General features: G+C 70.4%; 53 protein-coding genes (1 of these 53 cut by a window edge). 25 read left to right on the forward strand and 28 right to left on the reverse strand.

Going from position 1 to position 56308, the window contains the following annotated elements; all coding sequences use genetic code 11:
- Positions 1-95: 95 nt before the first annotated feature.
- Entirely contained in the window at positions 96-1208 is a 1113-nt protein-coding gene (locus ACIBEF_RS21575) for a hypothetical protein (protein WP_396795065.1), read from the forward strand.
- Positions 1209-1858: 650 nt separating this feature from the next.
- On the opposite strand, the gene ACIBEF_RS21580 is transcribed toward ACIBEF_RS21575, so the two are convergent.
- Positions 1859-2698 (reverse strand): alpha/beta hydrolase fold domain-containing protein, encoded by an 840-nt coding sequence (locus tag ACIBEF_RS21580; protein ID WP_396794980.1) that lies wholly within the window; start codon positions 2696-2698, stop codon positions 1859-1861.
- 210 nt (positions 2699-2908) lie between these two features.
- On the opposite strand from ACIBEF_RS21580, the gene argJ reads away from it, so the two are divergent.
- On the forward strand, positions 2909-4057 hold the full coding sequence (gene argJ, locus ACIBEF_RS21585; protein WP_396794981.1) for a bifunctional glutamate N-acetyltransferase/amino-acid acetyltransferase ArgJ: 1149 nt from the start codon (positions 2909-2911) through the stop codon (positions 4055-4057).
- 66 nt (positions 4058-4123) lie between these two features.
- Here the strand turns inward: argJ and ACIBEF_RS21590 are convergent, their stop codons facing one another.
- The 4 genes from ACIBEF_RS21590 to argH are packed head-to-tail and all read right to left on the reverse strand — an operon-like array spanning position 4124 to position 8696.
- On the reverse strand, positions 4124-4969 hold the full coding sequence (locus tag ACIBEF_RS21590) for an EamA family transporter (RefSeq protein WP_396794982.1): 846 nt from the start codon (positions 4967-4969) through the stop codon (positions 4124-4126).
- Positions 4970-4997: 28 nt separating this feature from the next.
- Entirely contained in the window at positions 4998-5942 is a 945-nt protein-coding gene (locus ACIBEF_RS21595) for a methionyl-tRNA formyltransferase (protein WP_396794983.1), read from the reverse strand.
- A gap of 22 nt (positions 5943-5964) precedes the next feature.
- The gene (locus ACIBEF_RS21600; protein WP_396794984.1) at positions 5965-7146 is read right to left on the reverse strand and encodes an argininosuccinate synthase; all 1182 of its coding nucleotides are present in this window, start codon (positions 7144-7146) and stop codon (positions 5965-5967) included.
- The gene (argH, locus tag ACIBEF_RS21605) at positions 7143-8696 is read right to left on the reverse strand and encodes an argininosuccinate lyase (RefSeq protein WP_396794985.1); all 1554 of its coding nucleotides are present in this window, start codon (positions 8694-8696) and stop codon (positions 7143-7145) included. Before argH ends, ACIBEF_RS21600 begins: the two co-directional genes overlap by 4 nt.
- An 871-nt stretch (positions 8697-9567) precedes the next feature.
- Here argH and ACIBEF_RS21610 point away from each other — a divergent pair.
- The 4 genes from ACIBEF_RS21610 (at position 9568) to ACIBEF_RS21625 (ending at position 14110) form a co-directional block, all read left to right on the forward strand.
- Positions 9568-10344 (forward strand): enoyl-CoA hydratase/isomerase family protein, encoded by a 777-nt coding sequence (locus ACIBEF_RS21610; protein WP_396794986.1) that lies wholly within the window; start codon positions 9568-9570, stop codon positions 10342-10344.
- Between the two features lie 190 nt (positions 10345-10534).
- Positions 10535-11806 (forward strand): asparagine synthase C-terminal domain-containing protein, encoded by a 1272-nt coding sequence (locus ACIBEF_RS21615; RefSeq protein WP_396794987.1) that lies wholly within the window; start codon positions 10535-10537, stop codon positions 11804-11806.
- A gap of 59 nt (positions 11807-11865) precedes the next feature.
- The gene (locus ACIBEF_RS21620; protein WP_396794988.1) at positions 11866-12684 is read left to right on the forward strand and encodes a TauD/TfdA family dioxygenase; all 819 of its coding nucleotides are present in this window, start codon (positions 11866-11868) and stop codon (positions 12682-12684) included.
- Positions 12674-14110: a class I adenylate-forming enzyme family protein gene (locus ACIBEF_RS21625; protein ID WP_396794989.1), complete on the forward strand. Its 1437-nt coding sequence runs from the start codon at positions 12674-12676 to the stop codon at positions 14108-14110. The genes ACIBEF_RS21620 and ACIBEF_RS21625 overlap by 11 nt, the downstream gene beginning before the upstream one ends.
- Before the next feature lie 41 nt (positions 14111-14151).
- On the opposite strand, the gene ACIBEF_RS21630 is transcribed toward ACIBEF_RS21625, so the two are convergent.
- On the reverse strand, positions 14152-14748 hold the full coding sequence (locus ACIBEF_RS21630) for a helix-turn-helix domain-containing protein (protein ID WP_396794990.1): 597 nt from the start codon (positions 14746-14748) through the stop codon (positions 14152-14154).
- Between the two features lie 76 nt (positions 14749-14824).
- Between ACIBEF_RS21630 and ACIBEF_RS21635 the strand changes: the two genes are divergently transcribed.
- The 3 genes from ACIBEF_RS21635 (at position 14825) to ACIBEF_RS21645 (ending at position 20077) form a co-directional block, all read left to right on the forward strand.
- On the forward strand, positions 14825-16399 hold the full coding sequence (locus ACIBEF_RS21635; protein WP_396794991.1) for an FAD-dependent oxidoreductase: 1575 nt from the start codon (positions 14825-14827) through the stop codon (positions 16397-16399).
- A gap of 266 nt (positions 16400-16665) precedes the next feature.
- A complete protein-coding gene (locus ACIBEF_RS21640; RefSeq protein WP_396794992.1) occupies positions 16666-18396 on the forward strand; it encodes a hypothetical protein in 1731 nt (576 codons plus the stop codon).
- A gap of 286 nt (positions 18397-18682) precedes the next feature.
- Entirely contained in the window at positions 18683-20077 is a 1395-nt protein-coding gene (locus ACIBEF_RS21645; protein WP_396794993.1) for a dihydrolipoyl dehydrogenase family protein, read from the forward strand.
- Between the two features lie 34 nt (positions 20078-20111).
- Here ACIBEF_RS21645 and ACIBEF_RS21650 read toward each other — a convergent pair whose 3' ends face one another.
- From ACIBEF_RS21650 to ACIBEF_RS21660, 3 genes are read right to left on the reverse strand one after another with little or no spacing between them, the layout of a single operon-like run.
- On the reverse strand, positions 20112-20879 hold the full coding sequence (locus ACIBEF_RS21650) for a nucleotidyltransferase domain-containing protein (protein ID WP_396794994.1): 768 nt from the start codon (positions 20877-20879) through the stop codon (positions 20112-20114).
- 36 nt (positions 20880-20915) lie between these two features.
- Positions 20916-22256, reverse strand: coding sequence for a hypothetical protein (locus ACIBEF_RS21655; RefSeq protein WP_396794995.1), 1341 nt, complete (start codon positions 22254-22256; stop codon positions 20916-20918).
- A 5-nt stretch (positions 22257-22261) separates the two neighbouring features.
- The gene (locus ACIBEF_RS21660) at positions 22262-22738 is read right to left on the reverse strand and encodes a hypothetical protein (RefSeq protein ID WP_396794996.1); all 477 of its coding nucleotides are present in this window, start codon (positions 22736-22738) and stop codon (positions 22262-22264) included.
- A gap of 103 nt (positions 22739-22841) precedes the next feature.
- Here ACIBEF_RS21660 and ACIBEF_RS21665 point away from each other — a divergent pair, with 103 nt between their 5' ends.
- Positions 22842-23708 carry a copper resistance protein CopC gene (locus tag ACIBEF_RS21665; RefSeq protein ID WP_396794997.1) on the forward strand — a complete coding sequence of 289 codons (867 nt, stop codon included), beginning with the start codon at positions 22842-22844 and terminating at the stop codon, positions 23706-23708.
- Positions 23709-23742: 34 nt separating this feature from the next.
- Here the strand turns inward: ACIBEF_RS21665 and ACIBEF_RS21670 are convergent, their stop codons facing one another.
- Positions 23743-24261 carry a hypothetical protein gene (locus tag ACIBEF_RS21670; protein WP_396794998.1) on the reverse strand — a complete coding sequence of 173 codons (519 nt, stop codon included), beginning with the start codon at positions 24259-24261 and terminating at the stop codon, positions 23743-23745.
- A 381-nt stretch (positions 24262-24642) separates the two neighbouring features.
- Here ACIBEF_RS21670 and ACIBEF_RS21675 point away from each other — a divergent pair, with 381 nt between their 5' ends.
- Positions 24643-27048: a ricin-type beta-trefoil lectin domain protein gene (locus tag ACIBEF_RS21675; RefSeq protein WP_396794999.1), complete on the forward strand. Its 2406-nt coding sequence runs from the start codon at positions 24643-24645 to the stop codon at positions 27046-27048.
- Positions 27049-27122: 74 nt separating this feature from the next.
- Here ACIBEF_RS21675 and ACIBEF_RS21680 read toward each other — a convergent pair whose 3' ends face one another.
- Both ACIBEF_RS21680 and ACIBEF_RS21685 read right to left on the reverse strand, forming a co-directional pair.
- On the reverse strand, positions 27123-28091 hold the full coding sequence (locus ACIBEF_RS21680) for a hypothetical protein (protein ID WP_396795066.1): 969 nt from the start codon (positions 28089-28091) through the stop codon (positions 27123-27125).
- Positions 28092-28252: 161 nt separating this feature from the next.
- On the reverse strand, positions 28253-28639 hold the full coding sequence (locus tag ACIBEF_RS21685) for a DUF2267 domain-containing protein (protein ID WP_088989254.1): 387 nt from the start codon (positions 28637-28639) through the stop codon (positions 28253-28255).
- Between the two features lie 180 nt (positions 28640-28819).
- Between ACIBEF_RS21685 and ACIBEF_RS21690 the strand changes: the two genes are divergently transcribed.
- The 4 genes from ACIBEF_RS21690 to ACIBEF_RS21705 all read left to right on the forward strand — a co-directional run bounded on the left by ACIBEF_RS21690 (position 28820) and on the right by ACIBEF_RS21705 (position 31148).
- Positions 28820-29152 (forward strand): nuclear transport factor 2 family protein, encoded by a 333-nt coding sequence (locus tag ACIBEF_RS21690; RefSeq protein ID WP_357196243.1) that lies wholly within the window; start codon positions 28820-28822, stop codon positions 29150-29152.
- Positions 29153-29186: 34 nt separating this feature from the next.
- On the forward strand, positions 29187-30023 hold the full coding sequence (locus tag ACIBEF_RS21695; RefSeq protein WP_396795000.1) for an oxidoreductase: 837 nt from the start codon (positions 29187-29189) through the stop codon (positions 30021-30023).
- A gap of 96 nt (positions 30024-30119) precedes the next feature.
- Entirely contained in the window at positions 30120-30665 is a 546-nt protein-coding gene (locus ACIBEF_RS21700) for an ATP-binding protein (protein WP_396795067.1), read from the forward strand.
- Between the two features lie 105 nt (positions 30666-30770).
- The gene (locus ACIBEF_RS21705; protein WP_396795001.1) at positions 30771-31148 is read left to right on the forward strand and encodes a nuclear transport factor 2 family protein; all 378 of its coding nucleotides are present in this window, start codon (positions 30771-30773) and stop codon (positions 31146-31148) included.
- A 15-nt stretch (positions 31149-31163) separates the two neighbouring features.
- On the opposite strand, the gene ACIBEF_RS21710 is transcribed toward ACIBEF_RS21705, so the two are convergent.
- Together ACIBEF_RS21710 and ACIBEF_RS21715 are read right to left on the reverse strand one after the other, a co-directional pair.
- The gene (locus ACIBEF_RS21710; RefSeq protein ID WP_396795002.1) at positions 31164-31634 is read right to left on the reverse strand and encodes a molybdenum cofactor biosysynthesis protein; all 471 of its coding nucleotides are present in this window, start codon (positions 31632-31634) and stop codon (positions 31164-31166) included.
- A gap of 101 nt (positions 31635-31735) precedes the next feature.
- Positions 31736-33838: a PQQ-dependent sugar dehydrogenase gene (locus tag ACIBEF_RS21715; protein WP_396795003.1), complete on the reverse strand. Its 2103-nt coding sequence runs from the start codon at positions 33836-33838 to the stop codon at positions 31736-31738.
- Between the two features lie 209 nt (positions 33839-34047).
- On the opposite strand from ACIBEF_RS21715, the gene ACIBEF_RS21720 reads away from it, so the two are divergent.
- A complete protein-coding gene (locus ACIBEF_RS21720; protein WP_396795004.1) occupies positions 34048-35082 on the forward strand; it encodes a LacI family DNA-binding transcriptional regulator in 1035 nt (344 codons plus the stop codon).
- 15 nt (positions 35083-35097) lie between these two features.
- Here ACIBEF_RS21720 and urtE read toward each other — a convergent pair whose 3' ends face one another.
- The 6 genes from urtE to ACIBEF_RS21750 form a co-directional block, all read right to left on the reverse strand.
- Entirely contained in the window at positions 35098-35790 is a 693-nt protein-coding gene (urtE, locus tag ACIBEF_RS21725) for an urea ABC transporter ATP-binding subunit UrtE (protein ID WP_355006688.1), read from the reverse strand.
- A complete protein-coding gene (urtD, locus tag ACIBEF_RS21730) occupies positions 35790-36566 on the reverse strand; it encodes an urea ABC transporter ATP-binding protein UrtD (protein ID WP_393225991.1) in 777 nt (258 codons plus the stop codon). The genes urtE and urtD overlap by 1 nt, the downstream gene beginning before the upstream one ends.
- Positions 36563-37750 (reverse strand): urea ABC transporter permease subunit UrtC, encoded by a 1188-nt coding sequence (gene urtC / locus ACIBEF_RS21735; protein ID WP_396795005.1) that lies wholly within the window; start codon positions 37748-37750, stop codon positions 36563-36565. Before urtC ends, urtD begins: the two co-directional genes overlap by 4 nt.
- The gene (gene urtB / locus ACIBEF_RS21740; RefSeq protein WP_357196276.1) at positions 37747-38634 is read right to left on the reverse strand and encodes an urea ABC transporter permease subunit UrtB; all 888 of its coding nucleotides are present in this window, start codon (positions 38632-38634) and stop codon (positions 37747-37749) included. Before urtB ends, urtC begins: the two co-directional genes overlap by 4 nt.
- Before the next feature lie 75 nt (positions 38635-38709).
- Positions 38710-39954 (reverse strand): urea ABC transporter substrate-binding protein, encoded by a 1245-nt coding sequence (gene urtA, locus ACIBEF_RS21745; RefSeq protein ID WP_396795006.1) that lies wholly within the window; start codon positions 39952-39954, stop codon positions 38710-38712.
- Positions 39955-40374: 420 nt separating this feature from the next.
- Positions 40375-41457, reverse strand: coding sequence for a substrate-binding domain-containing protein (locus ACIBEF_RS21750; protein ID WP_196926391.1), 1083 nt, complete (start codon positions 41455-41457; stop codon positions 40375-40377).
- Positions 41458-41553: 96 nt separating this feature from the next.
- On the opposite strand from ACIBEF_RS21750, the gene ACIBEF_RS21755 reads away from it, so the two are divergent.
- Positions 41554-42018 (forward strand): MarR family winged helix-turn-helix transcriptional regulator, encoded by a 465-nt coding sequence (locus ACIBEF_RS21755; RefSeq protein ID WP_396795007.1) that lies wholly within the window; start codon positions 41554-41556, stop codon positions 42016-42018.
- Positions 42019-42667: 649 nt separating this feature from the next.
- On the opposite strand, the gene ACIBEF_RS21760 is transcribed toward ACIBEF_RS21755, so the two are convergent.
- Genes ACIBEF_RS21760 through ACIBEF_RS21785 form a run of 6 tightly spaced genes read right to left on the reverse strand, consistent with a single transcriptional unit; the run spans position 42668 to position 47263 of the window.
- Positions 42668-43384 carry an urease accessory protein UreD gene (locus tag ACIBEF_RS21760; protein WP_396795008.1) on the reverse strand — a complete coding sequence of 239 codons (717 nt, stop codon included), beginning with the start codon at positions 43382-43384 and terminating at the stop codon, positions 42668-42670.
- Entirely contained in the window at positions 43384-44184 is an 801-nt protein-coding gene (ureG, locus tag ACIBEF_RS21765; protein WP_396795009.1) for an urease accessory protein UreG, read from the reverse strand. The genes ACIBEF_RS21760 and ureG overlap by 1 nt, the downstream gene beginning before the upstream one ends.
- Positions 44174-44917, reverse strand: coding sequence for an urease accessory protein UreF (locus ACIBEF_RS21770; RefSeq protein WP_396795010.1), 744 nt, complete (start codon positions 44915-44917; stop codon positions 44174-44176). Before ACIBEF_RS21770 ends, ureG begins: the two co-directional genes overlap by 11 nt.
- Entirely contained in the window at positions 44917-46620 is a 1704-nt protein-coding gene (locus tag ACIBEF_RS21775; RefSeq protein WP_112589605.1) for an urease subunit alpha, read from the reverse strand. Before ACIBEF_RS21775 ends, ACIBEF_RS21770 begins: the two co-directional genes overlap by 1 nt.
- Positions 46617-46964: an urease subunit beta gene (locus tag ACIBEF_RS21780; RefSeq protein ID WP_393226010.1), complete on the reverse strand. Its 348-nt coding sequence runs from the start codon at positions 46962-46964 to the stop codon at positions 46617-46619. The genes ACIBEF_RS21775 and ACIBEF_RS21780 overlap by 4 nt, the downstream gene beginning before the upstream one ends.
- Complete coding sequence (locus tag ACIBEF_RS21785; RefSeq protein WP_030335444.1) at positions 46961-47263, reverse strand: urease subunit gamma; 303 nt, start codon at positions 47261-47263, stop codon at positions 46961-46963. Before ACIBEF_RS21785 ends, ACIBEF_RS21780 begins: the two co-directional genes overlap by 4 nt.
- Before the next feature lie 323 nt (positions 47264-47586).
- Between ACIBEF_RS21785 and ACIBEF_RS21790 the strand changes: the two genes are divergently transcribed.
- A complete protein-coding gene (locus ACIBEF_RS21790) occupies positions 47587-47997 on the forward strand; it encodes a hypothetical protein (protein WP_396795011.1) in 411 nt (136 codons plus the stop codon).
- 126 nt (positions 47998-48123) lie between these two features.
- On the opposite strand, the gene ACIBEF_RS21795 is transcribed toward ACIBEF_RS21790, so the two are convergent.
- Positions 48124-49299, reverse strand: a complete 1176-nt coding sequence (locus tag ACIBEF_RS21795) for an LLM class flavin-dependent oxidoreductase (RefSeq protein WP_396795012.1) — start codon at positions 49297-49299, stop codon at positions 48124-48126.
- A 177-nt stretch (positions 49300-49476) separates the two neighbouring features.
- Between ACIBEF_RS21795 and ACIBEF_RS21800 the strand changes: the two genes are divergently transcribed.
- From ACIBEF_RS21800 to ACIBEF_RS21825, 6 genes are read left to right on the forward strand one after another with little or no spacing between them, the layout of a single operon-like run.
- Positions 49477-50457, forward strand: coding sequence for an aliphatic sulfonate ABC transporter substrate-binding protein (locus ACIBEF_RS21800; protein ID WP_396795013.1), 981 nt, complete (start codon positions 49477-49479; stop codon positions 50455-50457).
- Positions 50454-51287: an ABC transporter permease gene (locus tag ACIBEF_RS21805; protein WP_396795014.1), complete on the forward strand. Its 834-nt coding sequence runs from the start codon at positions 50454-50456 to the stop codon at positions 51285-51287. Before ACIBEF_RS21800 ends, ACIBEF_RS21805 begins: the two co-directional genes overlap by 4 nt.
- On the forward strand, positions 51260-51991 hold the full coding sequence (locus tag ACIBEF_RS21810; RefSeq protein ID WP_396795015.1) for an ABC transporter ATP-binding protein: 732 nt from the start codon (positions 51260-51262) through the stop codon (positions 51989-51991). Before ACIBEF_RS21805 ends, ACIBEF_RS21810 begins: the two co-directional genes overlap by 28 nt.
- A gap of 14 nt (positions 51992-52005) precedes the next feature.
- Complete coding sequence (locus ACIBEF_RS21815; RefSeq protein WP_396795016.1) at positions 52006-53412, forward strand: selenium-binding family protein; 1407 nt, start codon at positions 52006-52008, stop codon at positions 53410-53412.
- Positions 53409-54038: a hypothetical protein gene (locus ACIBEF_RS21820; RefSeq protein ID WP_396795017.1), complete on the forward strand. Its 630-nt coding sequence runs from the start codon at positions 53409-53411 to the stop codon at positions 54036-54038. Before ACIBEF_RS21815 ends, ACIBEF_RS21820 begins: the two co-directional genes overlap by 4 nt.
- 42 nt (positions 54039-54080) lie before the next feature.
- Complete coding sequence (locus ACIBEF_RS21825; RefSeq protein WP_396795018.1) at positions 54081-55097, forward strand: methyltransferase; 1017 nt, start codon at positions 54081-54083, stop codon at positions 55095-55097.
- 92 nt (positions 55098-55189) lie between these two features.
- Here ACIBEF_RS21825 and ACIBEF_RS21830 read toward each other — a convergent pair whose 3' ends face one another.
- The gene (locus tag ACIBEF_RS21830; protein WP_396795019.1) at positions 55190-56041 is read right to left on the reverse strand and encodes an alpha/beta fold hydrolase; all 852 of its coding nucleotides are present in this window, start codon (positions 56039-56041) and stop codon (positions 55190-55192) included.
- Between the two features lie 139 nt (positions 56042-56180).
- On the opposite strand from ACIBEF_RS21830, the gene ACIBEF_RS21835 reads away from it, so the two are divergent.
- On the forward strand, positions 56181-56308 hold the start of the coding sequence (locus ACIBEF_RS21835; protein WP_396795020.1) for a metallophosphoesterase family protein. The gene runs 739 nt beyond the window's last position; 128 of the gene's 867 nt are visible here — the first part of the coding sequence; it begins with the start codon at positions 56181-56183; its stop codon lies off the right edge, out of view.

Raw genomic sequence — 56308 nt, forward strand, 5'->3', positions numbered from 1 at the left:
GCCACCCGCTACGACAAACTGGCCGTCCGCTACGAAGCCACCCTGACCATCGCCGCCATCAACCAGTACCTCCGAGCTTTATGAAACACGGGCTAATGCTGCTCGACATAGTCGGGACCGGCAGAACAACCAGCTTCGGTGGCTCCTCCGCGTCGGTAACGCGCTACAAGGCGCGAACACTCGTCGCGGGTTTAGACGTGACGCAAATTATAAATGCGAAGCTGCGTTCAATGTCAGCGCATTGCTTCGGAATATCTTCATGGTTTGGAATTAGGGCAATCGACGAAGATTGGGGCCGTCACCCTGGGAGTGCCCGCCTCAAATCATTTGCGTTAACAGTCGACACGCTTCCGGAGCAGATTATCACTCTGGGTTCCGGTCGAGACCTGGTAATAACCGCACATTGGCGAGTGGGGGGAACAGAAGATCAAAGGACCATCCATGCACCTATATCGATAACGTGTCGATCCCGTCTCGCTAAGCCTCTTTTCCAACTCCGTCAGCCACTCCTCCGGCTGCAAGACCTGATCTCGCTCGCTTACGGTGGCCATGTACTGGCTAGCGCAGGGCAAGCAGTGCCTGATCTAAAGGAGGCTGGTTCCCCACAATCAACGCCCGAGTTGTGGGATTACCACCTCATGGTGCGTCCACCGGGAGTCCAAGCGGTGAAGGATAAGGACCTGCCGTACTTTTATCTTGCCGAAATTGGAGGAATGGCTGGTATAGGTCGGTGGGTGCGCCTCTGCCAGACCCATCCGCGAGCCATCCGACCGCTCGTTGAGCGCTTTCGCCTCGGCAAGCCCTCCGCCCCACTCCGACTGATGGAGATTGCAGCCGGGATGGAGTACTGGATCAAAGTCAATCAGAGCCAAAGGGCGTGGGCGAAACTGCGTTGTTCGCAACGCCGACACGGATGCGGTTTTTCTTGGCCCATCGCGAGCTACGTCGGCTCTAGCTTCACCGAATGGTGCGGGGACCCTCACCGCTGGGCCCAAAAGTTCTGGGGCGCGTACAACAGGTTGAAACACGACCCAGGAGCGGTGGACGAATACGAGGTGTCGCTTCTGGCTGATAGCGGACACCTACTTCTCACCGCCGCATTATTGAACCGCGTCGCCTTAGGGCGAATGCCGGCAAAAAGCATCTTCCAGAACAGTACGCACAGAACCTGGCAACTGAAAGAACAGATCAGAAGTTTACTGATCTAAGGTTGGGTTCACTGTTCGCGAGGTGAATTGCTCAAATTAGGTGCGTCAATGACTGCTTGACACTTTTGACGGCGAGCCGCTAGGCGAGGCCGTGGTGGGGATGCGGCGCGCGTACTCCAGGCAGGCCTCCGCCTGCCGGCAACACCGGCCGAGGTGTCGCAGAGGCTCCGGGGTCAAGGGCGGCCCGCACGGCCGTCACGCAGCGATGCGAGGCGCCCTTGAGGTCGGAGCATCGCATCCTTCGCGCTGCATTCCCACCACGGCCGGCGGTGTGTCGCCATACGGCGCGGCGGTGCGATGGCCGCCGCGCCCCGGCCGGCCAACTGCAGCTCCTATTCAACGGAGACTGACCGCGAAGATTCTGCGCCGACACTGGGCCGCTGGAATGCATGTGCTGGGACGGAAATGCATGTGCTGGGACGGATCTCTCAAGCATGTGGTGGGACTGAACATCTTCACCCCGACCGGTGCCCACCTGGGATCAGCGCTGGCGCGATGCGGAGTCCGAGGTGTCCGCGACCGTATCGGCTTCTAGTCGGAAGATTCGCCTTTCTATCCGTCGAATAGAAGAACGACTGAGCGCCTAACCGATATACGTTGCTGGTCGGTTCTGAAAGCAGTATTCGATTCGTAGCCTCCGGCTCAGGTAATTAAGCGGTCAGGACCCTGGTGAAGAACGCCAGAGTGTCGCGGATCAGCGGCTCCAGCGGCACCCCGCCGAAGCAGTGGTCGGCACCCTGCACCACCGACAACTCAACCTCGGCTCCCACCGCGGTCAGTGCTGCGGCAAGTTCCTCGCTCTGCCCCACCGGTACGACCAGGTCCTGGTCTCCGTGGATCAGCAGCATCGGTGGGGCCTGGTCGGTGACGTAGGTGATCGGACTTGCCGCCCGACCCAGCCCCGGGTTGTCTGGCAACGGGCCGCCGACCAGAAGTGACTCGGGTGAGTCGGCCGCGTCGTGGTCGATAGTCCCGGACGGGTGTGCCTGCGACTGCATGGTCAACAGGTTCGACGGCGCGTACCAGCAGACCGCTGCCCGAACGCGGGTGTCGTCCCGGTCGTCTCCCGTCAGCGCGACCATCGAGGCCAGGTGACCACCGGCCGACTCGCCCCACACCCCGATCCGCTCGCCGTCCACGCCCACCGTGCCGCCGTGCCGGCGCAACCAACGCACCGCCGCCTTGACGTCGTCGAGTTGGGCGGGGAAGTGCGCCTCGCCGCTGAGCCGGTACTGCACGGAGGCGACAGCGAAACCGGCCCGGATGGCGGCGGTGAACGGATCCACAGTCATCAGCCAGTCCGGCGGCTGCTTGGGCGAGCCGAACAGCCACGCGCCGCCGTGGATCCACACCAGGACCGGGGCTGGTCGGGGTGCCGTCACCGGCACGACGAGGTCCAACGTCAGCGGGCGGAAGCCCGGGACTTCGTGCACGACGATGTCGCGGTGCTCAATCCGGTCGTTCCGGCGCGGGGGTTCCGAATCGGTCATTGCGTCATCGTCGCACCGACGGTCCGGGCGTGCCGACCAGCCGACCAGCCCCGGATCGGAACCACCAGCGTCGGTACGCTCCGCGCCGGCCTCTGCCGAGGTCACGGCGACCCCGACGGACAGACAGCCCATTGATACGGTGGGTCACGAGGGGTGTCTGTTGCGTTCGGGGGCCGGGGCCGGGCCGAGATGAGAAGGATGGAGCAGCACATGATCGTTCCGCAGGGGTTCCGCGCGGTGGTCGCGAACGCCGGGCTCAAGGACGACGAGGACGATTTCACCGCCCTGGTCTCCGAGGTGCCTGCGGTCAGCGCGGCGGTGTTCACCCGCTCCCGGTTCGCCGGCCCCAGCGTCGTGCTCAGCCGTTCGGCGGCGTCGACGTCGTCTGCCCGCGGTGTCGTGGTGCTCTCCCGAAACGCGAACGTGGCCACCGGCAAAGAAGGGCTGGAGAACGCCCGTGAGGTGCGGTCCACAGTGGCTCGCGCCGTCGGGTTGGACGACGACGATCTGCTCATCGCGTCGACCGGGGTGATCGGGAAGCAGTATCCGATGCCGAGGGTCCGACAGCGCCTGGCCGAGCTTCGGTGGCCCTTTCCGCCTGCCGATTTCGACCGGGTCGCGCGGGCGATCATGACCACCGACACCACGCCCAAGGTGGTGCGGGTCAGCTGCGGAGCGGCGAGCATCGTCGGCGTCGCGAAGGGCGTCGGCATGATCGAACCGAACATGGCGACCCTGTTGACGTTCTTCTGCACGGACGCCCGCATCGAGCCGGCCGACCTGGACCGGGTGTTCCGGTCGGTCATCGCTCGCACGTTCAACGCGGTCAGCATTGACACCGACACCTCCACCAGCGACACCGCGGCCATTTTCGCCAACGGCCTGGCCGGGCCGGTCGCCCTCGACGAGTTCGAGCAGGCGTTGTATTCCGTCGCACTGGACCTGGTGCGGATGGTCGCCCGTGACGGTGAGGGTGCCAGCAAGCTCATTGAGGTCCGGGTCAATGGTGCGCGCGACGGCGAGCAGGCCAAGCGGGTGGGCAAGGCCATCGTCAACTCGCCTCTGGTCAAGACAGCCGTGCACGGCGCGGACCCGAACTGGGGCCGGGTAGCCATGGCGATCGGCAAGTGCGAGGACGACGAGGACATCGACCAGCAACGGGTACGGATCGGTTTCGGCGGTATCGAGGTCTATCCGGCGCAGGCCACTGAGGAGACCCTGGTTCGGCTGCGGCGCCACCTCGAAGGCGACGACGTCGTGATCGAGGTCGACCTGGGGATCAGCGCCGGCGCTTTCACCGTGTACGGGTGCGACCTCACTGACGGATACATCCGGATCAACGCTGACTACACCACCTGAGCGACGATGCATCCGGGCGGTACCCGACGAGGTACCGCCCGAATGGTCGTGGCCGAGCCGCGCGGGTCAGCGGGACGCCAGCAGGAACACCCCGACCAGCGCCAGGACGACACCTGCCCACTGCACCCGGGTGGCGCGTTCGCGCAACACGACCCGCGCGAGCAGGAGCGTGCTGACCGGGTAGAGCGATGCCAGCAGGCCCACCACGGACAGGTAGCCCTCACGGACCGCCAGCAGATACAGCACGCTCGACAGCATGTCCAGGCCACCGGAGAGCAGGGCCAGCAGCACCGTGTTACGGGGAGCTCTGATCGGCCAACGACCAATCGGCCAGGCGAGCACCAGCAGTGTCAACGAGGCGCATCTGGCGGCCACCAGTGGCCACAGCCCCGACCCGTCCCCGGTACGGGACAGCAGCACGAAGAACAGGCCGAAGCCGGCACCGGCCGCCAACGCACCAGCCACAGTCCGCAGGTGCGATTGTCGACCCGGCCGGTCGCCGCCCGAGGTGACCGAGACGCAGGGAATGGCGATCAGGCCGCAGGCCAGGCCGGCCGCCCCGATCACCGACACGGTGTCGCCACCGGCCAGGCCGACGAGGACGGGCAGGATCGCGGCCATGGCGGCGGTGGTCGGAGCGACCACGCTCATCACTCCGTGGGCGAGGGCGTGATAGAGCAGCATGGCACCGACGCTGCCGGCCAACCCGGCCAGTGCCCCCCAGCCGGCATCGGCCGCCCGGATGTTGCCGCCGCCAACGGTCCCGACGAACACCACGGCGGTCGCCAGCCCTGCCATGTTCGACCAGAGCACGACGGTCACCGCCGCGGCGCGCTTGGTGGCGAAGCCACCGACGAAGTCGGCGGCTCCCAGAACCGTTGCCGAAGCCAGCGACATCAGAATGCTGAACATGTTCCGCCTTGGGTTGTCGGTGGCCGGATCAGTGAGATGTCAGATAGCCCCCCATGGACGTGAAGTAGGCACGCGCCGGCAGCTCCGTGCCATCGTCCGTGCGCACCTGCAGGATTCTCAACCCCTGCTCACGTCCGGTGTGGGCATCCGGCCCGCACACCACGACCACGCCGTCTCCCTCTGGGCAGAAGATCCGGCCCGGCGTCCCTCCGTAGCGCTTGGACGACACAGCCGCTGCCGTCACTCGCAGCCGGACACCGTTGTGGTAGGCAAAGGCGTTCGGGTAGGGATCGCTCTGCGCCCGGATCAGATTGGCCAACCGGTCGGCCGGCCACGTCCAGTGGATTCGGCTGTCCTCCACCGATCGCTTGTGGAAGAACGTCGCCTGGGCCGGGTCCTGGCTGATCCACTGCCCGGTGCCGCTCTCGATGAGGTCCAGCGCCGACAGGGTGATCTCCGGGAAAATCTCGATGGTGCGCTCGAACAGGTTCGTCACAGTGTCCTTGTCGCTCACCTCGACCCGACGCTGCAACACGATCTCGCCGAGGTCGAAATCATCGTTCATGAAGTGCACGGTGACCCCGACCTCGCGTTCACCGTTGATCATCGCCCAGTTGAGTGGGGCGAAGCCGCCGTAACGAGGCAGCAGGGCGTCGTGGACGTTGATCGCCCCGTGCCGCGCCAGGCGGTACACGGCCGGCGCCAGCCAGGTCCGCCAGTCCGATGACACGATGATGTCCGGGGCCAGCTCCCGCAGCCGTGCGGCGACCTCGTCGTCATTGGCGTACTGACGGACCAGGATCGGCAGGTCGTGCTTCTCGGCCAGGTCGACCACCGAGTTGTTCCAGATGGTTTCGTACTCGTGCCCGCTGTCGGGATGGGTGATGACCTGCACCACCTCATGGCGGGAGTCCATCAGCGCCTGCAGCACTCGATGCCCCCACGTCTGGTAGCCCATGAACACTACTCGCACGGGTGTCGCTCCTCTCTGCTTCTCAGGCCCGGTGACCGGCGGTCAGCGGCAGTGACCACACGTAGGCGAAGCCGGCACCCGCCTGGTGATCGAACTGGTCGCCGGCTTCGTAGGTGGCCATCGCCCGGCTGTAGCGGGAGTTCGGCGAGGACCGACTGACCACCGTGCAGTTCCCCTTGAACATGTCCACGGCGATCTCGCCGGTCACCGCCGGCTGAAGGGTCGCCACGAATCCGTCGAGGGCCCGACGCAGATCGCTGAACCAGTAGCCGTAGTAGACGAGTTCGGCGTATCGCAGGGCGATGGACTGCTTGTGGTGCAGTGTTTCGCGGTCCAGCACCAGCGACTCCAACTCCGCGTGCGCGGCCATCAGTACGGTTGCCGCCGGCGCCTCGTAGATGCCCCGGGTCTTGAATCCGACGATCCGGCTCTCGGTGATGTCGATCCGACCGATGCCGTGCGGCGCCGCGAGCGCGTTGAGGCGGCCGACCAGAGTGCTCAGACCCAGCGACTCGCCGTCGAGGCTCACCGGAACACCCCCGGTGAAGCCGATCCGTACGCGGGTCGGCTCGTCCGGGGCCTGGCGAGGATCACCGGTCAGCTGCCACGCGTCGGCCGGCGGCGGCTGGGCGACGTCGTCGAGGTCGCCACACTCGATACTGGTCCCCCAGACGTTCGTGTCGATGCTGTAGGGCTTCTCCTTACCGACAGGCACCGGGATGCCGTGCTTGTCGGCGTAGGCCAGCTCGTCCTCGCGGGTCTTCAACTCCCAGTCGATCACCGGTGCCAGCACCTTCAGCGACGGGTCGAGCGCCGCCACACTGGTGAAGAAGCGGACCTGGTCGTTGCCCTTGCCCGTGGCGCCGTGCGCTACCGCGTCCGCGCCGACGGCGTGCGCGATCTCGACCATCCGCTGTGCGATCAGGGGTCGGGACAGCGGCGCGGCCAGCAGGTACTTGTTCTCGTACCGGGCGTGTGCCTGGAGGGCGGGCAACGCGAAGTCGGTCAGGAACCGATCGGTCAGTGGCTCCGCCCGCACCTCGGACGCGCCGGTCCGCAGGGCGCGCTCGCGCACGTCCGGTACGGATTCGAGCTGCCCGATGTCGGCACAGAAGGCGATCACCTCGGCGTCGTACCGGTCGCGCAGCCAGTGCAGCGCCACCGAGGTGTCCAGGCCACCGGAGTAGGCGAGAACGATCTTCATGACTGCTCCCTTTCAGGGTGGTCGTGCGCGAGTTCGTCGAGGACGGCGGCGAGTGTCTTGTCGATCGGGGCGCCGCCCGCCACGTCGTCGGCACCGCGCAGCGTGCCGGCGCGGGCCGCGGCCAGGCCCTCGCGACGGGTACGGCTCCAGCTGCGGTGTGCGGTGGAGCTGGTGCGCAGCTCCGCAGCGACGTCCATCACGCTGGCGGTGGAGGTGCCACCACCACTGGTGTAGCCGTTCATGGCGTTCAGTGGCGCGAGCAGCTCACGGAGCACGTCCACGGCGACCGGATGGCCCTCGTCGGCCAGCATCGACGACACCAGTTCGAGGTCGCGCAGCGTCGCCTGCCGGCTGATCAGCTGACCGACCACCTTGCCGACGATGTGATGCGACTGGCGGAACGACACCCCGGCCGTAGACACGAGATAGTTGGCCAGCTCGGTGGCGGTCGAGAAGTTGTCCCAGCACAGGTCCTCGCCGCGCTGCGGGTCGAAGCGAAGCGTACGGGTCTGGCTCTCCACCACGCGAAGGGTGGACAGGTACGAGTCGATGCTCTGCCACAGGAACGGCTTGTCCTCCTGCAGGTCGCAGCTGTACCCGAGCGTCACACCCTTGACCGCTGTCAGCAGTTGCACCAGCACTCCGGTGGCCCGGCCGGACCGTCCGCGTGCCAGCTCGGCGACCACCGGGTTCTTCTTCTGCGGCATGATGGAACTGCCCGTGGTGAAGGCGTCCCCCACCTCGCAGAGCCGGTACTCGTGACCGCTCCACATGACGATCTCCTCCGCCATGCGTGACAGGTTGTTGCTGCCGAGGGCGAAGGCCGCAGCCGCTTCGATCATGTGGTCGCGGGCGCTGGTGGCGTCCAGGGCGTGGCTGAGCACCCGGTCGAAGCCCAGGAGCTGTGCGGTCGCGTCGCGGTCGAGCGGGAAGGAGGTGCCGGCGAGCGCGCAGGCCCCGAGCGGTGACTCGTTGACCCGACCGAAGGCGTCCCGCAGACGGCGTACATCACGCAGCAGCGCGCTGGCGTGTGCCGTCCGCCAGAAGGCGACGCTGATCGGCTGGGCGGCCTGGCTGTGGGTGTACCCCGGCAGCACCGTGCGGAAATCCTGATCGGTGAGCTGCGTCAGCCGGTCGATCAGGTCGAGGTTGGCGTCGATCGCCTCGAGAAGGACGTCGCGGAGGTACATCCGGGCATCGGTGGACACCTGATCGTTGCGGGACCGGGCCGTGTGCATCCGGCCACCGACGTCCAGCCCCAGCTCCTCGATGACCATCTGCTCGACGTTGAGGTGGACGTCCTCGTACTCGGCTCGCAGCGTGAGCGCGCCGTCTCGATGTTGCTGGTCCAGCTTGACCAACGTCGCGACGATGGATCGCGCCGCATCCTGCGCGACGATGCCCTGACGAGCCAGCAGCAGCACGTGCGCGATGTTCTGCCACAGGTCGTGTGGGATCAGCCGGACGTCGATGTCAACGGTGAGCGTGTAGTCGAGTACCTCGGGTGTGATGTCTTCCTCGAAGCGACCGCCCCAGAGCTTCTGGGTCATCGGACACGCCTTTCCGGGCCCGTCGGGACCTCATGTCGCAACGCCATGGCTTCTGTTTTTGCGCAGGCGTCATCCATCCTGCGGCCAATTGAGCGCAGAATTATCGAACAATTGTTTTCTGTTGAGGCGGTGCAACCGGCTCACCGGGCAGTGCGGATTGGGGCAGCGATCACCACAGGTCGACCACAAAGGTGAACGGGAAATGCCCCGAATCTCGGGAGGAGGTCGCGTCGTATGCTCGTGGCGTTATGGCGAACGCCTGTTTCCGTTTGTCACAACCCCGACATCTGGCGGGCCAACCCTCCATGCAGTCGACCAACACCCCGGGACCGAGCGGGGACCGGTGCGGGCAATGGTGCCGACGAAAGCAGCACTTCAGTCGAACTGATCACTCTTTGTCTGATTTCAAACACCCCGCGTGTCGTTTACACCCCTGACCTGCTGATATGCCCTTGCCCTAGCCCGCACTGAACGTCCACGTGCGACCACACTATGTCAGGGGACGTCGGGCCGGGTGCCCCTTCTCGCCATCTGGGAGCGATTCTCGATGCGGTGGGGACAGCACCGCCGACAGTGAGTAGAAATTGACCCGAAACATGCGCCGATCGCCAGCAGGGCCGGCTTTGAACGAACAACAAGGCTGCGAAATTGCGGCTATTGACATTGAGCGCGATGATGCACAAAATGAGGGTTATCTGAGCAAGGTCGGCGTAGCAATGGCACCCCATTGCCACCAGCCGCGCTCCTGTCGTACCGTGCTTGACGATCCCGCCGCTCTTCGCCGTACGCCGGCGTGTCTTGAGCTGCCCGGCCGGTCTTGCGGCACCGATACGCCGGGAGCGACACCAACCAGTCGGAAGAGCGGAAGCGAATGTCAGCGGAATTGAGCACGCAGACCTATTTCAGCCTCGACGTCTCCGAGGGCGTGGCCGTGGTGGAGTTCTCCGAGGGCCACCGGCACAACATGTGGTCGATGCCCCGGATGCGGGCGCTGACCGAGACGGTTCGCGAGCTCGACGCCCCGGACGTCCGTGCGGTCGTGCTGTTCAGCGGCGTCGACAGGTCCTTCGGGGTGGGGGGCGACTTCCACGAGACGTCGACGTTCCGAGGCGGCGACGAGGTTGATGAGTGGATCGATCACATCACCGACCTGTACGTCGCCTGTCTACAGCTCAACCGCCCACTGGTGGTGGCGATCGACGGCTTCGCGATCGGTATCGGCCTGCAGATCGCGCTCACCGCGGACTACCGGGTGGGCAGCGACCGGTGCGTGCTGAAGATGCCGGAGTTCCAGGTGGGCATCGCCTGCACCTTCGGTGGATACATGCTCGAGCGGTCCGTGGGCCGCAGCGTCATGCAGCAGATGCTGATGTCCAGTGGGGACTGGTCGGCCGAGCGGAGCCTGCAGGACAGGCTACTCCACGACGTGGTCCCGGTGGATCGGCTGTTGTCCGTCGCCGTGCAGCGGGCCCGGTCCTTCGCGGCCTACCCGACGGCCGGTTTCCGGAGCACCAAACCGTACCTCAACAGGGGATTCATCGACGGGCTCGAACAGCTTCGAGTCATCGGCAAGCAGGCGCACCGCGCGGCATTCGCCGCCGGTGAGGCGCAGCGCAACATGCGACAGGTCATCGACAGCGGTCGGTGACGTCGCAGACCATCGACGCGGAAGGAACACCATCATGGCGGCCAGCAGGTGGGCGGCGGTCGGAAACTGCGATCTGACCCCTCTGGAACGGATAAGTCCCGCTGTCCACGTCGGTGACCTGAGAGTTCACACCAGCGGGTTGGCGGGTGACAGCCCACGCACCACGCCGTTGGAGATCGACGTGCGGACGATGTCGGTCCGGACCGCGGACGGCGGCGCCACACCCGCCACGGCCGAGTCCGACAGGGCGCGGATCCTCGTCGACGAGGACCGCGTCGTCGTGCGGACCACAGCACTGAACGAGGATGCCATCTACCTGGCGTTCAACCGGTCTCAGGGCAAGCTCGCCTACTTCACCGACCTGTTCCTGGCCCCGCTGATCCTGCCCGCGCTCGGTCTGCCCGTCGAGGTCCGCCCGGAGGGACCTCAACCGCGCAGCGATGAGACCGCACTGCTGCACGTCAGCCGGATACCGTTCGGCACGGTGCAGGAGGGCAGGCGGCTGCGCGACGGATGGACCCTACGCACCACACTGGCCGACGATCCCCTGCGGCATCTGCGTCGTCCTGGGCGTACCGACGCGCTGCAAGCCGGAGAGGACCAGGTCAGTGCCCTGCAGGAGCAGATCCGGTCGGTAGCCCGAGACCGACCGCTCGACCGGTTCGCGACCCTCCTGTCCGGCGGCATCGACTCCGGCACTGTCACCCTGCTCGCCGCCTCGGAGGGGCTCGCCCTGACGCCGTACAGCGCCGGCACTCCCTGGGGTGACGAGTTCGACGACGCCACGGAGCTGAGCGATCACCTGGGTCTCTCCGTGCGCCGGGTCGAGCTGTCCGAGGAACGCATCCTGGCTGCTGTCCCGCAGGCCATCCGAGGGCTGGGTGTCACGGAGCCCGAGGTGGTGGAGGTCGCGCTGACCGCGACGGCGCTCTACGACGGGACCGAGATCCCGCGCGACGAGGTGCTGTTGACCGGATATGGGAGCGACCTCATCAACGCCGGCATCTACCGTCCGTTCAGCGCGCCGGAGGAGCTGATCGATCAGACGATCGCGGCCATACACCAGACCCGGTTCACCAACGAGTTGTCCAGCCGGCTGCCGTTGGCGTACGGCCGGGAAGTCCACCACCCGTTCTGGGCGTGGCCGGTGATCCAGATCGCCCTGGACACGGCGCCGGACTGCAAGGTGCGCGACGGGAGGGAGAAGTTCCACCTTCGTCAGGCCATGAGCCGACGGGTGTCGCACGACATCGCCTGGCGTCGCAAGATCGCCGTTCATCACGGCGGCGGTCTGCAGCGAGGAGTCGTGAAGCGACTCGAGGCGGATGCCCCCGGCGTCCACCGGTCCGCGATCTACCTTGCCTGTTTCCGCGAACTGGTGAACCTGGCGCGGGAAGGCTCGATCGACGACTGGGACCCACTTCAGGTGTACGAGCGCGGCATCGCCGACGCCCGGCGCTGACCACCCCGAAGCCCGCTCACCGCGGCCGCGTCACCCATCCCAACGCCACACCTCAGGAGATGACCTTGAGCCTCACCCCGTCAGGTCTCGGGCTGGTACTCGACCCCACCCCCACGAACAATCTGGCGAGCGCCTGCCGCAGTGCCGCGACCCGGACCGGTGCGGCCCTCGTACGAGGGCTCGATCTCGACGAACCTGCCTTTCAACGCCTGGTGCACGAGCTCGGCGACACCGTTGAGCACAAGTTCGGCGAGGGCCAGGCCGACCTGCTCAAGTTGAACGCCTCAGCAGACGAGGGGAAAGTGGTCACCGGGCGCGGCCCACTCCCGCTGCACACCGACGGCATCCTGGTAGGAGAGCAGACGGATCTGATCGTCCTCTACGCCAGCGAGTTCCGCGACGCGCCTGGATCCGGCGAGACGACGGTCTGTGACCAGTTGGCGGCATGGGCCGAGATGCCGGACGACCTGCGGCAGACGATCGAGACCGTAGGGCTGGAGTATCTGGTCCAGGACCGGGGTTACTTCCCGACGGTCCCTGACGACTGGTACGAGATCCCCACCGTCCGCGACTACGGTCGGGTTCGCTCGCTGAACCTGACGTTGCCGTTCCCCGCCGGCGCCAACCACGGCTGGCAGGTACGGGTCAAAGGTGGCGACCAGACCACCACCGACACCTTCTTCACCCAGCTCGGCGACTTCCTGCACCGCCCCCGATTCCTCTACCAGCACCGCTGGCAGGTGGGCGACCTTCTCGTGATCGACAACCAGCGCACCCTGCACGGGCGCACCGCGATCGGTGCCGACGGGGTGCGGCTGCTCCTGCGCGGACAGGTCACTCTGAACACGGCACGCCGGGATGATCTGCATGCTGCATGAGGCGTTCCAGGAGGTGGTTCGGACCCACCCGGACGGGGTGGCCGTGCAGGCAGCCGACGGCGAGGAGCTCACGTACGCCCAGCTGAGCGACCTCGTCGACCGGGCGTCCGTCGGCCTGCTCGGCGTCGGGGTACAGCCCGGTCACCACGTCGCCACCCGTCTGCACAACGGCCCCGCGTACGTCGCGACCATTCTCGCCCTGGCTCGGCTCGGCGCGGTGCACCTGCCGATCAGTGTGCAGTCGAACCGGGATCGGCTCCGCTGGTCGCTGGCCCAGGTCCCGGTCCGATTCCTGATCCACGAGCAGCATGACGACCTGTCCGAGACCCCGGTCGACACCCTCGCCGTCAACACGCTCCTCGCCGAGCCCGCCCCGCGCGCCGTCGAGGCGCTGCCGGTCGGGACTCGGGCCGGCGTCTTCCGGCTGCTGGAGACCACCGGATCCACCGGGGTCCCCAAGCTCGTCGCCTGGCGTCAGGAAGACCTGCTGGCCGACCGGCGGCAGTGGCTGTCCTATCTCAAGGTGACCGCTGAGGACGTCTTCCTGACCATGCACCCGTTGGATGTGGCCCATGGTGTCGACGTGCACATGTTTCCGGCGCTCCTGGCCGGCGCCCGGCTCGTGCTCTCCGACCCTGCCGCGCCGCCGGACCGGCTCCTGAGCGCTCTCGCCGAATCGGGCACGACGATCTTCAGCGCCTTGCCACGCCACTATCAGCTGCTTGCCGACAACAGCTCGACTACTCTGCCGTCGCTGCGGCTCCCGCTCTGCGGCGGGGCCTATCTCAGCCAGGAGGTGATCACGCAGGCCCGCCGACAACTCGGGATCCGGATCCGCCGCATCTACGGGTCCACCGAGTTCGGCATCGTCCTGGGCAACATGGACGACGTCGCGCAGGAGTCCCGCGGCATGTATCCGCTGCCAGCGGTCGAGGTGGCGCTGGAACCGCTCTCGGCGCAGACGCCGGCGCTCGGTGAGATCCTGGCCCGTTCGCCGCACACCAGCATCGGATACGAGGGCAACCCGGTCGAGACGGCACGTGCCTTCCGGGGCGGCTGGTACCGGACCGGCGACGTGGGCGAGCGGACGGAATCCGGCGAGTACCGCGTCCTGGGCCGGGTCGCCGACGTCCTGGCCACCACGTCGGGACGACTGATCTTCGCACCTCAGCTCGAAGGCGCGTTGGAAGCCGACGCGGCGGTGCGGGAGGCGGCGGTCGTGCCGTCGACGGCGGCGGATGACGGGGCGGCTCCGCTGGTGGTGGTGACACCGGCAGACGGAGCCCCGGCGTCCGACGTCGCCACTGCGGCGCGCCGCCTCCTGCGCGAGCACGGTGTGGCTGACCGGGTACGGGTGGTCGACGAGCTTCCGCACACCCCCGTCGGAAAGCTCGACAAACCAACAATTCTGCGACGGTGGGGCTGAGCAGCGGCTGGACGCTCCACTGCCAACGGGGTCGGGCTCGACTACTGCTGCTTGTCGGGCGTGGCCGGGCGGGCGCGGACGTGCAACCGCTCCCCCTGCGGGCCGAAAAGACTGAGGGCTTCGGCGGTGCCGGGGCCGGGGTTGAAGAACAGGTGCGGGACGCGGGTGTCGAACTCGGCCACCTCCCCCGGGGTCAGCGTCAGATCACGATCACCGAGCAGCAGGCGTAGCCGGCCGGAGAGCACGTAGAGCCACTCGTACCCCTCGTGGGCCTGCGGGATTCGGCCCCCGGCGGACGGGTCGGGCGGGAAGATCTGCTTGAACGCCTGGACGCCGCCCGGCCGGCGGGTCAGCGGCAGGTACGTCACGCCGTGGATGACGATCGGTTTGGGGCGTACCCGGGGGTCGCCGGTGGCGGGGGCGTCGACCAGTTCGTCCAGCGCCACCTGGTAGGCCCTCGCCAGCGGGAGCAGTAACTCCAGGGTGGGGCGGCGGCTCCCGGACTCCAGCCGGGACAGGGTGCTCACCGAGATGCCGGTCAGGTCGGCGAGCTGAGTCAGCGTGGTCCCACGTTGGTGACGCAGGGCACGCAGCCGGGGGCCGACGGCCGCCAGCGCGGCGTTGTCCTCGTTTGCCATAACGGCAAGGATAGTTGCCACTTTGCCGACGGCGACGGATGGTGGGCGCAGCCGACAGAGCAAGAGGGAGATACCGGTGGACGAGACATACGACGTGGTGGTGGTGGGCGGCGGCGCCGCAGGGCTCAGCGGAGCCCTGGCGCTGAGCCGGGCCCGACGGTCGGTACTGGTGATCGACTCCGGTGAGCCGCGCAACGCGCCGGCCGACCGGGTGCACAACTACCTGGGCCGGGAGGGGACGCCGCCGGGCGAGCTGCTCGCCATCGGACGGGCCGAGGTGTCCGGGTACGGCGGGCAGTTCCGCACCGGACGGGTGCAGGCCGCGACCCGGGACGACGACGGGTTCCGCCTGAGCCTGGACGGCGGTGATTCGGTACGCGCCCGCCGGCTGCTGGTGACCACCGGTCTGACCGACGAACTGCCCGACGTGCCCGGCCTCGCCCAACGATGGGGTCGCGACGTGCTGCACTGCCCGTACTGCCACGGTTGGGAGGTTCGGGACCGGCGGATCGGCGTCCTGGCAACCGGGCCGCTGGGCGTGCACCAGGCCGAGATGTGGCGACAGTGGAGCCCCAGCGTGCTGCTCCTGCTGCACGACGCCCCGGCGCCGGACGCGGAGACCGCCGAGCGGCTCGCCGCCCGCAGCATCGCGGTGGTGCCCGGCCCGGTCGCCGCCGTGGAGGTGACCGACGACGCGCTGACCGGAGTACGGCTCGCCGACGGCCGAGTGGTGGCGCTCGACGCGATCGTCGTGGCGACGCGGCTGACTCCCCGCTCCGATGTGATGGTGGGTTTGGGTCTGGCCCCGGAGGAGGTGACGATGGGCGAGCACGTCGTCGGCGCCCAGATCCCGGCCGACGCCACCGGCGCGACGACTGTCCCGGGCGTCTGGGTGGCGGGCAACGTGGCCGACATTCGCGGTCAGGTGATCACGTCCGCCGGGGCCGGCCTGAACGCCGCGGCGGCGATCAACGCCGACCTCATCGCCGAGGAGACCCGCGACGCGGTGGCCGCGTACCGGCAGTTGGTGGCCACGACGTTCGAGGAACCGGCGTGGGAGGAGCGCTACCAGTCCCGCCCCTCGGTCTGGAGTGGCCGGCCGAACCCGCAACTGGTCGCCGAGGTCACCGACCTGGCCCCGGGGCGCGCCCTGGACGTGGGCAGCGGCGAGGGTGCCGACGCGGTGTGGTTGGCCGGACGCGGCTGGCAGGTGACGGCGGTGGACATCTCCACCACGGCGTTGAGCCGGGCCGCCGCGCACGCCGAGACCGCGGGTGTGCGCGACCGGATCGAGTTCACCCACGCCGACCTACGGGACAAGCCGCCCACCGAGGAGACGTACGACCTGGTGTCCGCGCAGTTCATGCACCTGCCGCCGGACGAGCGGCGGGAGTTGTTCGGCCGGCTGGCCGCCGCGGTGGCACCCGGCGGGGTCCTGCTGATCGTCGGGCACCACCCCTCGGACCTGTGGGGGTCGGCGCACCGGATGCACATGCCGGACATGATGTACACCGCGCAGGACGTGGCCGCCGATCTGGAACCCGCCCACTGGGAGGTGCTGGCGGCCGAGGAACGCTCCCGCCTCGCCACCAACCAGAACGGTGAGGACATCACCCTCCACGACGCGGTCCTGGTCGCCCGCCGACGCTGACCCCGCGGGCGTCGCCGTGCGGTCACCACGTCGACCTGCGTCGACCATGGAGTGATGCGGGATGACAAAGGGTGGTGGAGCACCACCTTTCCGGCAGCACGAGTCCATGGTCGGCGCGGGAACGGGGCAACGCGGGACGGCAACGTGAGAGGTGGTGGGGCAGGACTTCGCATGTGGTCCGGTCAGCGGTAGCGTTGCGCCACACTGACGGCCCGTGGGGCAGGCGACCGCCGACCCTGACGCCCCGATCGTACGGAGGATGGTGCATGTCCATCGGCGCTGAGCCGCACGCAGCACGCGACGATGCGGCCTCCCGGCCGAGCTTCGAGCTCGCCCTTCGCGGATACGACAAACGCCAGGTGGACCGGCACCTGGAGCAGCTCGACGGCCAGATCACGATGCTGAGCGGAGAGCACGGGCGCTCCGCCGTCCGCGTCCGTGAACTGACCGCCGAGGTGCAGCGGCTGCGCGCCGAACTGGCCGAGCTTCAGGAGCAACCCGTGCAGGTGGACCGCGCTTCGTTCCACGATCTGGGCCCGATGGTCGGCGAGATCATGGCGCTCGCCGAGAAGCAGGCTGGCATCATCACCGAGTCGGCCACCGACCGGGCCAACGAGCTGCGCAGCGAGTCCGAACGGATCCTCGCCGACACCCGTGAGCGGGCCGCGCAGGCACGCCAGGATCTGGCCGAGGAACTGGCCGCCCGGCGGGCCGAGCAGGAGCAGGCGCACGAGGAGCGGCGCACCCTGGCCGAGGCGGAACTGACAGCGATCCGCGAGCACGCCGAGCAGTTGCGGGCCGACGGTGAAGCCGCGCACGAGCGCGCCCAGCACGAGGCCAAGCGGATCACCGAGCAGAGTGCACAGCAGCTCAACCAGACCCGGGTGGCCGCCGACGCGCTGATGAAGTCGGCCCGTACCCAGATCCAGCAGGAACTCCAGTCGACCCGCTCCAAGCACCAGCAGGAGATGGCCCAGTGGCAGGCCAGCGTGGAGCGAGAGGTCAACGAGCGGCGTACCGCCGCCGAGCAGGAGCTCGCCGAACAGCAGGCCGCCGCCGAGCAGGAGCTCGCCGAGCAGCGCAGCGCGACCGAGCAGCAGATCGCCGCGCTGCTCGCCGAGGCGCAGCAGCACGTGACCGAGCTGCGCAACCGCGCCGACGAGCAGGCCGCCAGCCATCAGCAGCAGCTCGCCGCCCTGCAGAAGGAGCTTGCGGAGCGCCGGCAGGAGTCCGACGACCTGAACGCCGAGCTGGACACCGGCCGCCAGCAACTCGCCGAGATCCGCCAGGAGGGCGAGACGCTGGAGAACGAGCTGTCCCGGATGCAGCAGCGACTTAACGAGGTCCGTCGGGACCTGACCGCCGAAAGTGCCCGCTTGGACGAGGCCCGGCGAGCCGGCGACTCCGCCGAGCGGCACGCCAAGGAGGTCCGCGCCCGCGTACAGCGGGAGGCGAAGCGGGTGGCCGACCTCGCCGCCGCCGCGGTCATGGCCGCGGCAGCCGGCGGTACGGAGACCGCTGAGTACCCGATGGTGGGCTCCCGCTCCAGCGCCGACCGACCCGCCCCGGAGCGCGTCGAGCGGCTCACCGTCAACCGCGTCGACCGGTACTCCGCGGAGCGCCCGACCGTTGACGACGCGGACACCGACCACGCCACCGCCGACCGCGCCCCGCTCAACGCCGCACCTGCCGATCGGGGCTCGGCCGAGAACGGCTACGCCGACCTGGCCCCGGTGGAACAGACCAGTGGCGACCAGACCCCGGCCGAGCACGCGAACGGCGACCGGGCACCGGCGGAGCAGGCAGACGACGCGCATGCTGGCGCTGCGGCGGTCGCGGAGGAGTCGACGACGTCCGAACGTACAGCGGCCCGGGAGGTCAGCGCCGACGACGCCGACCGGACCTTCCCTCGGCACATCGGCACCGACGCACCGACGCCCGTGCCGTTCCTGGCCTTCGGGCAGCCGGTCAGCGAGAACGGCGCCGCCCGGCACTGACCGCAGCGCGGTTGCACCGGGCCCGAAGCGGGCCCGGTGCAGCCGCCGTCGACCTCGCGCGTCGGTGCACACGCCCCGCCCGCGCCGATCTTGCAGTTCCGGTCGTCGAGATGCGCGCAATGCCCCCTTACGTCGGGACAGTAAGCGCAAGATCGCGGAACGGGGGCGGCTCGGGCGGATTCTGCGGGGAACCGGGTCGCCTCGCAGGTCGGAGCTGGCAGGCTGGGCTGGCCGCCGCGCACCAGCGGTGGCCGCCGGCCCGGCCGGTGACCGAGAGGAGCGCCCGGTGACCGACCAACCGGAGGAGTTCGACCTGCTCGTCGTCGGTGGCGGTAAGGCCGGCAAGACGTTGAGCATGGACGTGGCCCGATCCGGGCAGCGGGTCGCCATGGTCGAGCGCGGCATGATCGGCGGCAGCTGCATCAACGTGGCGTGCATCCCGACGAAGGCGCTGGTGACCAGCGCGCGGGCCGCCCGCCAGCTGCGGGACGCGTCGGCGCTCGGCCTGACGGTGGAGGGCGGCCGGGTCGACATCGACCTGTTGCGCGCGCACAAGCAGGACGTGGTGGAGGGGATGGTCGCCGCCAACCGGCAGCAGTTCCTCGACTCCGGTCTGCACCTGGTGATCGGCGAGGCCCGGTTCGTCGGCCCACGAACCGTACGGGTGGCACTCGCCGACGGCGGCGAGCGACTGCTGCGCGGCAGCGACGTGGTGATCAACACGGGCACCCGCCCCCATCTGCCGTCAGTGCCCGGGATGGCCGAGGCCGGGGTGCTCACCAGCGACGAGTTGCTGCGCCTGGACCGGCTGCCGGCCCGGCTGGTGGTGCTCGGCGGCGGCACCGTCGGGGTGGAGTTCGCGCAGATGTTCGCGTTGTTCGGCAGCGCGGTGACAGTGGTCGAGGGTGGTCCACGGCTGCTCACCCGCGAGGACCCCGACGTCAGCGACGCGGTGATGCGCGTCTTCCTCGACGATGGCATCGACGTACGGGTGGGTGTGGCCGTCGCGCGCGTCGACCGGGAGGCCGACGGATCGCTCCGGGTGACGCTGGACGACGGCAGCGTGGTGATCGGAGACGACGTGCTGGTGGCGGCCGGGCGGGAACCGGTCACCGACGGGCTCGGCCTGGACGTGGCCGGCGTACGGCTCAGCGAGCGGGGCTTCGTGGAGGTCGACGAGCACCTGCGTACCAGCGCCGAGCGCACCTGGGCGGCCGGGGACGTCGCCGGGAGCCCGCAGTTCACCCACGTCTCGTTGGACGACTACCGGATCATCCGGGCGAACCTCGCGGGAGGCCAACGCAGCACCGCCGACCGGCTGATCCCGTACACCGTCTTCACCACCCCGGAACTGGCGCGGGTCGGCCTGACCGAGACCGAGGCGCGCCGCGCCGGGTACGACATCCAGGTCGCCCACCTGCCGGTCGCCGCCATCCCCCGGGCACGCACCCTGCGCCAGACCCAGGGCATGTGGAAGGCGGTCATCGACACCAGCAGCGACCGGATCCTCGGTGCGTCGTTGCTCGGTGCCGAGGCCGGTGAGGTGATCACCTCGGTGCAGCTGGCCATGCTCGCCGGAATGCCGTGGACCGCCCTGCGGGACGCGGTCATCACCCACCCGACCATGACCGAGGGTCTCAACCTGCTCTTCGCCTCGCTGGTGTCCAGCCCGGTCCGCTGAGCGACGCGGGGCCCAACCGGCAACCGCGCAACGGCTACCCGGCGATCTCGTCGCGTACCCGTTGTTGGAAGGCGCGGGCCTGCGCCCCGGTGGGCGGGGGCCCGCCGTGGCGTGCGGCGACCGCCTGACGGATCACCTCGGCCCGGTCGTCGGCGTCGATCAGCCGCTGGCCGGCGGCCACCTTCGCCAACCAGGCGCCGTCGCGGTGGCGCACCAGTGACCGGCAGGCGCCGAGTACGGCGTCCTCCGTGCCGGGCGCGGGTTGGTCGGCCGGCGGGGTGGGCAGGGTGAGCCACCAGGACAGCGCCTCGATGAGCAGCCGGCGCAGGTCGGCCGGGTCGAGGTCGGCGAAGGCCTCCCCCGCCGGCGGCCCGAGCAGTGGGAGTCCACTCTGGTGCAGGATGCTGCGGTCGAGGCCGTACCAGAATCGGCCGTCGGTGACCGGGCGGTCGGCGGGGTCGAGGGTCCGGCGGAACGGCATGGCGGCCCCGGTGTTCAGTTCGACCTCGAAACCGGGGTCGGGGGTGCCGGAGGCGGCCACCGCGCGGTCGTAGACGACCAACTCCAGCCCGCGCGCGGGGCAGGGCAGCGCGTCGTGCCGCAGCCGGGCGACCAACGTCCGCTTGACGGTGCGGGTGAGCGGCCCGGCGCTGAGCAGCGCCACGTCCACGTCACTGCGGCCGGGCTGGTACGCCCCGAGCCCCACCGAGCCGGCCGCGTACGCGCCGACCAGGTCGGCGCCGAGCACGTCCCGGGCGGTGCTGACGAGGTCGTCGAGGTAGCGCTGAATATCGGAGTCCACGGGCCATGATGGCGCACGGGTCGGAGGCGGTCGGGATCACCCCGCGTAGAGCAGCAGCAGACCGGCGACGGTGTAGGCGACCATCAGTGCCAGCAGGGGTAGTTGGCCGGCCACCGCCCGCGCCCGGGGGAACAGGTACAGCGCGCGGTCGTGGGCGAGCAGCGTGCCGAGCAGGTGCCCGAGGACGATGACGGTGATCTGGACGCTCGCCACCCCGGAGGGCGTGACCAGCGCGGTCTGCGGCTCCCAGCCGGCGGTGCCGAGCCAGTTGGCGCCGGTGCCCAGGGGGTCGGAGAGCAACGCCACGGTGCGCTGGCCCTCCAGGATCAGCAGCGAGTAGTAGTGCGCCACCACGTACCCCACCGCGATCGGAACGATGGAGTGGGCGATCTCGCCCGGCACCCGACGGGCATCGGTCGCTTCGGCGCGACCGATGCGCGCCGCGCCGCCGGTCGCGGCGAGGTACGCCACCGCGACGGCGGCGATGACGAGGCTCAGACCGGCGCTGCCGGTGACCGCCGGGTGCAGGCCGTTCTCCTGGCTGAAGCGCAACCAGCCCGGCGCGTTGGAGAGGCTGTCGTACAGGGTCGAGCCGAGCAGCACGATCACCACGGCGACCAGCCCGGGGCGGGGTCGCAGGCCGGCGATGCCGTCGAGCGGGTTACGCCAGACCAGCACGCCGTCGGCGGCCCGGCCGAGTGGGGCGAGGTGACCGATCAGGGTGCTGTACGCCTCGAACGGGTCGGCGTGGTCGAACCAGCCGGCGCCGAACAGCACGGCACCGGCCAGCAGGACCACCGCGTACCCGGTCAGCCAGGCGGTGATGACCGGCAGGGTGGCCCGGTCGGGGGCGACCAGTTCCAGCCAGACGAACCCGAACACTGTGGCGGCTGCCGGCCACCAACCGACGCTGTCGGGCAGCTCACGGAGCCCACGGTTGGGGTCGCGCCGCGCCGCCAGCGCCGCGAGCAGGTGCACGGTGCGCAGCGGGTTGACCGCCCGCCAGATCGGGCCGAGCAGCAGCGACAGCGGGGCCAGCCCGACCCAGAGCAGCACGTAGAGCGCGCCGGCGGTCGGGTTGTCAGCGCTGTCGGGCCCGCCCAGCAGACCGAGGCAGAACCACGCGGCGGCGAGCAGGCCGAGCCCGCGCAGCGCCCACCGGAACCCGGGCGCGTCGACGAGTCGGGCGAGCCAGCGCGGCACCGGGCGACCGCCGGTGGCGTCCCGGTCGAGCCGGGGTTCGCGCCAGAGCAGGCCCAGCGCCACGAACGTGACGACGAGGGTCAGCGCGGCGGCGACGACGAGCTGCGGCAGGGTGATCGGTAGGTCCTGACGACCACCGACGCCGTGTGCCAGCAGCGTGGGAGCGGCCGTCATGTCGTTCAGCGGACGACGAGCTGGAAGAGCACCAGCTCGGACTCGTGCGTCTCCACCTCGAACAGCCCGGTCTTGTCGGCGCGGAACTCCACCGAGCCGGGCGTGCCGGCCGGCAGCCGGGCGCCCAGGTCGTAGCCGTGCACGTGCAGCTCGTCCGCGACGTCGGAGGTGACGGTGATCCGGACCGACTGCCCCTTACTGACGGTGACCCGTCCGGTCGGCGGGTCGACCCGCTTCTTCGCGATCGTGACGGTGATCTGTTGGTCCACCGCGGCGGTGCTGGCGGAGGCGCTGGGCGTGGTGGCCGCCGTCGGGGTCGGCCCGGCGGAGGTGACGCTCGACGGGGCGACGGACGTGGGTGCCGGCGAGGGGGCGGCCACGGAGGGGTCGTCGTCCTGCCCGCAACCGGCGAGGAGCAGGGCGCCGAGGGTGGCGGCGGCGAGGGCGGCGGCGGTCCGGGCGGCGGGGGTACGGACGAACACGGGCGGACTCCGAACGACGCGAGGGGGACGGGTGTCGGGTTGATCGTCGGGGAGGAGAACTCTACGTCTTGTTCGGTGCCGGGGAAATGACCATGATGAACGAATGCGATCGAAGCTGGTCACTGTGCGTAAGGCCCTCAGCCGTGTTGTGGTGGCGCTGGCGGCGACCCTGGTGGTGTCGCTGCTGCTGCCGGTCGCCCCGGCGTCCGCGCACGGTCAGCTGGCGACCTCCATGCCCCTGAAGGGCACCGTCGTCCGCGAGCCGCTGACCCAGTTGGCGTTGTACTTCACCGAGAAGCCGGCGTCCAACGCGCACTTCGCGATCAGCGGTCCGAACGGGTCGCGGGTGGACAACGGGTGGTCCTACGGTGAGCCGAAGCGACTGGACAAGCCGGTGACCGAATACTTCATGGTCAACGGGGTGTTCGAGCCACGGCTCTACCACACCGGCTTCCCGGCCATGGTCACCGTCGCGCACTGGCCGGCGAAGGGCCGCTACACCGCGAGCTACCTCTCGGTCGCCTCGGACGGTGAGGCGGTGCGGGGCGAGGTGACCTTCGACTACCAGGGCCCGGGCACGGCGGCCCCGGCCGGCTGGTCGGCGCCCACGGCGGGGCCGGATCCGGCGCTGCTCGCCCAGGCCGAGGGCGAGGGCTCGACCAATCCCGCGGCCAGCGGCAGCCCGGTCGCTCCTACCGGCGCTGCGGCGGGCGACCCGGCCGGTGCCGCGAAGGAGCAACGCGGCGGCGGGTTCCCGGCCTGGTTGGTCCCGGCCCTGATCGTCGTGGTGGTCTCCGCGATCGTGCTGGTGGCGGCCCGCCGTCGGCCTGCCACGCCGGGAGCCACCACGCGAGGCGGCCGGCCGGCCGGCGCGGCAGGCAAGGGCGGCACCCCGGGCCGCAAGGCCGCCACCCCGGCCCGCAAGCCCGGCGATCGATCCGGCGGCCCGGCCCGGCGCGGACGGCGGTAGGCCGGCGGCCCGGTCCGGCACGTGGCAGTGGGTGTCAGGGCCGAGCCGTCTCCCAGTGCGCGGGGCGGCCGCCCGCCGCGCCCAACCACGTCGACAGCGGCCCCTGGTGCCGTCCCACGGATCGGCGCATGGCATTGACCAGGGCCAGTTGCGCCCGGGTCGGCGCCACCATCGCCTGCTCGAACTGATCCTGCGACAGCGGCGCGGTTGTCGTGTCCACTCCCGTGGCGACGTCCAGGAGTCGCTGCACCGCGTGGCCGAAGGCGTCGATCTCGGCGGTGACCGCGCTCGGGGCGACGAGGCTGGCTGACATCAGTGCGGCGCTCCACACCCCCCAGTCGTAGTCCCACGCCGTGCGTCCCAGGTGAGCGCGCCGCAGGATCATCGTGAACGTGGCGTACTCCCGCAGCAGGTCCTGGTAGGCCACGAGTTGCCGGTCCCGTAGCCAGTGTCGGTCCTGTGCGCTGCGGGTGAGCATCCCGCCGACGACAACGCCGACGGTCGCCGAGAGCGCGCCGCCGAGCGTCGTGACAGCGACTTCCAGCAACGCCATGACACCTCCGTGGTGACCGTCGAGTCCGAGCATCGATGATCGCCGGCCTCGTCGTCAACGGAGAAGAAGGACGTGGACCGCTTTGCCGACGGCCACTGGCGGGCCCGTCGGCGGCACCGCTGACTGCCAAGCGGCAGGCCGATCGGCCAGACATTCTTCGCGTAACATGGCAAACTTTCGCATGGACATCGGTAACTTTTGATGCATCGGAGCGAAGCCATGGACAGTCCAATCGAAACGCCTTAATGTTCCGAGCCATCCACCCGGTGTTTCCGCAACGTCACTCGTCGGCGTCGAGGACGTTACGGAGCCGGGCCGACGGCCATCCTCACCGCTGATCCACGCCGGCCGTCGGACACTCCACTGCCTCCTGGAGGAACGATGGGCACACGCCTGCTACGCCGACTCCACCATCCCGTCCTGGGTGCGCTGGCACTCGTCCTCGCCGCCGGCCTCTGGGCCGCCCCCGCCAACGCCGCCCCCGCACAGGAACCAGGCGTCACGCTGCGCGTCTTCGACGTGCAGGTGCCCCTGTCCGAGTTGTGCACCCTCAAGCCCGCCCAGACCCCGAACGTGGACAAGCTCATGTCCACCATCAACTGGACCTCGGCGGCCGACTTCGGCTTCGAGGACAACTTCGTCTCGCAGGTGCTCGGCAACATCACCACCACCCAGGCCGGCAGCTACACCTTCCGGCTCAGCAGCGACGACGGCTCCAAGCTGTCGATCGACAACGCCGTCGTGATCAACCACGACGGCCTGCACGGCGCGACCCCACCCAAGGAGGGCACCGTCACCCTCACCGCCGGCCTGCACGCCCTGCGCATCGACCACTTCGAGCGTGGCGGCGGGCAGCAGATCACACTGGAGTGGAAGACGCCCGGTTCGTCGACCTTCGTGGTCGTACCGAACTCGGCGCTGAGCACCGACGCCGGTGTGGTCCGGGTGACCGCACCCGGACGCAAGGAGTGCGAGGGCGTCTCCGACACCCCCGGTGACGGCCTGCCGCTGACCGGCGTGCACCCCGGCTACACCCTGACCAACCTGCGGCCCAGCGGCTTCCAGCCGAAGGTCACCGGTATGGACTGGCTGGCCGACGGCCGGCTGGTCATCAGCACCTGGGGCGGCAGCGACCAGTCCGGCACCTCCCAGGATGGCGAGGTCTGGATCCTCGGCAACACCGGCGGATCGACGAGCCCGGGCAACGTGACCACCAAGAAGATCGCCGGCGGCCTCAAGGAACCGATGGGGCTCAAGGTCGTCGACGGGGTGGTCTACGTGACCGAGAAGCAGCGGTTGACCCGGCTGGTGAACACCGGAGGTGACGAGGCGGCCGAGCGCCTGGAAACCGTCGCCACCTGGCCGTACGGCGGCAATTTCCACGAGTTCGCGTTCGGCCTGCTCTACCAGGACGGGTTCTTCTATCTGAACCTGTCGGTGTCGATCAACTCCGGCGGCGCCACCACCAACCCGCAACCCGCCACCAACCGCGGCACCACCCTCAAGGTCAACAAGGACACCGGCGCGGTCAGCTACGTCGCCGGCGGTCTGCGTACGCCACACGGCATCGGCTGGGGCCCCGAGGGCGGCATCTTCGTCACCGACAACCAGGGCGGCTGGCTGCCCTCGTCGAAGCTGGTGCACGTCAAGCAGGGCCGGTTCTTCAACCACTACATGAACCCGGCCGGCCCGTTCGACACCGCGGCGGTCACCCCACCGGTGCTCTGGATGCCGCAGAACGAGATCGCCAACTCGCCCAGCACGCCGATGTATCTGACCAGCGGCCGGTACGCCGGCCAGTTCGTCATCGGCGACGTGACGTACGGCGGCCTGCAACGGGCGAATGTGGAGAAGGTCAACGGCGAGTACCAGGGCGCGTTGTTCCGGCTCACCCAGGGCCTGGAGGCGGGCGTCTCCGAGGTCAACGTCGGCCCGGACGGCGCGATCTACGTCGGCGGGCTCGGCGCGGGCGGCAACTGGGGCCAGACCGGCAAGCTCTCGTACGGCCTGCAGAAGCTCACCCCGAACACCGCCACCACGTTCGAGATGCTCGCGATGCGCGCCACCACGACCGGTTTCGAGGTGGAGTACACCGAGTCGGTGTCGACGGCGACAGCTGCCGAGCTGGCCGCGCGCTACAAGCTCAAGCAGTGGCGGTACGTGGCGACGTCGAACTACGGCGGTCCGAAGATCGACGAGGAGACCCTGACCGTCACCTCGGCCACCCTCTCGGCGGACGGCAGGAAGGTCAGTCTCACGGTGCCCGGTCGCAAGGCCGGCCGGGTGGTGCACCTGCGCTCCCCGCGCCCGTTCACCTCGACCAGCGGCCAGTCACTGTGGAGCACCGAGGCGTGGTACACGCTCAACTCCATCCCGGGCAGCCCGCCGCCGCCGACCGGCGGCACCATCACCGGCGTCGGCGGCAAGTGCCTGGACGTCGACAACTCGGGCACCGCCGACGGTACGAAGATCCAGCTCTGGACCTGCAACGGCACCGCCGCCCAGTCGTGGACGAGGGTCGGTGACACGTACCGGGTGCTCGGCAAGTGCCTGGACGTGGACAACGCCGGCACCGCGAACGGCACGAAGGTCCAGCTCTGGACCTGCAACGGCACCGGCGCGCAGGTCTGGCAGCCGCAGGCCGACGGGTCGATCCGCAACCCGCAGTCGGGCAAGGTCCTGGAGGCCGCCGGCGGTAGCAGCGCCGACCGCACCCAGATCCAGCTCGGCACGTACGCGGGCGGTGCACACCAGAAGTGGGTGGTCAGTAGCGGGGTAACCGGCTGACCTCGGACGGAGCGGCGCGGTCTGACCGGCGGGTCAGGCCGCGCCCCGCCCGTCCATGGCGCGAAGATCTCCGCTCAGCGGAACAGCACCGGCCGGTTCCCCCGGGCGCCGACGAGGTGGCCCCTGATGTTGATGTCCTCGATCGAGTCGGTCTCCCACACGCCCCGGGTGGTCAGGTCTGTCATCAACCCGTTGCGCCAGAGGAACGGGTGCCACGCAGCGGTGGTGGTGCTCTGGCCCACCACCTCACCCCGGTCGTTGATCGCGGTGGCGCGGCTCCAGTCGCCACCGAGCGTGCCGAGGTCGGCAAGTGTCCCGTTCTGCCAGCGGAACGCCCGCCCGTTCGCCGCGCCCACCACCTGACCCCGGTTGTTGATCCCGAGGGCCTCGCTGCCGATCTGGGTGAGGACGCCGTCGCGCAGCAGACCGCCGACGCAGGTGCACGGGTAGTCCTGCGGCGGAACGTTGAACCCGCCCACCACGTCGCCGACGTTGTTGAAGTCGGCGGTGAACTCGTAGAAGTACTCCCGACCCAGGTCGGTGAAGACACCGTCGCGCCACAGGAAGCGGTGCGGCATGTCTCCGGCCGGTTCGCTGGTGCCGAGCACCTGCCGCCGGTCGTTGACGCCGATTGCCACACTGTTCTCCCCGCCCAGGGTGCCCAGGTCGTGGAGCTGACCGTCGCGCCAGAGCGCGGCGCGGGTCAGGTAGTCCGAGCCGAACGAGGTGATCGCCACGTCACCGAACTCGTTGACGTCCACCGCGCTGGAATCCGTGTCACCCAGTAGCACGCCCAGATCGGTGATGACACCGTGGCGCCACAGCACGGCGTGCCGGGCGCCGCTGGCGACCGTGCTCCAGCCGACGATGTCGCCGCGATCGTTCATCGCCGTCGCAGCGCCGTCACCCCCGCTCAGGGTGCCGAGGTCGACGACCCGGAAGCTGTGCGGGGGTGACGGCGCTGCGACGGCGGGAGCGGGAGCGAGGGTGATCATCGCGACGGCGGTCGTCGCTGCGGTCAGCAGGGGACGCGGGGACACCATGGACGCCAAGGGGGACGCTCCTCGGATCGGAGCGGCGACGACCCGGCGGACGGGCGCGGGGCGACCACCACTGCGCGTTCGATCGGTAACGCACAGTAGATCGGGTGTGGTGGCGGCACGCCAGGGACCGAACGGTCACCGACGCATGATGCGCGCGTCGGTCAGGGGCCGTGCGGCAGCGGCTGCGCCAGTGCCCGCAGGTCCGCCGGGAGTTGAGCCAGGGCGTCCTCGAACTCCCGGTGCCCGACCACCCGGTGCATCGTCTGGAGCACCGCCCGGGTGCCCCGCTCGGCGGCAGGACGGTCGATCCCGGCGCGGTCGGCGACCCGGCTCAGGAACTCGTCGTAGCCGAACGTTTCCGGCGGCTCGGCGGCCTTGACCAGCAGTGGGCTCAGCTCGTCGGCCAGGTGAGGGGCCAACGCGCCCGCCTCCCCGCCGCTGAGCCGCTCGGTGAGGGTCCGCAGGACCGCCTCGGTGAGCGGGCGTGCCTGCTCCGGCGGGAGACCCGCCCGTGCCGCAACCTTGTCGACGAACGCCAGCTCGGCCATGCCCCCGCCCTTCGCCTTCGGAAACGCGTGGCTACCCGGGCCTACCGGCAGCAAACCCGGCAGCCGCAGCGGGGATGGTTCTGCGGTTGCTCCGCGCGGTGCCGTCGGCTTCTCGTACGGTGAGGTCGGACCGGGAACCCGACGGCTGCCCGACGGCGGCCCGTGCCGCAGGAGGAGCAGATGGCCCTCGACCTGCCCGACGTGATCGACCGGTACTTCCGGGCCGTCAACGACCGGGATCTGGACGCCTTCGTCGCCTGCTTCGCGGACACCGCGAGCGTCGCCGACGAGGACCGCCTGTACGACGGACGGGCCTCGATCCGCGCCTGGCGGCAGAAGACCATGGACGCCTACGCGTACACCGCGGAGCCGGTCCGGGTCACGTCGCAGGCGGGCGACTCGTACCTGGCTGTCACCCGGGTGTCCGGTGACTTCCCGGGCAGCCCGATCGAGCTGCGGTACCGGTTCACGCTGCGCGACGGGCTGATCGGCGCCCTGGACATCCGTCCCTGACGACGAGTGGGCCCACTGACACGAGAGGAATGCCGTGCCGCGAGTCTGGCTGATCACCGGCAGTTCGCGTGGTCTCGGCCGCGCCCTCGCCGAGGCCGTCCTGGCCGACGGCGACCACCTGGTGGCCACCGCCCGCAACCCGGAACAGCTCGCGGACCTGGTCGACCGGCACGGTGACCAGGTGCGCGCCGTGGCCCTCGACGTCAACGACCCCGCTGCCGCCCGTGCCGCCGTCCGCACGGCGGTGGACACGTTCGGGCAGCTGGACATTCTGGTCAACAACGCCGGGTACGCCGATGTCGCCGCGATCGAGGACATGTCGGAGGACGACTTCCGGGCGCAGGTCGAGGCGAACTTCTTCGGCGTGGTCAATCTGTCCCGGGCCGCCCTGCCCGTGATGCGCGAGCAGGGACGCGGGCACATCGTGCAGATCTCCAGTGTCGGCAGCCGGGTCGCGAGCACGGGTCTGGGCGCGTACCAGTCCGCCAAGTGGGCGGTCAGCGGCTTCTCCGGGGTGCTCGCCAGAGAAGTCGAGGCATTCGGGATCCGGGTCACCACTGTCGAGCCGGGTGGGCTGCGCACCGACTGGGCTGGCTCGTCGATGAGCGCCCTGCCGATCAGCGAACCGTACCGGCCGGTCATCGACCCGGCCGTGCAGCGGCTGCGCCAGGCCAGTGGGGCCCAGCCGGGCGACCCGGCGCGCGCCGCACAGGCGATCATCCGGATCACCCGGGTCGACGACCCGCCGCTCCGGTTGCTGCTCGGTGCCGACGCCGTGGCCGCCGCCCACGCGGCCGCCGAGGCCCTCGCCGCGTCGGACGCGCGATGGCGGGAGTTGAGCGAATCGATCGCCTTCGACGCGGCACCCTGACCCGACTGCCCCTACCGGACCGGCGAGGCCGGTCAGGCCGGCCCGTAGGTGATCAACCGCCGAACGGACGAGACAGTCACGAGGGCGGTGGGTGACATGATGTGGCGGCAACAGCTACGAGAAGGGTTCCCGCTGCCCGATGGCGCACTTCGAGGCTCGCACGCCCACGACACCCGCGCGGAACGCGGTGCCGCTGGTCGGGCAGCCGCATCGGGCGGGCTGATGCCGGGCGAGCGACGGGAGACCGTGGCCGAGCAGAATGTCCCCACCCACGCCGCGGACACCATGGCGTATCAGGTCGCGACGGACATACGGGCGCTGCGCGCGTTCGTCAGCGCCGGGGCGCTGGCCCGTGGCCTGTCGGACGAGGGGGCGGAGCTGTTGACGCTGGCCGTCAGCGAGTTGGCCACCAACACGTTGCAGCACACCACCGGCGGTGGCTGGGTGCGACTCTGGGCCGAGCCGGGTCAGCTGATCTGCGACGTCGTCGACCACGGGCCGACGCGGGCGTTCGGCCGAAGCATGCCGGCCACCGACTCGGTACGGGGTCGGGGGCTGGCGATCGTGGAGCAGATCTGTGACGAGGTCGCCGTGCTCACCAGGCCCGGGGAGACCGTCGTACGGATTCGCCTGAGTCTGTGAGCCGCGGCGGCGATCCCTACCCGCCCACGCCAGGTTGACTGCCACAATGCGGACAGCTCGGGCCGACGGTGGCACCGGGTCAGACCGGAACGGGAGGACGCCACGATGCCGGACAGCGCACGCGAGGCCGAGCTGCTCGACGCCGAGCGCACCCTGCAGGCCGCCCAACGGGCCGGTGACGTCGCCGCCCTCGATCAGCTGCTGGTCGACCAGCTGATCGCCATCGGGCCGGACGGGCGTACCTACAGCAAGCAGGATGACCTGGCCGCTCACCGGGACCGCCGCTCGGTCGTCGAGGAGTTGGTGGAGGAGGAGCTGGACCTGCTCGTGGTCGGAGCGACGGGGGTGACGTTCTTCCTGGGCCGCGTGTCCGGCGTCCTCGAGGGAACGCCGTTCGCCGCGCGACTGCGCTACACCCGGACGTGGGTCCACGACGACCCGCACGGCTGGCGGGTCCTGGCCGCACACATCAGCCCGGTCTGACTCAGGCTGGCGTCCTCAGTTCACTGTGGCGTCGATCGCGCCGAGGCGCAGGGTGCCGTCGTTGAGGGGCGTGCAGCGGATGCCGCCGGTGGTGCGCAGCGCCTTCCACGCCCCCGGTCCGACCGTGACGTCCATCCAGGCACACGGTCGGGCCGCCCGGTTGACCCGCAGGCTGACCGGGCCGTCGCCGGAGTCCAGCACCAGCACTCTGCCGATCAGCTCGTCCACGGCGATCCCGGTGGTGAGGATGTTTCGCCGCACCTCGGTCAGGCCGACGCCGACCGGCAGCGACTCCCGGGCGATGACAGTGACACTGGCGTCGCGGTGTGCCTGCTGACCGAAGTACCTGTCGCCGACGATGCCGAGGCCGGCCCGGATCCGGACGGCGTCGACCAGCTCGCCGGGTGGGGCCGGGGCCGGGCCGTCGGCGGGCCGGCCCAGGAAGCGGTGCACGGGCGAGGCCAGCAACTCGACGATCTCCGGCATGGCAGGAATTCTACGAACCGGACAGGGCCGCCGGGGCAGGTCGACGGATGAGCCGGTGGGGACGGCGACTCGAGTCGTCACCGTCCCCCCGGTGACCCGGTTCAGGCCGGCGCGCCGGTGACGGTCAGGTTGCGCAGTCGGCCCACGTTGTCGAACGAGCCGAAGCCGACCCGCCCCGAGCCGAACGTGGTGTCCTTCGCGGTCAGCAGCGGGTCCCGGTGTCCGTCGACGTAGACGGCGATCTCGCCGGTGGCCGGCAGGTGCACCACCCGCACGCGGTGCCACCTGGCGTCGGTGATCGCCGGGTTGGCGCCCCGGGAGCGGCCGTTCCACTGATGGTCGATGCGCTCCCGGTCGGCGTTGTCCACCTTGAAGATGCCGTTGTGCGGATAGATCGTGTTGTCGGTGGAGAGGTGGGCGTAGTAGAACTCGGTGTCCGAGCGCCAGCCGAAGACGATGATCACGTCCCGGTTGGTGACCTCCACCGGGGTGTCGAGTCGTACCTGGGCGTCGACCCGCACCGACGACCACGCCGGTCCGTTGGTCAGCACGGCGTACTCGAAGGGCCGGCGCGGGCCCGGCCGGCTCTCCCCGGCCTCGGCCAGGACGACCTGGTCGTGGGTGAACTGCCACTTCGCCGGCGTCACCGGTGCCCAGTTGGTGGCTCCGGTGGTACGGCAGAGGGTGACGTCCCCGACGTCACCGCTGGCGAACTCCCGGGTGCCGGTCACCTTCCAGACCTTTCCGTTGGCCTTCGCGACGACGTAGAGCTCACCGGCGGCGTCGGTGCCGAAGCGCAGGTCCACCCGGTTGGGGTCACCGGGCGCGCCCGGTGCGGACAGGTCGCGCATCCGGACCGGGGTGCCCGCCTCGTCGAAGAGCGCGAGCTGGTGGATCGTGGCGAGCTCCCGACCCCGGCGCATCTCGTCGGCCTCGGTGTAGAGCACCCGACCGTCGACCAGGTCGCCGAAGACGTACGTGCCGCGCAGCGCGGGCAGCGCCCGTCCCCGGTAGACGAAGCCGCCGGCCACCGCGACACCGACGTCGTCGGTGCAGTTCCAACCGGCGGCGGGGTCGTGGTCGTACGCGGCGACCGGGTAGGTGTAGCCGTAGCTGTCGTCGTCGGCGGGCAACGGGAGCAGCCGGTCGCAGGGGTTCGTGGCCGACTTGTCGAAGACGAAGGAGCCCTCGCGCTCGCTCCAGCCGAAGTTGTCCCCGGCACGGACTTCGTAGATCGCCTCGACTGCGTGTTCGCCGATGTGCCCGAGGTACATCCGGCCGGTCGCCCGGTCCCAGCTGAACCGGTGCGGGTCCCGGAAACCCACCGCGTAGAGCTCGCCGAGCGCGCCGGCCCGGCCGACGAACGGGTTCCCGGCCGGGATGCCGTAGCGCCCGTTCGCGGAGTTGGTGCCCCGGGGGTCGATCCGGAGCAGCTTGCCGTGCGGCAGGGCCAGGTTCTGCGGATCGGTGTTGCGAGCACCCTGGCCACCGTCGCCGACGGCCAGGTACAGCAGCCCGTAGTCGCGGTCGTGGCGCTTGGCCGTGGGGTTGAAGTTGATCTCCTGGATGCCGTGGACCTGGCCGCCGAAGCCGATGCGCAGCACCTCCCGGTGCGTACCGGCGAAGGTGGCAGCGGCGGGATCCGTCGCCGTCCACTCGGTGATGACGCCGTGGAAGAGCGAGTTGGGCTGGGCGTAGTCCGCAGTGGCGGTCGTCGTCGACGCCAACTCGGTGTGGATGGTGTAGAACCGGCCGTTCACTCCGAACTCCGGGTGGAACGCGACGTACCCGAAGCCCTGGCCGAGCCCACGACCGGAGAAGAACCGCGGCGCGAACGTCGCGGCCACGTCCAGGTAGACGTGCGGCACGCCGCCCTCGACCAGGTAGAGGCTGCCGTTGAGGTCGGGCACCGCCCGCCGGCCGGAGCCGTCGGGCACCTCCATGATGGTGTTGATCCGCGCGGTACGCATGAGGCGCGCGTCGGTCGGCGCCGGTGTCGGGTACGACTGCGGGAAGCTGGCGTACTCGCTGAGGACCAGACCGAGTCGCGACTGGACCGGCATGTCGGGGATCGGGTCGTCGACCGCGTCGGCGGCTCGCGCGGGGGTGGCGACCAGTGTGGACAGGATCAGCACGAGGGCGGTGAGGCCGGCCCTCACTGTGGGCCGGCGGGCGGCGCCGGCGCGGCGGTGCAGGGTGCGCACGCGTGTCTCCTTCTCGGTGGGACGGTGCCGAGGGTGGTCAGCGGGCAAGGTGGGTGAGGTGCGGGCCCGGCGCGGACACCAGCCGCGGGTCGTCGGCGAGGGTGTACGCCGGTCACGTAAGCGCTTACGTAAGCGCTTACGTACCCTAGGCTTCGATCGGTGTCGCTCGCAACAGATCGGGCGGCATGAATGCCTTCGGAGGGTTGCCGATGCCCAGGGCCAGCCAACGGCCGCGCCTCGTGGACGTCGCCGAACACGCCGCCGTCTCGCTGGCGACGGCCTCCCGAGCACTCGCCGGCCGCGAGGGGGTCAGCGCCGAGGTCGCCGACCGGATCCGGCAGATCGCCGGTGAGCTGGGCTATGTCGCCAACCCGTACGCCCGCACCCTGGCCAGCGGGGCCACCTCCACGGTCGGGTTGATCGTCCACCAGATCGACGACCCGTACTTCTCCGAAATCGCCGCCGGGGTCATCCAACTCGCCGCCGAGCAGGGGCTGCTGGTGCAGATCTGCCAGTCCGGCCGCGACCCCGGCTACGAGCTGCAACAGCTACGCCACCTGATCGCCCAGCGGGTCGGCATCGTCCTGATCAGTGGTTCCGGCTACGACGACCCCCGAATGGAGAGCGCGGCCCGCGCCGAGTTGGCCGCGTTCCAGGACCACGGCGGACGGGCCGCTGCGATCGGACGCCACGCGCTCGGCGTCGACGCCGTCCTACCGGACAACGAGGCCGGCGGTCACGCCCTCGCCCAGCATCTGATGGATCTCGGCCACCGGCGGATCGCTGTCGCCGCGGGCAGCGCCGGCCTCACCACGGTCGCCGACCGGCTGGCCGGTGTGTCGTCGGCCCTGCGGCAACGCGGGCGCTCCCCCGCCGACCTCGCCGTCGTGCACAGCGACTTCACCCGCGGCGGGGGGCGCGCCGCCGCCGAGCAGATCCTCAACGAGCATCCCGAAACGACGGCGATCATCGCGCTCAACGACGCGATGGCCATAGGTGTGCTGTCGACGCTGCGGTCCCGCCGCGTGCCGGTGCCCGCGCGGATGTCCGTGGTCGGCTTCGACGACGTCTCCGTGGCGGCCGACCTGGCACCCAGCCTGACCACCATCCGCCTGCCGATGACCGAGATGGGTCGCACGGCACTCACCCTCGCGCTCAAGCCGCGCACGACACGCCCGCGCCGCCGCCCCACCGGGCACCTGCTGGTCGTCCGCGACTCGACCGGGCCCGCGCCGGGAAGCTGACCGACTGCACCCCGCTCAGACGGCCAGGGCGGCCCGGACGTCACGCTCGGCCGTGACACCCCCGTCGCCCGACGAGGTGACCCGACCGGACTCCAGCACGTGGTAGCGGTCCGCCACCCGCAGGGCGAAACCCAGGTGCTGCTCGACGAGGAGCACACTGAACCCGGACTGCCGGGTCAACTCGACGATCCGCTCCTGGATCTCCGCGACCACGGACGGCTGGATGCCCTCGGTCGGCTCGTCGAGCATCAGCAGCCGCGGCCGGGTGATCAGAGCGCGGGCGATGGCCAACTGCTGGCGCTGGCCGCCGGAGAGCAGCCCGGCCCGCCGCCGCAGCAGCGGGCGCAACGCCGGAAACAGATCCAGCACCTCCGCCGTCGCCACCGCCCCGTCGCGCCGGCCGTCGGCGACCAGCCGCAGGTTCTCCGCCGCGGTCAGGTGCGGAAAGCACTGCTGACCCTGCGGGACGTACGCCATCCCCCGCGCCACCCGCTCGTGCGGCCCGGCGCGGGTGACGTCCTCGCCGTCCAACTCCACGGTGCCGGCACTCGGGCGCAGCAGCCCCGCCGCGACCCGCAGCAGGGTGCTCTTGCCGGCACCGTTGTGCCCGAGCACGGAGGCGACCCCGTCGGGCGGGACCGCCAGGTCGACCCCGTGCAGCACCCGGGAACGCCCGTACCCGGCGTGCACCCCACGCAGCGTCAGCATCATGCCTCCCGGCCGGTGCGGGCCGACCCGGCGTCGACCGGGTGGCCAAGGTAGACCTCCTGCACGCGCGGGTCCGCCTGGACCTGCGCGACCGTACCCTCGCTGAGCACCCGGCCGGCGTGCAGCACTGTGACGCTGCGCGCGAACCGACGCAGGAAGTCCATGTCGTGCTCTATCACGACGACAGTGCGATCCCGGCTCACCCTCTCCAACAGGACGCCGGTGGCGTCGCGTTCCTCATGGCTCATCCCGGCGACCGGCTCGTCCAGCAGCAGCAGCCGCGCGTCCTGCACCAGCAGCATGCCGATCTCCAGCCACTGCTTCTGGCCGTGCGCGAGCGTCCCGGCGAGGTCCGCGGTCCGCTCGGCCAGACCGATCGTCTCCAGCGCGGCGGCGATCTCGTCAGGCACACCTCGTCGGCGGCGGGCCAGGGTCGCCCAGCTACGCCGCGCGCCCGCCGCGATGTCGAGGTTCTGCAGCACCGACAGCTCCTCGAAGACCGTCGAGGTCTGGAAGGTCCGCCCGATGCCGAGCCGGCTGATCCGGTGCACCGGCCGGCCGAGCAGTTCCTGGTCACCGAACCGGACCGAGCCGCTGGCCCTGACCAGGCCGGTGATGGCGTCGACCAGTGTGGTCTTGCCGGCGCCGTTCGGCCCGATCAGGAACCGGATGTCGCCGGCGGGCACCTCCAACGAGACGCCGTCCACGGCGGTGAAACCGTCGAAGCTGACCCGTACGTCACGGACGGACAAGCCGTCCAAGCGCTCGCCGCTCATGCCGCCGGCACCTCCGTCCGCTCGGGGCGTCGTCGACCCAGTGACAGCCAGCCGCGCCGCTGCGGCCGCGCGGCGACGTCACGGCGGCGGGCCAACGCCCACAGCGACGCCAGGCCGCCGGGGAGGAACGCCACCACGACCACGAAGAGCAACCCCTGAAGGTACGTCCAGGTGCCCGGAAAACGCTCGGAGAGGGCGGTACGCGCCCAGGCCACCGCCACCGCGCCGAGCACCGGCCCGAGCACCGTCGCCCGGCCGCCCACCGCGACGCCGATGACGAACTCGATCGACGGGACGATGCCGATCAACGCGGGCGAGATGATGCCCACCGCCGGCACGAACAGCGCCCCGGCCAGCCCGGCCATGCCCGCCGCCACCACGTACGCCACAAGCTTGACCGACGCCGGGTCGTAGCCCAGGAAGCGGACCCGTTCCTCACCGTCGCGGACCGCCACCAGCAGTTCGCCGTAACGGCTGTGGATGAGCTGACGGGTCAGCGCGAGCAACGCCAGCAGCGTGCCGGCGATGATGAAGTACACCATCCGCTGGTTGACCGGGTCGTCCAGGTCGTAGCCGAAGAAGCCCTTGATGTCGGTGAGCCCGTTGGTGCCACCCGTGGTGCCCTGCTGGCCGATCAGCAGGATCACCATCGCGGCGGCGAGCGCCTGGCTGAGGATGGCGAAGTACGCGCCGCGGACCCGGCGGCGAAAGACCAGCGAGCCGAGCCCGAAGGCGACAGCCATCGGCAGCAGCACCGTGGCGGGCAGCGCGAACCACGGGCTGGCGAACGGCCGCCACCACAGCGGCAGCTCGTCGAGTTGCCCGTACAACTGCATGAAGTCGGGCATCCCACCCGGGCCCGCGTCGGCGAGCTTGAGGTGCATGGCCATCGCGTAGCCACCGAGGCCGAAGAAGACACCCTGGCCCAGGGTGAGCATCCCGCCCCGGCCCCAGGCGATCCCGATGCCGACCGCGACCATGGCGACGCAGAGGTACTTGGCGAGCAGGGCCAGCCGGAAGTCCGACAACACCAGCGGGGCGACGGCGAACAGCAGCGCCGCGCCGAAGGCGAAGCCGGCTAGGGTCCGCAGCCGCGAGCGGCCGGCGGGGCGGCCCGGTGGTACGGCGCCGGCAGGCGCCGGGTGGACGGCGGTGCTGGGTGGCACGGGGGTGACGGCGGTCATGCGAGGCTCCTGGTCCGCAGGGTGAACAGGCCCTGTGGCCGCCACTGGAGGAACGCGACGATCGCCACGAACACGATCACCTTGGCGACGCTGAGGGTGGTCAGGTATTCCCCGGTGGCCTGGAGCACGCCGAGGGCGAAAGCGACAATCACACTGCCCTTAAGCTGGCCGATCCCGCCGACCACGACGACCAGGAAGGCGTCGATGATCAGGTTGGTGCCCATGGTCGGGCCGATCGGGCCGAGCAGGGTGAGGGCCACCCCGGCGAGCCCGGCCAGGCCGGAGCCGAGGAAGAAGGTCGTCCGGTCGACCCGGGAGGTGGCGACACCGGAAACGGCGGCGAGGTCGCGGTTCTGCACCACCGCGCGGATACGACGTCCGAGCGGGGTGAGTCGCAGCGCCAGGGTGAGCGCCGCGACGGCGGCCAGCGCCAAGGCCAGGATGAACAGCCGATTGTTGGCGATGGTCAGCCCGCCGGGCAGCGCCACGTTGCCGGTGAGCAGCTCGGGCGCGCGGGTCTGCACGTTCGGGCTGCCGAAGATGTCCCGGGCCAGTTGTTGCAGGATCAGTGACACACCCCAGGTGACCAGCAGGGTGTCCAGGGGACGGGCGTAAAGCCGGCGAATGAGCAGCACCTCCAGCAGGACACCCATGGTGCCGGCGACCACGAACGCCACCGGCAGCGCGACCGCCAGTGACAGGCCGGCGCCGGTGATGCTCTGTTGCAGAACATAGGTGGTGTACGCGCCGGCCATGATGAACTCACCGTGCGCCATGTTGATCACGTTCATCTGGCCGAAGGTCAGCGCCAGGCCGAGCGCGATGAGCAGCAGCACCGCGCCGATGCTGATGCCGGTGAAGAGTTGACCGAAGAGGACTGTCACGGTGGGTACTCCGAACTGCTGGTCGGGTGGCCCGGGCGGAGCGCGCGGCAACGCGTTCCACCCGGGCCGGCGTCGTCAGCTCAGGCCGCTCGCCCACGGGTAGGTCTTGAGGTACGGATCCGGTGCGACCGGCTTGCCGGAGTTCCACACCTCGGTGATCAGGCCGTCCGCGCCGATCTTGCCGATCCGGGCGGTCTTCGCGATGTGCTGGGTCTTGCCGTCGACGGTGACCAGACCCTCCGGCGCGTCGAAGGTGATCCCGTCCGAGGCAGAGCGGACCTTCTCCACGTCGAAGGCGCCGGCCTTCTCGACCATCGCCTTCCACAGGTGCACGCCGACGTACGCGGCCTCCATCGGATCGCTGGTCGGCTTGTCCGCGCCGTACTTCGCCTTGTACGCGGCCACGAACTTCGAATTCGCCGCGCCCGGGGTGGTCTGGTAGTAGTTCCAAGCCGTCAGCTGGCCCTCCAGGTACTGGGTGCCGATGCCCTTGACCTCTTCCTCGGCGATCGACACCGACACCACAGGCATCGCCGCGGCGGTCAGGCCCGCGGACTTGTATTCCTTGAAGAAGGCCACGTTGCTGTCACCGTTGAGCGTGTTGAACACCGCGTCCGCGCCGGATGATTTGACCTTGTTCACGATGGTGCCAAACTCGGTGGAGCCCAGTGGGGCGTAATCCTCACCCAGCACGGTCATCCCGTTCGCGGCCGCGTACGCCTTGATGATTTTGTTGGCGGTCCGCGGAAACACGTAGTCGCTACCGACCAGATAGACCGACTTCGCGCCCTGCGACTTGAGGTAGTCCAGCCCGGGAACGATCTGCTGGTTGGTCGTCGCTCCGGTGTAGAAGATGTAGGGCGACTGCTCAAGTCCCTCGTACTGCACCGGGTAGAACAGCAACGCCTTGTTCTTCTCGAACACCGGCTTGACCGCCTTGCGACTGGCCGACGTCCAACAGCCGAAGACAGCCGCCACCCGGTCCTCGGAGATGAGCTTCTCGGCCTTCTCCGCGAAGGTGGGCCAGTCCGAGGCGCCATCCTCACCGACCGGCTGGATCTTCTTGCCGAGGACACCGCCGGCCGCGTTGATCTCGTCGATGGCGAGCATGATGGAGTCGCGGACGGTGACCTCGCTGATCGCCATGGTCCCGGAGAGCGAGTTGAGCAGGCCCACCTTGACGGTGTCGCCGGAGACGTCGGCGGTGACGCCGGTCGCGCCACCCTCGTCGGTGGTCTTGCTGCCGCACGCGGTCATCGCGGCCGCGGCGACCAGGGTCATGGCACCCGCCAGGATGCGGCGGCCCCGGAATAATGACATCTACTCTCCCTGCGGTGCGGTCAAGTGGCGAAAGGACGGTCGGTGCGGTCCGATGGAGCTGACGTGGGCGGTGCCGAGATCGACGGGTGGACGCCGCGCAGGGCACCGGCTCGGATATGGGCAGGGAAAGCGTCGACCGGCATGGTTGCGCGCGTGTTTCCCGATCCTTAATTGACTGTTTCCAAGGGACCGTCGAGTCGCACACGAAAAGCGGCCGACACCGTTGGGGAGGAATCGGTGTCGGCCGTTCAGAAAGACGCAGAGATAAGTGCCACCACATTGGTCGACGGCGAATCCGCCAACGGTGGGCACGCAATGGTGAGATCTGACTCCTCGGCCAGATACTTCACGCAGGAAGCATCTTAGGACGGGGTCGGGTGGCCCTGTCAAGGGTCGGGTGGGCCGAGGGCCGTGCCCGGTTCAGAGCTGAGCGAGCACAGTGAAGTCGAGCCCGTCGGCCTCGGCCAGGTAGATGCGCTGCCGGACGTGCCGCTGACGCAGCCGTAACCGCCCACGCGGCCCGTGGTAGGCGACCGTGTCGGCGGCCGTCTCTATGGCCCGTACGTCGAGGGTGCGGGCCTGGCCGATCAGCGCGGCGAGCAGCATGACGCCCTCGTAGCAGGACTCCCCCAGACTGCCCAACGGCGGCGCCTCCACGCCGAAGCGCCGCGCGAACTCGCCGTGGAAGTCGAGGTTCTCCTGTGTGACGAGCCCGGCGAAGAAGCCCGCGGTGCTGTAGAGCCTTCGAGTCGCGCCGGCACCACTGGCCAACAGCATGTTCTCGTCCATGAGGGTGCTCAGCCGCAGACAGCGCTGGTCCAGGCCGGATCGGGCGAACGCCCGGTTGAACCGCACCGCGTCGGCACCGACCAGCAGCATCAGCACCGCGTCCGCGTCACTGTGCTCGATGCGGCGCAACACCTCGGTGAAGTCGTGCGCGTCCAACGGCAGGAAGTGCCTGCCCACCACCTGCCCGCCACCACGCAGCGCGTACCGCTGGGCGGCCCGCGACGTTCGGCGCGGCCACACGTAGTCGTTGCCCACCACGAACCAGCGGCGCACCCCCTGCTCCCCGGCGAGCAGCCGCATCGCGGGCCACAGTTGGGCATCGGGTGTCTCGCTGGTCAGGAAGACACCTTCGGTGCGTTCGCCGCCCTCGTAGAGTGCGGTGTAGACGTAGGGCACCCGGTGCGCGACGCGGGGTGCCAACGCCTGGCGCACCGAGGAGATGTGCCACCCCGTCACCCCCTGCACAGCCCCCACCGACACCAACGCCTCGACCTCGGCGGCCACCTCGGCCGGCGGTGCGCCACCGTCGACAGGCACCAGGCGGACCTCCCGGCCCAGCACGCCACCGCACCTATTGATCTCCTCGACCGCGAGCTGCGCGCAGAGCTCACAGGTGGGGCCGAACATGCCGGCCGGCCCGCGCATCGGGTAGACCAGCGCGATGCTGACCACGGCACGGTCGACGGTCAGCCACGGCGGTGCCGGCGCGGACATGAGCACATGATTGCCCGGCCCACGACGGAAGACCAGCGTTCACCACTGACCGGGACGACTCGCTACCATGACAGGGCCACCGGACCAGGGAGTTTCATGTCAGACGTGCCCGGGGCGCCAGCCGACCTGCTGCGCTCGCTCACCCGTGCCGAACGGTTGCTCTCCCGCCGGCTGGGCGCCGTTCTGGCCGACGACGCGATCAGCATCGAGGCGTGGAGGGTGCTCTGCCTGCTCGCCGACGGCCAGGGTCACCCGATGAGCGAGGTGTCCATCGAGGCGTCGCTGCCGCCGGGCACCCTCACCAAGCTGGTCGACCAACTCGTCGACCGCAACCTCGTCTTCCGCCGGATCGATCCGATCGACCGCCGACGGATTCGGGCGTACCTGACCGCTCGGGGCCGCCGCGAGCACGCCCGCCTGGACGAGCGGGTCCGCGCCAGCATCGCCGAACTGGGCGTGCCGCACGCCGCCGACCTGGTGAGCCAGATCGACGACCTGATCGGCCGTCTCGACCCGGCCCGGCCACGGGAACACGCCGACGCGGCCGGCCCCCACCGCTGATCCGTCCCCGCCTCACCGACCGACCTCCTGGGCGAGCCACAGTCTCACCCTGCTCCCGACGCGGCAAGGATCGGCCTTGGGCCGGCCTCGAGCACGGCCCGACTCCAAGCGCCGCCAGACCGCACGCACCACTCGGCCACACGCACAACCCAGCCGCCAACGCCACCCGGCCCGCACACCCCACCCAGCCGCGAACGCCACCCGACCGGACACCCCCTCAGCCGCCAACACTGCCCGACCCGCACACCTCAACCAGCCGCCGACACCACCCGACCGGACACCCCCTCAGCCGCGAACACTGCCCGGCCACACGCGGCACCCAGCCGGCAACGCCACCCAGCCCGCACACCCCCACCAGCCGCCGACGCCACCCGACCGAACACCCACTCAGCCGCGAACGCAGCCCGGCCACACGCGGCACCCAGCCGCGAACGCCATCGAGCCTCGCGCGGCACCCGCCCGAGAGCGTGATGTCTGTGAGTCATCACGATGACTCACAGACATCACGCTCTCCGCAGTGTCCGCCTCCAGAACGGCCCCCCGCGGGCAGGCGGACCGACTGGGCTTCCTAGCCGGTGAGGAGGGCTAGCCGGTGAGGTGGCTAGCCGGTGAGGTGGCTAGCCGGTGAGGTGGCTAGCCGGTGAGGTGGCTAGCCGGTGAGGTGGGCGCGCAGTGTGTGCGCGTCGGGAGCGGTGGCCGTCCACAGGGTCGCCGGGCCGCCGGCCAACGGCAGCCGGGCGACACTACCCTCGGCCGATGGAGGTTCCGCGGGCCGCGACGGGTCAACCACCAGCAGCGATCCCGTGGCCGGGGCGCCGCCGAGCACCGCCGGGCCGGCCCATCCCGGCGCGTGCGGTCCCACCGCGAGGGACTGCCGCAGCAGTGGTCGACCCGCGTAGTCGACCTGAGTGTGCACGACGGCGCTGCCGGGCGCCTCGCCGTACCGGCCGCAGATCAGCTCGTCGCGCCACCGCAGGCCCGCACCGTCGGCCAGCTCGATCCGGGACTCGGCGAGGTGCGCGCAGCCAGCCGCCGCTACCAACTGTTCCGGAAGCCAGTGCAGCGTGGCCCCGGCGTGCACCACCGCCCGCACCGCCATCCGGGAGACGGCACCCACGCGGCCCGGCAGGGCTATCGACGCGGCGACGCTGTGCACCCGCACGGCCGCGCCCGGCCCGACCTCGATCTCCAGGCGCAGATCGTCGCCGGCCAGTGGCCCGGCCGCCCCGCCGACGAGGTGCACAGTGGCGACACCACCGTCGGTCGGGGTCTGGCGCAGCAGCAACGGCGTTTCGCCGTGCAGCTCGACAAGGGCCGTGCCGCCCCGCCCGTCGGCCCGGGCGACCAGCCGGGCGAGCGCTCGCATCAGGCCGTTTCCGCCGTTACGGCGAGCGGGTGCAGGGCGGCGTGGTGGGCCAACTCGTGCCGGATCCAGTCCGCGACCGACGTGGCGGTGGGGTCTCCCACGATGGACAGGAAGAGGGTCGGGAGGTCGCCGCGCCGGGCCCGTGCGTCACGATCCATGACGGCGAGGTCGGCGCCCACCATCGAGGCCAGGTCGGTCTTGTTGATCACGAGAAGATCGGCGGCGGTGACCCCCGGGCCGCCCTTGCGGGGGACCTTGTCGCCTCCTGCCACGTCGACCACGAAGATCTGCCGGTCAACCAGGCCCCGACTGAAGGTCGCCGTCAGGTTGTCCCCACCGCTCTCCACGAGGACGAGGTCCAACGGGCCGACCGCATCGGCCAGTTCGTCGACGGCGTCCAGGTTGGCGCCGATGTCGTCGCGGATCGCCGTGTGCGGGCAGCAGCCGGTCTCCACCGCGCGGATCCGCGCCGGGTCCAGCACGCCGGCCCGCCGGAGGAAGTCGGCGTCCTCGGTCGTGTAGATGTCGTTGGTCACCACGCCGAGCCGCAACTCGTCGGCGAAGGCACGGCAGAGCGCGGCCACCAGGGCCGTCTTGCCGGAACCGACCGGGCCGCCGATGCCGACCCGCAGGGCACGGCCGGCACGCGCCAACGGCGGATGGGGGTCCACCCCCGGCTCCGGATGGGTGTGCGGAACGGTCTCGTCGTGGGGTGGGATGGCCGCCGTGGGCGTGCCCGGCGGCGGCGTGATCGGTTCGACGGCGGGCACAGCCCTCGGCACAACGGTGTCAGGACGCAAAGAAACGCACCTCCCAGGTGGCATGGATCTCGGCATGGATGTCGGCGAGTGGGGCGGCGGCGGCTGGCAGCCGCTCCGGTGGATCATCGGCGGCCCGCGCCGCGTCAGCGGCCGTGCCGTCGCAGGCGTCGGCCAGGCCGACCAGCAGCGCTTGGACCTGGTACGGGTCGAGTCCGAGCAGACGTACGCCGGCGCTGGCCGCCCCGGTCAGCGTCCCGTACGCGGCGATCGTGGCGGTTTCGACGCGGGACAGCCCGGCCGCGGCGCAGAGCAGCCCGAGCACCAGCGGCTGGTGTGCGCCACCGGGCGTCGCGGGCAGGTCGGCGAACGGGGCGTCCGACCAGATGGCCCGCCCGGCCCGCAGCAGCGCCCGGCCCTGTCGGCGCGAGACCGCCCGCAACGCCGGGGCGGCGGTACGCGCGTCCAGCTCCGCGTCGAGCCGAGCCAGCGCCCCCGACCGGGCGGCGGACTCAGCCGGCTCCGCCCCCCGGGCGGACCGGGCCGGGTTGGCGGAGTCGGCGGTCTCGGCCACCGCCGCCCGGTGTGCGGCTGCTGCGAACGCCGCGCCGACCAGACCGGCGGTGGCCAATCGCCCGGCCAGGAACGCCTCCAACGAGGCCAGGTCGGTGACCCGGCCGGCGGCGACGGCCGCCTCCAGACCACCGGAGTGCGCGTGCGCCCCGGCCGGGAAGCGTCCGTCGGCCAACAACAACAGCAGGCTCGGCGTTGCCATCAGAACAGGAAGTACCGCTGGGCCATCGGCAGCCGGGTCACCGGGTCCGGCTCCACCACCTGCCCGTCGATCCGCACCGTGAAGGTGTCCGGGTCCACCTCGATGCGCGGCATCGCGTTGTTCTCCGGCAGATCGGCCTTGCCCCGCGACCGTACGTCGCTCACCGGCACCACCCGGCGACGCACGTCCAGGCGGAGCCCGGCGTCCAAAGCCGCCGGGGCCACGAAGGCCAGGCTGGTGGCGGCCGCCGCCGCGCCGTACGCCCCGAACATCGGCCTCGGCAGCATCGGCTGCGGTGTCGGGATCGAGGCGTTGGCGTCGCCCATCTGGGCGTACGCGATCATGCCGCCCTTGAGTACCAGGTGCGGCCGGACCCCGAAGAACGCCGGGTCCCAGAGCACCAGGTCGGCGAGCTTGCCCGGTTCGACCGAGCCGATCTCCCGTTCCAGGCCGTTGGCCATCGCGGCGCAGATGGTGTATTTCGCGACGTACCGTCGGGCCCTGTGGTTGTCGGCGGGCCCGTCACCCGGTAGGGCACCGACCCGGTCCTTCATCACGTGGGCGCTCTGCCAGGTCCGCATGATCACCTCGCCGACCCGGCCCATGGCCTGCGCGTCGGAGCCGATGATCGAGATGGCGCCGAGGTCGTGCAGCAGGTCCTCGGCTGCCATCGTGGACGGTCGGATCCGGCTCTCGGCGAAGGCGAGGTCCTCCGGCACGGACGGGTTGAGATGGTGGCAGACCATCAGCATGTCCAGGTGCTCGGCCAGGGTGTTGGCGGTGTACGGCCGGGTCGGGTTGGTCGACGACGGCAACACGTTCGGTTCGCTGGCCACGGTGATGATGTCCGGTGCGTGCCCGCCACCGGCTCCCTCGGTGTGGTACGAGTGGATCGCCCGTCCACCGATCGCCCGCAGGGTGTCGGCGACGAATCCGGCCTCGTTGAGCGTGTCGGTGTGGATCGACACCTGGACCCCGGACGCGTCCGCCACCCTCAGGCAGGCGTCGATCGCCGCCGGTGTGGTGCCCCAGTCCTCGTGCAGCTTGAAACCGCCCGCACCGGCCCGCAACTGTTCCCACAGCGCCTCGCTGGAGACGGTGTTGCCCTTGCCGAGCAGCAGCACGTTGACCGGCATGGTGTCCAGGGCCTCGTGCATCCGGGCCAGGTGCCAGGCGTTCGGGGTGACAGTTGTCGCGCGGGTCCCCTCGGCCGGCCCGGTGCCGCCGCCGACCATCGTGGTGATGCCACTGGCCAGCGCTTCAGTGACGATCTGCGGGCAGATGAAGTGCACGTGGGTGTCGACCGCGCCGGCGGTGAGGATCCGCCCGTTGCCCGCGATCACCTCCGTCGAGGGGCCGATGACCAGGTCGGGGTGCACACCGGGCATGGTGTCCGGGTTGCCGGCCCGGCCGAGCGCCACGATGCGCCCGTCGCGCAGCCCCACGTCGGCCTTGACGACGCCCCAGTGGTCGAGCACCACCGCGCCGGTGATGACGGTGTCCAGTGCCCCCTCGGCGCGGGTGGCACGGGACTGCCCCATCGACTCGCGGATCACCTTCCCGCCGCCGAAGACCGCCTCGTCGCCGCCCACGCAGTGGTCGGTCTCCACCTCGATCAGCAGGTTCGTGTCGGCCAGTCTGATCCGGTCACCGGTCGTCGGACCGTACAGGTCGATGTAGCGGTCCCGCCGCACGGCGCTCACCGCGGCGACCCGTCGGCCGTGACCGCGTGCGGCGAGGGGTCCAGCGGTCCGGCGCACTCTGCACGCAGGCCCGGCACGACGCGTGCGCCGCCAAGCGGTACGAGCTCGACGCTGCGGTTGATGCCCGGCTCGAACCGGACGGAGGTGCCGGCCGGGACGGCGAGCCGCTGCCCCCAGGCCGCACTGCGGTCGAACGACAGCGCCGGGTTGGCTTCGGCGAAGTGGTAGTGCGAGCCGACCTGCACCGGGCGGTCGGCGGTGTTGACCACGAGCACAGTGGTCACCGGACGACCCACGTTGATCTCGACCGGGTCGGCCGCCGGCAGGATCTCCCCGGGGATCACGGGATCGGGTGGTGCACCGTCACGAGCTTGGTGCCGTCCGGGAACGTCGCCTCCACCTGCACCTCCCTCAGCAGCTCGGGGATGCCGTCCTGGACGTCGTCGCGGCCCAGCACCGCCCGGCCGGCCGACATCAGGTCGACCACCGACCGCCCGTCGCGGGCCCCTTCGAGGAGGAACGCGGTGATCACCGCGACGGCTTCGGGGTAGTTGAGGCGCAGGCCGCGTTCGCGGCGGGCGCGGGCGACATCGGCCGCGACGTGGACGAGCAGGCGATCCTGCTCGTGCGGGCTGAGGAACACGGGGCTCTCCCGGTGGGTCGGCGTGCCCCGGCTCGCCGTCGGCTCCACGTGGAGCCACCCGGGCACCAGGACCCGAGGGGACGAGCTGGGGGTCACACGACCGCCGGGCCACCGCCGACGGGGCGACCCGGGACTCCACCATCCCGGCCCGCACGACGGGCATCCGGCGGTGTCGGGTCGGATGCGGACCGCACCGCCCACCGCTGAGCAGACCGTAGAGGATCGCCACCGACCGAGGCAACAGTCCACTGGGGATCGGCCTGGTTCACGGCCCGGTGCGGGTACGTGTTCCGGTGCGGCGGCCGGCAGGGGATGATCACCGGATGACGGCGACGAGGGGTACGCGCGCACTGCTCGGTGTTCTGTTCCTGGCGGCGGCCACGGTCGGGACGTGGCTCCTCTGGCTGGGCTGGGACACCCGGTACACGGTCGACGCGCAGACCGGCGCGAGCAGCGGCCCGTACGAGCCGTGGCAGGTGATCGGCTGTGTGGTGACGCTCGTGCTGCTGGCCGTGCTCGCCGGGACGCGACTCAGCCCGTGGCTGGTGGCGCCGGTGATGACCGTGGCGTTCACGGCGGTCTGGTCGTGGCGGGCCGCCGGGACCGACGACAGCGGGCTGTGGGTGGTCGGGGGGATTCTGGTGCTGGTCGGGATGGCGGCCGGCAGCACCGTGGTGAGCCTCGCGGCGCGGCGGGTCGGCCAGCGGTTCGCCGGACGACCCGCCGCGAAATAGCCGATCGCCCCGTGGGCGCCGGCATGTTAGAAGGAAGCGTGCCTGGCCCGACGAGCCCTCCCCAGGTCCGGGTCTACGCGATGGACCTGGAGGCGGCCGTGACGCCGGTTGCGGCGGACCGGCCGGTCAGCGGGCCACGGCGGGTTGCGGCGCTGGCACGCCGGCGAAGGGGATGTCGACGTGGTCGCCGGCCCCTGGCTGGCCGTCGGGGTGCCGCCACAGCCCACGCTCGCGCAGGATCGGCAGTACGCCCTCCCCGAACCAGTACGCCTCCTCCAGGTGCGGATAGCCGGAGAGGACGAACTCGTCGATGCCGAGCGCGTGGTATTCGGCGATCCGGTCGGCTACCTCGGCGTGGCTGCCCACCAGCGCGGTGCCGGCCCCACCGCGAACCAGCCCGACCCCCGCCCACAGGTTGGGGGCGACCTCCAGTCCGTCGCGGGAGCCACCGTTGAGGTCGAGCATGCGGCGCTGCCCCTCGGACTCGCTGCGGCGCAGTCCCTCCTGCACGGCCCGGATGTCGGCTTCGGACACCCCGTCGAGCAGGCGCTGGGCCTGCGCCCAGGCCTGCTCGGCGGTGTCACGCACGATGACGTGCAACCGGATGCCGAAGCGCAACTCCCGCCCGGCGCGGGCGGCCAGCGCCCGGACCCGCTCCAGCTTCTCGGCGACCAGGGCCGGCGGCTCGCCCCAGGTGAGGTAGACGTCGCTGTGCCGCACCGCCACCGGAAGTGCGGCGGCGGAGGAACCACCGAAGTAGACCGGCGGCACCGGGTCGGGCGGCCGGTGCAGCCGTGCCTGTTCGACGCGGACGTGGGTGCCGTGGTGGTCGACGGTCTCGCCGCGCCACAGCGCACGCACCACGTGCAGGAACTCGTCGGCCCGCGCGTACCGGGCGTCCTTGTCCAGGAAGTCTCCGTAGGCCCGCTGCTCCTGTGACTCGCCGCCGGTGACCACGTTGAGCAGCAGCCGGCCCTGGGACAGCCGCTGGAAGGTCGAGGCCATCTGGGCAGCGAGGGTGGGGGCCAGCAGCCCGGGCCGGAAGGCGACCAGGAACTTGAGTCGCTCGGTCACCTCGGTGAGCATCGCGGTGCTGAGCCAGGCGTCCTCGCACCAGGCGCCGGTGGGGGTGAGGGCGCCGACGAAGCCGAGTTGCTCGGCGCTGCGGGCGATCTGCCCGAGGTACGCCACGCTGGCCGGGCGTGCGCCTCCCGCGGCACCGGTCGGTACGCCGTGGCCGCCGCCGACGATGTCCCGGCTGTCGCCGTTGGTGGGCAGGAACCAGTGGAAGGTGAGGGTCATCGGGCTCTTTCCTCCAGCGGGGGCGGTCGGCGCACGCGGCGAGGCGGGCACCTCCTGAGGGGTGGGACGATCCCGCCGACAGCCTACCCATAAAACCTATCGGGTTAGTAGGCTACTGCCGGCGCCGACACCTGTCGATGCGCTGCCGTCCGCCTGCCCCCGACCCGAGGAGCCGCCATGCCCACCCCGCCGACGAGCCGTCCCCCGCACCGCCGCCTCCTGACAGCGGCACTCAGCACGGTGGCGCTGCTCGCCACTGTCGCGGTGAGCGCGTGCGGCGGATCCGCCGATGCGGACGGCGGCAGCGCGAAGAAGCTCCGGATCGGCTACCAGCGCTTCGGCGGGCTGAGCCTGGTCAAGGCGCGCGGCGCCGCGCCGGATGTGGAGTGGTCGCTGTTCGAGAGCGGCCCGGCGCTCACCGAGGCGCTCAAGGCCGGCTCCATCGACATCGGGCAGACCGGCGAAGCGCCTCCCGTCTTCGCCGCCGCCGGGAAGATCCCGTTCTCCATCATCGGCACCTCGGCACCGATTCCGCAGGGTGAGGCCGTGCTGGTCAAGGCCGACCGGGGCTTCCGCAGCTTCGCCGACGTGAAGGGCAAGACGGTGGCCCTCAACAAGGGCTCCAACGTGCACTGGCTGCTGGTCCGGCTGTTGGAGGCGAACAACATGACGCTGAAGGACATCCAGGTCAAGTACCTCAAGCCCGCCGAGGGACGGCCCGCGTTCGACGGCAACCAGATCGACGCCTGGGTGATCTGGGACCCGTACTTCGCCCTGGCCGAGCAACCGGGCGTCCAGGTGCTCGCCGACGCGACCGGCCTGGCCAGCAACCGCGAGTACGTCCTGGCCTCGCCCGATGCGGTCAGCAAGCGGTCGGACGACGTCAAGGCGTTCCTCCAGCGCTACCGCGAGGTAACCGACTGGGGCATCGCCCACCCCGAGGAGCGAGCCAGCACCCTCGCGCCGGAGCTGAAGATCCCCCAGGACGTCACCAGCCGCGCCCTGACCCGCAGCGCCAAGCCCCTCGCCCCGGTCACCCCGGCCATCGGCGACGAACTTCAGGCGATCACCGACAGCTTCATCGCCCTGGAACTCATCCCGGGGCCGGTCGACCTCGGATCCCGGGTCGACGGCCGGTTCAACGAGGTGTTCCAGTGAGTCGTACGACGCTCGTCGAGGCACCCGAAGAGGTCACAGCGGCGGCGCCTGTCGTACCCCGTCGTCAGCGGTCGGCCCGGCGCTGGCGGCGGGTGGTGAGCCCGGTGGTGCTGGTCCTGGGGTGGGAGTTGGCCGCGCGGACCGGGCTGCTGGCGGCCGAGAAGCTGCCCGCGCCCAGCGACGTCCTGGCCACCGGCGCGCGGCTGAGTCGGGACGGGACGCTCGGAATCCACCTGCTGGACTCCCTCACCCGGGCCGGGGCCGGCCTGCTGATCGGTGGTCTCCTGGCCCTGGTCCTGGGCACCGTGGCCGGGCTGCTGCGGCTCGGTGACGACGTGGTCGACCCGCCGGTGCAGATGGCCCGGATGCTGCCGCACCTCGGGCTGGTCCCGTTGCTGATCATCTGGGTGGGCATCGGTGAATCACTCAAGATCAGCCTGGTGGCTCTGGGCGCGTTCTTCCCCATCTACTTCAACACCTACGCCGGCATCCGGGACATCGACGAGCGGCTGGTGGAGGCGGCCCGCACCTGTGGTCTGGGGCTGGCCGCCCGACTGCGGCACGTGGTGCTGCCCGGCGCGTTGCCGTCGCTCTTCCTCGGCCTGCGGCTGGCGATCGGGGCGGCCTGGCTCAGCCTCGTGGTCGGCGAGCAGGTCAACGCCCAGACCGGGATCGGCTTTCTGATGATGGAGGCGCGGGAGTTCAGCCAGACCGATGTGGTGGTGCTCGGCCTGCTCGTCTACGCGCTGCTCGGGCTGATATCCGACCTTGCGTTGCGCGTCCTGGAGAGGAGGATGTTGACATGGCGTCGCGGACTGCGGGCCACCTGAACGGCGCCGAGCCGGTGCTCACCGCCCACGCGGTGCGCCGAGCGTTCGGGCCGACGGTCGTGCTGGCCGGGGTCGACCTGACCATCGCCCGCGGCGAGGTGGTGGCTCTGCTGGGCGGCAGCGGTTCCGGCAAGAGCACGCTGCTGAGGATTCTCGCCGGGTTGGACGGCGAGGCCAGCGGAACGCGCGTCGTGCACGGCACCGCCGCGGTGGTCTTTCAGGAGCACCGGTTGCTGCCATGGAAGCGCGTGGCGGAGAACGTGGGGCTCGGCCTGTCCGGCGCGGACGGCCCGGGGCGGATCCGGCGGGCGCTGGCCGAGGTCGGTCTCGCCGAGAGGGATCGCGCCTGGCCGGCGGAGTTGTCCGGCGGGCAGGCGCAGCGGGTGGCAGTGGCGCGGGCCCTGGTCCGCGAGCCGGACCTGCTGCTGCTCGACGAGCCGTTCGGCGCCCTGGACGCGCTGACCCGCCTGCGGATGCAGATCCTGCTGCGCCGGCTGCGCGCCGAGCACGGCTTCGCCGCCCTGCTGGTCACCCACGACGTGGAGGAGGCGCTGCTGCTCGCCGACCGGATCCTGCTCCTCGACGAGGGCCGCATCGCCGCGGAACTGCCCGTCGACCTCGGCCCCACCCGCACGCCGGACGACCCGGCCTTCGGCGCGCTGCGCCGCCACCTGCTCGACCGACTCGGCGTTCCCACCACCTGACGAGCGGAGCTGCGATGACCCGCTGGACCCCCGACCCCACGTTCTACCCCTCGCCCCGCGAGGCGGTGGCCGCACCGGCGGAGAAGCTCGCCTACGTGGCGGCCTTCGACCGGACGGCCAGCCGTCCGGACGCCATCGTGGTGCTGGACACCGACCCCGACTCCCCCGACTACGGCCGGGTCGTCGGCTGGACCGACCTGCCGTACGTGGGTGACGAGCTGCACCACTTCGGCTGGAACGCGTGCAGCAGCGCGCTCTGCCCGACCGCGCCGCACCCGCATGTCGAGCGGCGCTACCTGATCGTCCCCGGTCTGCGGTCGTCGCGCATCCACGTGCTCGACACCCAGCCGGATCCGCGCCAGCCGCAGGTCGTCAAGGTGATCGGGGCCGACGAGCTGGCGAAGCGGGCCGGTTACTCACGGCCGCACACCGTGCACTGTGGCCCGGACGGCATCTACCTCTCCGCTCTCGGCGGCGCGGACGGCGCGGAGGGCCCGGGTGGCATTGCCATTCTCGACCACACCACGTTCGAGGTCCGCGGGGCGTGGGAGGCCGACCGGGGGCCGCAGTTCCTGGCGTACGACGTGTGGTGGCACCTGACCCAGGACGTGCTGGTCACCAGCGAGTGGGGCACCCCGCCGATGATCGAGGACGGCATCATCGGTGAGCTGCTGCTGGGTCGACGCTACGGGCACGCCATCCACTTCTGGGATCTGGCGAAACGCCGGCACGTCCAACGGGTCGATCTCGGCGACCAGTACCAGATGCCGCTGGAGCTGCGGCCGGCACACGATCCGACGAAGTCGTACGGGTTCGTCGGCGTGGTGATCAGCGTCGAGGACCTGTCCGCCTCGATCTGGCTCTGGCACCGCGACGGGGACGCCTGGGCGGTCACCAAGGTCATCGACATCCCGGCCGAGCCGGCCGACCCGGCGAACCTGCCCGACCTGCTCAAGCCGTTCGGGGCGGTGCCGCCGCTGGTGACCGACATCGACCTGTCGGTCGACGACAGGTTCCTCTACGTCTCCTGCTGGGGCACCGGGGAGCTGCGCCAGTACGACGTCAGCGACCCGCTGCACCCGGTCCAGACGGGCTCGGTGCACCTCGGCGGGATCGTCCGCCGCACCGCGCACCCGTCCGCACCCGACGAGGCCCTCGCGGGTGGCCCGCAGATGGTGGAGGTCAGCCGGGACGGGCGGCGGGTCTACGTCAGCAACTCGCTCTACGGCGCGTGGGACGACCAGTTCTACCCCGACGGGGTGGGTGCCTGGCTGGCCAAGCTCGACGTCGACGTGGACGCCGGCGGGCTCGCCCCGGATGAGCGGTTCTTTCCGCACGGGGAGGAGTTCCGGGGCCTGCGGGTGCACCAGACCCGGTTGCAGGGCGGGGACGCCTCCTCCGACTCGTACTGCTATCCATGACGGTCACCACCCTCGCGACGCTCGCCGCGCTCGGCGCGTTCCATGGTCTGAACCCGGCGATGGGTTGGCTGTTCGCGGTGGCGCGGGGCCTTCAGGAGCGCAGCCGGCTGGCGCTGCTGCGCGCCCTGCCTCCGATCGCGGCGGGGCATCTCGCCTCGGTGGCCATCGTCGCCGCGTTGGTCGCCGCGACCCGCTCGGTGACGGCGAGCAGCACCCTCGCGGTGGTCGGCGGTGTGGTGCTGGTGGCCTTCGGGCTGTGGCGGCTGCTCTCCGAGCGGCATTTCCGCTGGGCGGTGATGCGGCTGTCGGCAGCACAGCTCGCCGCCTGGTCGTTCCTCATGTCGTCGGCGCACGGGGCGGGGCTCATGCTGGTGCCGGTGCTGGTGGCCGAGCCGGTGCCCAGGGGTCACTCCGGGCACCTGGCCGCCGCGCCGGTGGGTGCGCTGTCCGGCCTCGCGGCGGCCGGGGTGCACACCGTCGCCATGCTCGGCGTCGCCCTGGCGGTGGCACTACCGGTCTACCAGGTGCTCGGGGTCGGTGTGCTGCGTCGGGCCTGGTTCAACGTGGACCGGCTCTGGGCCGGGGTGCTGGTGGCCGCGGGGTTGGTGACGCTGATCCGGGCATGACCGACCATCGTGGACGGCGAGAAATCGTGATCTGATGTCGGGGTGATCACTCCCACTCCTCTCATGCGCCTGGTGGCCGGTGTGTGGGGGTTCAAGACCCTCGCGGCCGGCGTCGAGCTCGGTCTGTTCACCCGGTTGGCCGGCGGGCGGACGATGACCGTCGAGCAGGCCGCCGCCGAGTTCGGGCTGCCCGACCGGCCCGCGGACCTGCTGCTGGCCGCCAGCGCGTCGCTCGGCCTGTTGAAAAAGGCCGGTGACGGTTACCGCAACTCGGAGTTGGCCGAGCAGTTCCTGGTCGAGGGTCGCCCGTACTACTTCGGGGCGCAGGTGCGTTACTCGGACCTGCGCACCTACCTGCCCTGGCACCGCATCGGCGAGGCCCTGCGCACGGATCGGCCGTTGACCTGGGACCCGGAGGCCCAACAGTCGATGTTCGACACCGCCGATCCGGAGATGCTGGCGCAGTTCTGGGACGCGATGTTCTCCACGTCCAGCTTCACCGCCAGCGCGCTGGCCGACGCGTACGACTTCTCCGCGCACCGCCGGCTGCTCGACGTGGGCGGCGGCGCCGGCGCGTTCCCGATCGAGTTCTGCCGCCGCCTGCCCGAGCTGCGGGCCACCGTCCTGGATCTGCCGCACGTCTGCGTGCGGGCCCGGGAGCGGATAGCGGAGGCCGGCCTGACCGGGCGGATCGACGCGGTGGGCGGTGACTTCCTCGCCGACCCGGCGCTACCCGACGGGCACGACGTCATCCTGCTCAGCATGATCCTGCACGACTGGGACGAGCCGACCAACCGGGCGTTGCTGGCCCGGTGCCACGCGGCGTTGCCGCCCGGTGGAGCGATCGTGGTCTGCGAACTGCTGCTCAACGATGAGCGCACCGGGCCGCCGGAAGCGGCCCTGATGGGGATGAACATGCTCGTCGAGACCGAGGGTGGCCGGAACTACTCGGGCGCCGAGTACGCTGCCTGGCTCACCGACGCCGGGTTCGTCGACGTGCGTACGGTGCCGTTCGACGCGCCGGGCGCCAACGGCGCGGTGGTGGCCCGCCGGGCCTGAACGCGGACGACACCCGGCCCCGGGTGCGAAACCGTGGGCCGGGTGTCGCAGCGCCGTGTTGGCGCTGGCGTCCGATCGGCTACCGGTACGGGTCAGGCGCGAGCCTTGGCCGGCTGCTTCATGAAGTCCATGATCGCCTTGTTGACCTCGTCGGCGTGGGTCCACGGGATGCCGTGCGGCGCGCCCTTGAGCGTGACAAGCTGGGCGGTCGGCATCATCGGCCCGAGCCGCTGACCGGTCACCGGGTAGGGCAGCACGTTGTCCTTGTCACCCTGCATGATCAAGATCGGTACGTCGATCTTCGGCAGGTCCTGACGGAAGTCCTCCTGCCAGGCGGTCACGCTGTCGTGGGTGGCCTTGGCCGAGGCCATCGCGCCGATCTGCCAGTGCCCCCGATACGCATCCTCGCTGACCAGCTTGCCCTTGTTCTCGCTGTAGTTGAAGAACGCGTCGCAGAACTGGGTCAGGTAGGCGTAGCGGTCCTTGATAATGGCGTCCTGGAAGCCCTTGAAGAGGCTCGTGTCGACGCCCTCCGGGTTGTCCTTCGCCTTGGCCAGCATGGGTTGCAGCGGGCTGAGGAGAACACCGCGACTCACTCGCTGAGAGCCGTAGTTGGCCAGGTAGCGAACGACCTCGCCGGTGCCCATCGAGTGACCGACCAGGGTCGCCTCGTTCAGGTCCAGCTCGGTCATCAGCACGTCCAGGTCCGCGGCGAAGGTGTTGTAGTCGTACCCGAACGCCGGCTGGGCGGAGTTGCCGTAACCGCGTCGATCGTAGGTGATCGTCCGGTATCCGGCGTTGAGGAGCGCGTTTGTCGCCTTCTCGAAGGTCGCCCCGTTGAACGGGAACCCTGCGATCAGCACGACCGGCTTTCCGGAACCGTGATCCTCGTAGTACAGGTCGATGGGCGCGGAGTTTTCCGTCCCCACGGTAATGAAAGGCATGTTTTACTCCTGCTCCGGTTTGGGCTGTCGGACGCCCCGCGCTTTCCCGCCCCGTCGACGGATATGCGCCCCGCCGGATCGGCCCGAACAGCAGGAACAGGGGTTCCCCGACCCTCCCCCGCCGCCCTAACCTCGGGGGGTGAAACTTCCGCCCCGGCTGCGGGCCGTCAGCGACCTGCACGTCGGGCACCCGCAGAACCGCGCGTTCGTCCAGGAGCTGCACCCGGAGAATGCCGGCGACTGGCTGCTCGTCGCCGGGGACGTCGC

It is taken from the genome of Micromonospora sp. NPDC050795 (genome assembly GCF_044456785.1).
Lineage (GTDB): Bacteria > Actinomycetota > Actinomycetes > Mycobacteriales > Micromonosporaceae > Micromonospora.

Excerpts from the sequence above, each read along its gene's own strand:
- urtD (WP_393225991.1), bottom strand. The coding sequence starts at position 36,566 with ATGAGCGGCGAGCGCTTGGACGGCTTGTCCGTCCGTGACGTACGGGTC.
- urtE (WP_355006688.1), bottom strand. The coding sequence starts at position 35,790 with ATGCTGACGCTGCGTGGGGTGCACGCCGGGTACGGGCGTTCCCGGGTG.
- ACIBEF_RS21815 (WP_396795016.1), top strand. The coding sequence starts at position 52,006 with ATGACCCGCTGGACCCCCGACCCCACGTTCTACCCCTCGCCCCGCGAG.
- ACIBEF_RS21655 (WP_396794995.1), bottom strand. The coding sequence starts at position 22,256 with ATGACGGCCGCTCCCACGCTGCTGGCACACGGCGTCGGTGGTCGTCAG.
- ACIBEF_RS21620 (WP_396794988.1), top strand. The coding sequence starts at position 11,866 with ATGACCTTGAGCCTCACCCCGTCAGGTCTCGGGCTGGTACTCGACCCC.
- ACIBEF_RS21680 (WP_396795066.1), bottom strand. The coding sequence starts at position 28,091 with ATGGTGTCCCCGCGTCCCCTGCTGACCGCAGCGACGACCGCCGTCGCG.
- ACIBEF_RS21690 (WP_357196243.1), top strand. The coding sequence starts at position 28,820 with ATGGCCCTCGACCTGCCCGACGTGATCGACCGGTACTTCCGGGCCGTC.
- ACIBEF_RS21580 (WP_396794980.1), bottom strand. The coding sequence starts at position 2,698 with ATGACCGATTCGGAACCCCCGCGCCGGAACGACCGGATTGAGCACCGC.
- ACIBEF_RS21830 (WP_396795019.1), bottom strand. The coding sequence starts at position 56,041 with ATGCCTTTCATTACCGTGGGGACGGAAAACTCCGCGCCCATCGACCTG.
- ACIBEF_RS21700 (WP_396795067.1), top strand. The coding sequence starts at position 30,120 with ATGATGTGGCGGCAACAGCTACGAGAAGGGTTCCCGCTGCCCGATGGC.
- ACIBEF_RS21810 (WP_396795015.1), top strand. The coding sequence starts at position 51,260 with ATGGCGTCGCGGACTGCGGGCCACCTGAACGGCGCCGAGCCGGTGCTC.
- ACIBEF_RS21790 (WP_396795011.1), top strand. The coding sequence starts at position 47,587 with ATGACGGCGACGAGGGGTACGCGCGCACTGCTCGGTGTTCTGTTCCTG.
- ACIBEF_RS21800 (WP_396795013.1), top strand. The coding sequence starts at position 49,477 with ATGCCCACCCCGCCGACGAGCCGTCCCCCGCACCGCCGCCTCCTGACA.
- ACIBEF_RS21795 (WP_396795012.1), bottom strand. The coding sequence starts at position 49,299 with ATGACCCTCACCTTCCACTGGTTCCTGCCCACCAACGGCGACAGCCGG.
- ACIBEF_RS21625 (WP_396794989.1), top strand. The coding sequence starts at position 12,674 with ATGCTGCATGAGGCGTTCCAGGAGGTGGTTCGGACCCACCCGGACGGG.
- ACIBEF_RS21705 (WP_396795001.1), top strand. The coding sequence starts at position 30,771 with ATGCCGGACAGCGCACGCGAGGCCGAGCTGCTCGACGCCGAGCGCACC.
- ACIBEF_RS21770 (WP_396795010.1), bottom strand. The coding sequence starts at position 44,917 with ATGGCAACGCCGAGCCTGCTGTTGTTGTTGGCCGACGGACGCTTCCCG.
- ACIBEF_RS21640 (WP_396794992.1), top strand. The coding sequence starts at position 16,666 with ATGTCCATCGGCGCTGAGCCGCACGCAGCACGCGACGATGCGGCCTCC.
- ACIBEF_RS21710 (WP_396795002.1), bottom strand. The coding sequence starts at position 31,634 with ATGCCGGAGATCGTCGAGTTGCTGGCCTCGCCCGTGCACCGCTTCCTG.
- ACIBEF_RS21685 (WP_088989254.1), bottom strand. The coding sequence starts at position 28,639 with ATGGCCGAGCTGGCGTTCGTCGACAAGGTTGCGGCACGGGCGGGTCTC.
- ACIBEF_RS21600 (WP_396794984.1), bottom strand. The coding sequence starts at position 7,146 with ATGAAGATCGTTCTCGCCTACTCCGGTGGCCTGGACACCTCGGTGGCG.
- ACIBEF_RS21665 (WP_396794997.1), top strand. The coding sequence starts at position 22,842 with ATGCGATCGAAGCTGGTCACTGTGCGTAAGGCCCTCAGCCGTGTTGTG.
- ACIBEF_RS21630 (WP_396794990.1), bottom strand. The coding sequence starts at position 14,748 with ATGGCAAACGAGGACAACGCCGCGCTGGCGGCCGTCGGCCCCCGGCTG.
- argJ (WP_396794981.1), top strand. The coding sequence starts at position 2,909 with ATGATCGTTCCGCAGGGGTTCCGCGCGGTGGTCGCGAACGCCGGGCTC.
- argH (WP_396794985.1), bottom strand. The coding sequence starts at position 8,696 with ATGACCCAGAAGCTCTGGGGCGGTCGCTTCGAGGAAGACATCACACCC.
- ACIBEF_RS21720 (WP_396795004.1), top strand. The coding sequence starts at position 34,048 with ATGCCCAGGGCCAGCCAACGGCCGCGCCTCGTGGACGTCGCCGAACAC.
- ACIBEF_RS21575 (WP_396795065.1), top strand. The coding sequence starts at position 96 with ATGCTGCTCGACATAGTCGGGACCGGCAGAACAACCAGCTTCGGTGGC.
- ACIBEF_RS21750 (WP_196926391.1), bottom strand. The coding sequence starts at position 41,457 with ATGTCCGCGCCGGCACCGCCGTGGCTGACCGTCGACCGTGCCGTGGTC.
- ACIBEF_RS21820 (WP_396795017.1), top strand. The coding sequence starts at position 53,409 with ATGACGGTCACCACCCTCGCGACGCTCGCCGCGCTCGGCGCGTTCCAT.
- ACIBEF_RS21615 (WP_396794987.1), top strand. The coding sequence starts at position 10,535 with ATGTCGGTCCGGACCGCGGACGGCGGCGCCACACCCGCCACGGCCGAG.
- urtC (WP_396795005.1), bottom strand. The coding sequence starts at position 37,750 with ATGACCGCCGTCACCCCCGTGCCACCCAGCACCGCCGTCCACCCGGCG.
- ACIBEF_RS21590 (WP_396794982.1), bottom strand. The coding sequence starts at position 4,969 with ATGTTCAGCATTCTGATGTCGCTGGCTTCGGCAACGGTTCTGGGAGCC.
- urtA (WP_396795006.1), bottom strand. The coding sequence starts at position 39,954 with ATGTCATTATTCCGGGGCCGCCGCATCCTGGCGGGTGCCATGACCCTG.
- ACIBEF_RS21675 (WP_396794999.1), top strand. The coding sequence starts at position 24,643 with ATGGGCACACGCCTGCTACGCCGACTCCACCATCCCGTCCTGGGTGCG.
- ACIBEF_RS21755 (WP_396795007.1), top strand. The coding sequence starts at position 41,554 with ATGTCAGACGTGCCCGGGGCGCCAGCCGACCTGCTGCGCTCGCTCACC.
- ACIBEF_RS21670 (WP_396794998.1), bottom strand. The coding sequence starts at position 24,261 with ATGGCGTTGCTGGAAGTCGCTGTCACGACGCTCGGCGGCGCGCTCTCG.
- ACIBEF_RS21760 (WP_396795008.1), bottom strand. The coding sequence starts at position 43,384 with ATGCGAGCGCTCGCCCGGCTGGTCGCCCGGGCCGACGGGCGGGGCGGC.
- ACIBEF_RS21610 (WP_396794986.1), top strand. The coding sequence starts at position 9,568 with ATGTCAGCGGAATTGAGCACGCAGACCTATTTCAGCCTCGACGTCTCC.